The 54,606-nt window shown below is 59.9% G+C and carries 62 protein-coding genes (2 of these 62 cut by a window edge); 24 read left to right on the top strand and 38 right to left on the bottom strand.

Going from position 1 to position 54,606, the window contains the following annotated elements:
* The 12 genes from FHX05_RS12560 to FHX05_RS12505 all read right to left on the bottom strand — a co-directional run.
* Nucleotides 1–625, bottom strand: partial view of an ATP-binding protein gene (locus FHX05_RS12560; RefSeq protein WP_183710631.1) — the start only. 791 nt of this gene lie to the left of the window's left edge; only the first 625 of its 1,416 coding nucleotides appear in the window; its start codon is at nucleotides 623–625; the stop codon falls past the left edge of the window.
* Nucleotides 622–1,299, bottom strand: coding sequence for a response regulator transcription factor (locus FHX05_RS12555; protein WP_015339233.1), 678 nt, complete (start codon nucleotides 1,297–1,299; stop codon nucleotides 622–624). The genes FHX05_RS12560 and FHX05_RS12555 overlap by 4 nt, the downstream gene beginning before the upstream one ends.
* A gap of 185 nt (nucleotides 1,300–1,484) precedes the next feature.
* Nucleotides 1,485–3,038, bottom strand: a complete 1,554-nt coding sequence (locus FHX05_RS12550; protein ID WP_183871995.1) for a Do family serine endopeptidase — start codon at nucleotides 3,036–3,038, stop codon at nucleotides 1,485–1,487.
* A gap of 168 nt (nucleotides 3,039–3,206) precedes the next feature.
* Nucleotides 3,207–3,644 carry a cytochrome c-type biogenesis protein gene (locus tag FHX05_RS12545; protein ID WP_183710643.1) on the bottom strand — a complete coding sequence of 146 codons (438 nt, stop codon included), beginning with the start codon at nucleotides 3,642–3,644 and terminating at the stop codon, nucleotides 3,207–3,209.
* A gap of 269 nt (nucleotides 3,645–3,913) precedes the next feature.
* Nucleotides 3,914–5,902 carry a heme lyase CcmF/NrfE family subunit gene (locus tag FHX05_RS12540; RefSeq protein ID WP_183871993.1) on the bottom strand — a complete coding sequence of 663 codons (1,989 nt, stop codon included), beginning with the start codon at nucleotides 5,900–5,902 and terminating at the stop codon, nucleotides 3,914–3,916.
* The gene (gene ccmE / locus FHX05_RS12535) at nucleotides 5,899–6,348 is read right to left on the bottom strand and encodes a cytochrome c maturation protein CcmE (RefSeq protein WP_183871991.1); all 450 of its coding nucleotides are present in this window, start codon (nucleotides 6,346–6,348) and stop codon (nucleotides 5,899–5,901) included. The genes FHX05_RS12540 and ccmE overlap by 4 nt, the downstream gene beginning before the upstream one ends.
* A complete protein-coding gene (gene ccmI, locus FHX05_RS12530; RefSeq protein ID WP_183871989.1) occupies nucleotides 6,345–7,487 on the bottom strand; it encodes a c-type cytochrome biogenesis protein CcmI in 1,143 nt (380 codons plus the stop codon). Before ccmI ends, ccmE begins: the two co-directional genes overlap by 4 nt.
* 95 nt (nucleotides 7,488–7,582) lie before the next feature.
* Nucleotides 7,583–8,014 carry a hypothetical protein gene (locus FHX05_RS12525; protein ID WP_183871987.1) on the bottom strand — a complete coding sequence of 144 codons (432 nt, stop codon included), beginning with the start codon at nucleotides 8,012–8,014 and terminating at the stop codon, nucleotides 7,583–7,585.
* Nucleotides 8,015–8,105: 91 nt separating this feature from the next.
* Entirely contained in the window at nucleotides 8,106–9,503 is a 1,398-nt protein-coding gene (locus tag FHX05_RS12520) for a HAMP domain-containing sensor histidine kinase (protein WP_112607506.1), read from the bottom strand.
* Entirely contained in the window at nucleotides 9,493–10,164 is a 672-nt protein-coding gene (locus tag FHX05_RS12515) for a response regulator transcription factor (RefSeq protein WP_183871985.1), read from the bottom strand. The genes FHX05_RS12520 and FHX05_RS12515 overlap by 11 nt, the downstream gene beginning before the upstream one ends.
* A 122-nt stretch (nucleotides 10,165–10,286) precedes the next feature.
* Entirely contained in the window at nucleotides 10,287–10,541 is a 255-nt protein-coding gene (locus FHX05_RS12510; protein WP_015339224.1) for a hypothetical protein, read from the bottom strand.
* Nucleotides 10,542–11,106: 565 nt separating this feature from the next.
* Entirely contained in the window at nucleotides 11,107–11,415 is a 309-nt protein-coding gene (locus FHX05_RS12505) for a Dabb family protein (RefSeq protein WP_075852052.1), read from the bottom strand.
* Nucleotides 11,416–11,572: 157 nt separating this feature from the next.
* Here FHX05_RS12505 and FHX05_RS12500 point away from each other — a divergent pair, with 157 nt between their 5' ends.
* Nucleotides 11,573–11,902, top strand: coding sequence for an MmcQ/YjbR family DNA-binding protein (locus tag FHX05_RS12500; protein ID WP_183871976.1), 330 nt, complete (start codon nucleotides 11,573–11,575; stop codon nucleotides 11,900–11,902).
* Here FHX05_RS12500 and FHX05_RS12495 read toward each other — a convergent pair.
* A complete protein-coding gene (locus FHX05_RS12495; protein ID WP_112607633.1) occupies nucleotides 11,880–12,368 on the bottom strand; it encodes a YcgN family cysteine cluster protein in 489 nt (162 codons plus the stop codon). The genes FHX05_RS12500 and FHX05_RS12495 overlap by 23 nt on opposite strands.
* A gap of 164 nt (nucleotides 12,369–12,532) precedes the next feature.
* Here FHX05_RS12495 and FHX05_RS12490 point away from each other — a divergent pair, with 164 nt between their 5' ends.
* From FHX05_RS12490 to FHX05_RS12480, 3 genes are all read left to right on the top strand, one after another.
* Complete coding sequence (locus tag FHX05_RS12490) at nucleotides 12,533–14,752, top strand: transglycosylase domain-containing protein (protein ID WP_183871974.1); 2,220 nt, start codon at nucleotides 12,533–12,535, stop codon at nucleotides 14,750–14,752.
* Nucleotides 14,753–14,967: 215 nt separating this feature from the next.
* Complete coding sequence (locus tag FHX05_RS12485; protein ID WP_112335633.1) at nucleotides 14,968–15,555, top strand: DUF1214 domain-containing protein; 588 nt, start codon at nucleotides 14,968–14,970, stop codon at nucleotides 15,553–15,555.
* Nucleotides 15,548–16,096, top strand: coding sequence for a DUF1254 domain-containing protein (locus tag FHX05_RS12480; RefSeq protein ID WP_183871972.1), 549 nt, complete (start codon nucleotides 15,548–15,550; stop codon nucleotides 16,094–16,096). Before FHX05_RS12485 ends, FHX05_RS12480 begins: the two co-directional genes overlap by 8 nt.
* A gap of 162 nt (nucleotides 16,097–16,258) precedes the next feature.
* On the opposite strand, the gene FHX05_RS12475 is transcribed toward FHX05_RS12480, so the two are convergent.
* Nucleotides 16,259–16,426 (bottom strand): hypothetical protein, encoded by a 168-nt coding sequence (locus FHX05_RS12475; RefSeq protein WP_015339217.1) that lies wholly within the window; start codon nucleotides 16,424–16,426, stop codon nucleotides 16,259–16,261.
* Nucleotides 16,427–16,948: 522 nt separating this feature from the next.
* Between FHX05_RS12475 and FHX05_RS12470 the strand changes: the two genes are divergently transcribed.
* Entirely contained in the window at nucleotides 16,949–17,155 is a 207-nt protein-coding gene (locus FHX05_RS12470) for a hypothetical protein (RefSeq protein ID WP_183871970.1), read from the top strand.
* A 441-nt stretch (nucleotides 17,156–17,596) separates the two neighbouring features.
* A complete protein-coding gene (locus FHX05_RS12465; RefSeq protein WP_348648314.1) occupies nucleotides 17,597–18,604 on the top strand; it encodes a DUF2336 domain-containing protein in 1,008 nt (335 codons plus the stop codon).
* Between the two features lie 7 nt (nucleotides 18,605–18,611).
* Here FHX05_RS12465 and FHX05_RS12460 read toward each other — a convergent pair whose 3' ends face one another.
* The 3 genes from FHX05_RS12460 to FHX05_RS12450 all read right to left on the bottom strand — a co-directional run bounded on the left by FHX05_RS12460 (nucleotide 18,612) and on the right by FHX05_RS12450 (nucleotide 21,616).
* Entirely contained in the window at nucleotides 18,612–18,971 is a 360-nt protein-coding gene (locus tag FHX05_RS12460; protein ID WP_112335631.1) for a DUF1491 family protein, read from the bottom strand.
* A 94-nt stretch (nucleotides 18,972–19,065) separates the two neighbouring features.
* On the bottom strand, nucleotides 19,066–20,091 hold the full coding sequence (locus FHX05_RS12455) for a peptidoglycan-binding protein (RefSeq protein WP_183871966.1): 1,026 nt from the start codon (nucleotides 20,089–20,091) through the stop codon (nucleotides 19,066–19,068).
* Nucleotides 20,063–21,616: an ATP-binding protein gene (locus FHX05_RS12450; RefSeq protein WP_183871964.1), complete on the bottom strand. Its 1,554-nt coding sequence runs from the start codon at nucleotides 21,614–21,616 to the stop codon at nucleotides 20,063–20,065. The genes FHX05_RS12455 and FHX05_RS12450 overlap by 29 nt, the downstream gene beginning before the upstream one ends.
* Before the next feature lie 452 nt (nucleotides 21,617–22,068).
* On the opposite strand from FHX05_RS12450, the gene FHX05_RS12445 reads away from it, so the two are divergent.
* Nucleotides 22,069–22,533, top strand: a complete 465-nt coding sequence (locus tag FHX05_RS12445) for a DUF5330 domain-containing protein (protein ID WP_183871962.1) — start codon at nucleotides 22,069–22,071, stop codon at nucleotides 22,531–22,533.
* Nucleotides 22,534–22,662: 129 nt separating this feature from the next.
* Entirely contained in the window at nucleotides 22,663–23,085 is a 423-nt protein-coding gene (locus FHX05_RS12440; RefSeq protein WP_112335627.1) for a SufE family protein, read from the top strand.
* A 72-nt stretch (nucleotides 23,086–23,157) separates the two neighbouring features.
* Here FHX05_RS12440 and FHX05_RS12435 read toward each other — a convergent pair whose 3' ends face one another.
* The 8 genes from FHX05_RS12435 to FHX05_RS12400 all read right to left on the bottom strand — a co-directional run bounded on the left by FHX05_RS12435 (nucleotide 23,158) and on the right by FHX05_RS12400 (nucleotide 30,082).
* Nucleotides 23,158–23,589, bottom strand: coding sequence for a MucR family transcriptional regulator (locus FHX05_RS12435; protein WP_015339209.1), 432 nt, complete (start codon nucleotides 23,587–23,589; stop codon nucleotides 23,158–23,160).
* Between the two features lie 533 nt (nucleotides 23,590–24,122).
* The gene (mnhG, locus tag FHX05_RS12430) at nucleotides 24,123–24,491 is read right to left on the bottom strand and encodes a monovalent cation/H(+) antiporter subunit G (RefSeq protein ID WP_183872444.1); all 369 of its coding nucleotides are present in this window, start codon (nucleotides 24,489–24,491) and stop codon (nucleotides 24,123–24,125) included.
* Nucleotides 24,488–24,862, bottom strand: coding sequence for a cation:proton antiporter (locus tag FHX05_RS12425; protein WP_183871960.1), 375 nt, complete (start codon nucleotides 24,860–24,862; stop codon nucleotides 24,488–24,490). Before FHX05_RS12425 ends, mnhG begins: the two co-directional genes overlap by 4 nt.
* Nucleotides 24,859–25,332 (bottom strand): Na+/H+ antiporter subunit E, encoded by a 474-nt coding sequence (locus FHX05_RS12420; RefSeq protein ID WP_183710656.1) that lies wholly within the window; start codon nucleotides 25,330–25,332, stop codon nucleotides 24,859–24,861. Before FHX05_RS12420 ends, FHX05_RS12425 begins: the two co-directional genes overlap by 4 nt.
* Nucleotides 25,329–26,888: a Na+/H+ antiporter subunit D gene (locus tag FHX05_RS12415; protein ID WP_183871958.1), complete on the bottom strand. Its 1,560-nt coding sequence runs from the start codon at nucleotides 26,886–26,888 to the stop codon at nucleotides 25,329–25,331. Before FHX05_RS12415 ends, FHX05_RS12420 begins: the two co-directional genes overlap by 4 nt.
* Nucleotides 26,889–26,892: 4 nt before the next feature.
* Nucleotides 26,893–27,270 (bottom strand): Na+/H+ antiporter subunit C, encoded by a 378-nt coding sequence (locus tag FHX05_RS12410; protein ID WP_112398199.1) that lies wholly within the window; start codon nucleotides 27,268–27,270, stop codon nucleotides 26,893–26,895.
* Nucleotides 27,270–27,689 carry a Na+/H+ antiporter subunit B gene (locus FHX05_RS12405; RefSeq protein ID WP_112335621.1) on the bottom strand — a complete coding sequence of 140 codons (420 nt, stop codon included), beginning with the start codon at nucleotides 27,687–27,689 and terminating at the stop codon, nucleotides 27,270–27,272. Before FHX05_RS12405 ends, FHX05_RS12410 begins: the two co-directional genes overlap by 1 nt.
* Nucleotides 27,686–30,082: a putative monovalent cation/H+ antiporter subunit A gene (locus FHX05_RS12400; protein WP_183871956.1), complete on the bottom strand. Its 2,397-nt coding sequence runs from the start codon at nucleotides 30,080–30,082 to the stop codon at nucleotides 27,686–27,688. Before FHX05_RS12400 ends, FHX05_RS12405 begins: the two co-directional genes overlap by 4 nt.
* Before the next feature lie 359 nt (nucleotides 30,083–30,441).
* Between FHX05_RS12400 and FHX05_RS12395 the strand changes: the two genes are divergently transcribed.
* On the top strand, nucleotides 30,442–30,957 hold the full coding sequence (locus FHX05_RS12395; RefSeq protein ID WP_112335619.1) for a hypothetical protein: 516 nt from the start codon (nucleotides 30,442–30,444) through the stop codon (nucleotides 30,955–30,957).
* Here FHX05_RS12395 and FHX05_RS12390 read toward each other — a convergent pair.
* Nucleotides 30,932–31,600, bottom strand: coding sequence for a hemolysin III family protein (locus FHX05_RS12390; RefSeq protein WP_112335618.1), 669 nt, complete (start codon nucleotides 31,598–31,600; stop codon nucleotides 30,932–30,934). The two genes, FHX05_RS12395 and FHX05_RS12390, sit on opposite strands and share 26 nt — an antisense overlap.
* Before the next feature lie 322 nt (nucleotides 31,601–31,922).
* Here FHX05_RS12390 and FHX05_RS12385 point away from each other — a divergent pair, with 322 nt between their 5' ends.
* Both FHX05_RS12385 and FHX05_RS12380 read left to right on the top strand, forming a co-directional pair.
* Nucleotides 31,923–32,789, top strand: a complete 867-nt coding sequence (locus FHX05_RS12385; protein WP_112335617.1) for a VOC family protein — start codon at nucleotides 31,923–31,925, stop codon at nucleotides 32,787–32,789.
* A gap of 101 nt (nucleotides 32,790–32,890) precedes the next feature.
* A complete protein-coding gene (locus FHX05_RS12380) occupies nucleotides 32,891–34,060 on the top strand; it encodes an AI-2E family transporter (protein ID WP_183871954.1) in 1,170 nt (389 codons plus the stop codon).
* A gap of 74 nt (nucleotides 34,061–34,134) precedes the next feature.
* On the opposite strand, the gene FHX05_RS12375 is transcribed toward FHX05_RS12380, so the two are convergent.
* Nucleotides 34,135–34,926 carry a polysaccharide deacetylase family protein gene (locus FHX05_RS12375; RefSeq protein ID WP_183871952.1) on the bottom strand — a complete coding sequence of 264 codons (792 nt, stop codon included), beginning with the start codon at nucleotides 34,924–34,926 and terminating at the stop codon, nucleotides 34,135–34,137.
* 251 nt (nucleotides 34,927–35,177) lie between these two features.
* Between FHX05_RS12375 and FHX05_RS12370 the strand changes: the two genes are divergently transcribed.
* Nucleotides 35,178–36,089: a DnaJ C-terminal domain-containing protein gene (locus FHX05_RS12370; protein ID WP_112607544.1), complete on the top strand. Its 912-nt coding sequence runs from the start codon at nucleotides 35,178–35,180 to the stop codon at nucleotides 36,087–36,089.
* Between the two features lie 3 nt (nucleotides 36,090–36,092).
* A complete protein-coding gene (locus tag FHX05_RS12365) occupies nucleotides 36,093–36,425 on the top strand; it encodes a chaperone modulator CbpM (protein WP_183871950.1) in 333 nt (110 codons plus the stop codon).
* Nucleotides 36,426–36,502: 77 nt separating this feature from the next.
* Here the strand turns inward: FHX05_RS12365 and FHX05_RS12360 are convergent, their stop codons facing one another.
* Nucleotides 36,503–36,892, bottom strand: coding sequence for a DUF930 domain-containing protein (locus FHX05_RS12360; protein ID WP_183871948.1), 390 nt, complete (start codon nucleotides 36,890–36,892; stop codon nucleotides 36,503–36,505).
* Between the two features lie 285 nt (nucleotides 36,893–37,177).
* Between FHX05_RS12360 and FHX05_RS12355 the strand changes: the two genes are divergently transcribed.
* The 4 genes from FHX05_RS12355 (at nucleotide 37,178) to FHX05_RS12340 (ending at nucleotide 42,006) form a co-directional block, all read left to right on the top strand.
* Nucleotides 37,178–39,271: a S9 family peptidase gene (locus FHX05_RS12355; RefSeq protein WP_112607548.1), complete on the top strand. Its 2,094-nt coding sequence runs from the start codon at nucleotides 37,178–37,180 to the stop codon at nucleotides 39,269–39,271.
* A 21-nt stretch (nucleotides 39,272–39,292) separates the two neighbouring features.
* Nucleotides 39,293–39,820, top strand: coding sequence for a DUF1697 domain-containing protein (locus tag FHX05_RS12350; protein ID WP_183871946.1), 528 nt, complete (start codon nucleotides 39,293–39,295; stop codon nucleotides 39,818–39,820).
* 70 nt (nucleotides 39,821–39,890) lie between these two features.
* Nucleotides 39,891–41,396, top strand: a complete 1,506-nt coding sequence (locus FHX05_RS12345; RefSeq protein ID WP_183871944.1) for a protein adenylyltransferase SelO — start codon at nucleotides 39,891–39,893, stop codon at nucleotides 41,394–41,396.
* Between the two features lie 73 nt (nucleotides 41,397–41,469).
* The gene (locus tag FHX05_RS12340) at nucleotides 41,470–42,006 is read left to right on the top strand and encodes a hypothetical protein (protein ID WP_112398207.1); all 537 of its coding nucleotides are present in this window, start codon (nucleotides 41,470–41,472) and stop codon (nucleotides 42,004–42,006) included.
* Nucleotides 42,007–42,089: 83 nt separating this feature from the next.
* On the opposite strand, the gene bla is transcribed toward FHX05_RS12340, so the two are convergent.
* The 3 genes from bla to dmeR all read right to left on the bottom strand — a co-directional run bounded on the left by bla (nucleotide 42,090) and on the right by dmeR (nucleotide 44,590).
* The gene (bla, locus tag FHX05_RS12335) at nucleotides 42,090–43,091 is read right to left on the bottom strand and encodes a class A beta-lactamase (RefSeq protein WP_183871942.1); all 1,002 of its coding nucleotides are present in this window, start codon (nucleotides 43,089–43,091) and stop codon (nucleotides 42,090–42,092) included.
* Between the two features lie 85 nt (nucleotides 43,092–43,176).
* Nucleotides 43,177–44,178 carry a CDF family Co(II)/Ni(II) efflux transporter DmeF gene (dmeF, locus tag FHX05_RS12330; protein ID WP_183871940.1) on the bottom strand — a complete coding sequence of 334 codons (1,002 nt, stop codon included), beginning with the start codon at nucleotides 44,176–44,178 and terminating at the stop codon, nucleotides 43,177–43,179.
* A 139-nt stretch (nucleotides 44,179–44,317) separates the two neighbouring features.
* Nucleotides 44,318–44,590 carry a Ni(II)/Co(II)-sensing transcriptional repressor DmeR gene (dmeR, locus tag FHX05_RS12325; RefSeq protein ID WP_069616048.1) on the bottom strand — a complete coding sequence of 91 codons (273 nt, stop codon included), beginning with the start codon at nucleotides 44,588–44,590 and terminating at the stop codon, nucleotides 44,318–44,320.
* Between the two features lie 194 nt (nucleotides 44,591–44,784).
* Here dmeR and FHX05_RS12320 point away from each other — a divergent pair, with 194 nt between their 5' ends.
* On the top strand, nucleotides 44,785–45,198 hold the full coding sequence (locus tag FHX05_RS12320) for a helix-turn-helix domain-containing protein (protein WP_112607558.1): 414 nt from the start codon (nucleotides 44,785–44,787) through the stop codon (nucleotides 45,196–45,198).
* Nucleotides 45,199–45,397: 199 nt separating this feature from the next.
* Entirely contained in the window at nucleotides 45,398–45,886 is a 489-nt protein-coding gene (locus tag FHX05_RS12315) for a GNAT family N-acetyltransferase (RefSeq protein WP_183871938.1), read from the top strand.
* Nucleotides 45,887–45,924: 38 nt separating this feature from the next.
* On the opposite strand, the gene FHX05_RS12310 is transcribed toward FHX05_RS12315, so the two are convergent.
* Nucleotides 45,925–46,551, bottom strand: coding sequence for a C39 family peptidase (locus tag FHX05_RS12310; RefSeq protein WP_348648313.1), 627 nt, complete (start codon nucleotides 46,549–46,551; stop codon nucleotides 45,925–45,927).
* A 99-nt stretch (nucleotides 46,552–46,650) separates the two neighbouring features.
* On the opposite strand from FHX05_RS12310, the gene FHX05_RS12305 reads away from it, so the two are divergent.
* Nucleotides 46,651–47,430, top strand: coding sequence for a class I SAM-dependent methyltransferase (locus tag FHX05_RS12305; protein ID WP_183871936.1), 780 nt, complete (start codon nucleotides 46,651–46,653; stop codon nucleotides 47,428–47,430).
* A gap of 12 nt (nucleotides 47,431–47,442) precedes the next feature.
* Here the strand turns inward: FHX05_RS12305 and FHX05_RS12300 are convergent, their stop codons facing one another.
* The 3 genes from FHX05_RS12300 to FHX05_RS12290 all read right to left on the bottom strand — a co-directional run bounded on the left by FHX05_RS12300 (nucleotide 47,443) and on the right by FHX05_RS12290 (nucleotide 49,697).
* Nucleotides 47,443–48,357: a c-type cytochrome gene (locus FHX05_RS12300; RefSeq protein WP_183871934.1), complete on the bottom strand. Its 915-nt coding sequence runs from the start codon at nucleotides 48,355–48,357 to the stop codon at nucleotides 47,443–47,445.
* Between the two features lie 94 nt (nucleotides 48,358–48,451).
* Complete coding sequence (locus FHX05_RS12295; RefSeq protein WP_112398214.1) at nucleotides 48,452–48,895, bottom strand: cytochrome c; 444 nt, start codon at nucleotides 48,893–48,895, stop codon at nucleotides 48,452–48,454.
* Between the two features lie 166 nt (nucleotides 48,896–49,061).
* On the bottom strand, nucleotides 49,062–49,697 hold the full coding sequence (locus tag FHX05_RS12290; protein WP_183871932.1) for a LysE family translocator: 636 nt from the start codon (nucleotides 49,695–49,697) through the stop codon (nucleotides 49,062–49,064).
* A gap of 128 nt (nucleotides 49,698–49,825) precedes the next feature.
* Here FHX05_RS12290 and FHX05_RS12285 point away from each other — a divergent pair, with 128 nt between their 5' ends.
* Nucleotides 49,826–50,527: a YafY family protein gene (locus tag FHX05_RS12285; protein ID WP_183871930.1), complete on the top strand. Its 702-nt coding sequence runs from the start codon at nucleotides 49,826–49,828 to the stop codon at nucleotides 50,525–50,527.
* Between the two features lie 83 nt (nucleotides 50,528–50,610).
* On the opposite strand, the gene FHX05_RS12280 is transcribed toward FHX05_RS12285, so the two are convergent.
* Both FHX05_RS12280 and FHX05_RS12275 read right to left on the bottom strand, forming a co-directional pair.
* Nucleotides 50,611–51,453 (bottom strand): metallophosphoesterase, encoded by an 843-nt coding sequence (locus FHX05_RS12280; RefSeq protein WP_183871928.1) that lies wholly within the window; start codon nucleotides 51,451–51,453, stop codon nucleotides 50,611–50,613.
* A gap of 125 nt (nucleotides 51,454–51,578) precedes the next feature.
* Nucleotides 51,579–52,181 (bottom strand): superoxide dismutase, encoded by a 603-nt coding sequence (locus tag FHX05_RS12275; RefSeq protein ID WP_015339177.1) that lies wholly within the window; start codon nucleotides 52,179–52,181, stop codon nucleotides 51,579–51,581.
* Between the two features lie 270 nt (nucleotides 52,182–52,451).
* On the opposite strand from FHX05_RS12275, the gene FHX05_RS12270 reads away from it, so the two are divergent.
* Complete coding sequence (locus FHX05_RS12270; RefSeq protein ID WP_183871926.1) at nucleotides 52,452–53,102, top strand: aspartate/glutamate racemase family protein; 651 nt, start codon at nucleotides 52,452–52,454, stop codon at nucleotides 53,100–53,102.
* 4 nt (nucleotides 53,103–53,106) lie between these two features.
* Here the strand turns inward: FHX05_RS12270 and FHX05_RS12265 are convergent, their stop codons facing one another.
* Complete coding sequence (locus FHX05_RS12265; RefSeq protein WP_112607576.1) at nucleotides 53,107–53,451, bottom strand: nuclear transport factor 2 family protein; 345 nt, start codon at nucleotides 53,449–53,451, stop codon at nucleotides 53,107–53,109.
* Nucleotides 53,452–53,630: 179 nt separating this feature from the next.
* Here FHX05_RS12265 and FHX05_RS12260 point away from each other — a divergent pair, with 179 nt between their 5' ends.
* Together FHX05_RS12260 and FHX05_RS12255 are read left to right on the top strand one after the other, a co-directional pair.
* Nucleotides 53,631–54,446, top strand: a complete 816-nt coding sequence (locus tag FHX05_RS12260; protein WP_183871924.1) for a helix-turn-helix domain-containing protein — start codon at nucleotides 53,631–53,633, stop codon at nucleotides 54,444–54,446.
* A gap of 106 nt (nucleotides 54,447–54,552) precedes the next feature.
* Nucleotides 54,553–54,606 carry the 5' portion of a YbhB/YbcL family Raf kinase inhibitor-like protein gene (locus FHX05_RS12255; RefSeq protein WP_112607580.1) on the top strand. Its footprint extends 633 nt past the window's final position, so the window shows 54 of its 687 coding nt (coding positions 1–54); the start codon lies at nucleotides 54,553–54,555; its stop codon lies off the right edge, out of view.

Raw genomic sequence — 54,606 nt, 5'->3', positions numbered from 1 at the left:
GATCGCCCGCCATGATCTTGCGGCCCGCATCCGTCATCCGGTCGATACGCTTCAGCGCGTTTCGGCCGATACCGAACCAGATGACCAATGCGCCGAGCCCCATAATCGCCAGTGCCAGCATCAGCGCCTGACGCACCAGCACGCGGAAGCGCTCCGGCTCGCCGAGGTCGCGGCCGATGAGGATACGCAAGCCATTGTCGAGAATGAAGATATTGGCAATTGCCAGATGACGGCGCTCCGGATCGTTGGAGGCGTCGGTGTAGCGCTCGTAGGAGAAGGGAAGCTCCGTCCAGCCGGCCTGCCCGAGCACGCCTGGCTGTACGGAAGCGACGTTGCCAGCCAGGATGTCACCGGAAGGACCCGCAATGACATAGAGATTAGCACCCGGCTGGCGGGCACGGCGCTCCATGGTGCGCAGAAGCAGGTTCAGGCCGCCGATGTCATAGGCACGCTTGACCTGACTGACCTCCTGCTGGACGGCATCGCGTATCTGCCCCGTCAGCAGCCGTTCGGACATGGCCGTGACATAGAAGACCAGCGTCGCGGCGCAAAGCGAGAAAAGAAGGATGTAGAGGGCGGAAAGGCGGACTGCGGTGGACTTGAAGAGGACGCGGAAGCGACTCATCCCTCGTCCTTGATCATGTAGCCGGCGCCACGAATAGTCTTCAGCAGCGGCTGGCTGAAATCCTTCTCGATCTTGGAGCGCAGGCGCGAAACGTGGACGTCGATGACGTTCGTCTGGGGGTCGAAATGATAATCCCAGACATTTTCGAGCAGCATGGTGCGGGTGACGACCTGGCCGGCATTCTTCATCAGATACTCCAGGAGACGGAACTCGCGCGGCTGCAGCAGGATTTCCTTGCCGCCACGGCGCACCTCATGCGAGAGGCGGTCCAGTTCCAGATCGCCAACACGATAGAGGACGTCCTGCTCCGGCGTTCCCTTGCGGCGGCCGAGTACTTCGACACGGGCAAGAAGCTCACTGAAGGCATAGGGTTTCGGCAGGTAGTCGTCACCTCCAGCACGCAGGCCGGTGACACGATCGTCAACCTGGCCGAGCGCAGAAAGGATCAGAACCGGCGTATGCACGCCCTTGCGGCGCAATTCGCTGATAACAGACAGCCCGTCCCGACGCGGAAGCATGCGATCGATGATGGCGACATCGTAGGTGTTCTCGGTGGCCATGAAGAGACCGCTCTCGCCGTCGCTCGCGTGATCGGCAACGATGCCAGCCTCGCGAAACGCCTTGGTAAGGTAAGCCGCCGCTTCAAGATCGTCTTCAATGATCAGAATCTTCATGTGAGCGACATTACCTGCCGACGCTGCCTCGGCACAACCAGAATCGGGAGAACTCACGGCATGTTGGCTAGCGGTTGTCATCTTTCACCTGCCTTGGAACCAGTCATTTGACACGTTCTAAAAGGGAAAGCCGCACAAGCCGTGGCCTGCGCGGCTTTCCCAATGCATTTCATCCGTCTGAAGGATCAACCGGCGTTGATCGGCAAAGCAACAAAGCGGCTGCCGTCACCGGACTGAATCTGGAACAGAGCGCGGGTGCGACCGTCCTTCTTCGCCTGCTCGATGATCTTGGCAATATCGCCGGCGTTGGAGACCTGCTGGTTGTTAACCGACGTGATCTTCTCGCCTTCCTTCACGCCCTTATCGGCGGCATCGGAGTCGGGATCGACGGCCGTGATCGCTACGCCCTTGCCGTCATCGGAAGGGCCGACGGTCAGGCCAAGGTCAGCCAGCGCCTTCTCGGAGGACGGCTGCTGCGGCTGGCTCGGCTGCGAGTCGTCATTCGAGGCCTGGTTCTGATCGGCCGGAAGCGTGCCGAGCTCAACCGTGACCGACTGCGACTTGCCAGCGCGCCAGATAGAAACCTCGACCTTGGAACCCGGCTGCATCGCGCCGATGCGACGAGCCAAATCACGCGGATCCTTGACCGGGTCGCCATTCACTGCGGTGACGACGTCGCCGTTCTTGATGCCGGCCTTCTGACCCGGCGAACCATCCTGCGGAGAAACCACGAGAGCACCGCTTGCTTCGGACAAGCCGAGGGATTCGGCAATATCCTTGGTGACGGGCTGGATCTGTACGCCGAGCCAGCCGCGCGAAACCGTGCCGGTCTTGATCAGGTCGGCGACGACATCCTTGGCCGTGGTTGCCGGGATCGCGAAGGCGATGCCGACGCTGCCGCCGGACTGCGAGAAAATGGCGGTGTTGATGCCGACCACCTGGCCGTTGAGGTTGAAGGTCGGGCCGCCGGAATTGCCCTTGTTCACCGGTGCGTCGATCTGAATGTAATCATCATAGGGACCGGAATGGATATCGCGGCCCCGGGCCGAAACGATACCCGCGGTCACGGTGCCACCGAGGCCGAACGGGTTACCGACGGCAACGACCCAGTCGCCGACACGAACCTTGGAGTCATCGGCCCAGCCCACATAGGTGAACTTCTTGCCTTTGGGGTCGACTTTCAGGACAGCGAGATCGGTACGGCTATCCTTGCCGACGAGCTTGGCGTCGAGTTCAGTGCCGTCGTTGAGGACGACGACGAAAGCTGCACCATCGGAAACGACGTGGTTGTTGGTGACGATGTAGCCATCTTCCGAAACGAAGAAACCGGACCCTTGAGCGACCGGGCGCAGGTGGCCCTTGTCGTCAGAATTCTTCTGCTGGTTCTGGCCGCGCTGCTGGCCGCGGCCCTGCTGCTGCTCGAACTGGCGGAAGAACTTCTTCAGCGGGTGATCGTCCGGAAGGTCATCGAAGCCGCGGCCGAGACCGAAAGAATCATCCTCGTCGGCAACCGAGTTGACACGGGATTCGACACGAACCGACACGACGGCCGGCGAAACGGCATCCACCACATTGGCGAAGCTGGGAACCTGCGGCGCCTGAACGTTGACGGCATCGGCATAGGCACCCGGGACCACGGCCGGAACACCCGTTGCCAAGGCAGCAACAGCGAGGCCTGCGACGACGGAAGCCTTCATAGCAGTGCTGCGGGACAAAGTGTCCTTGATATTCCTGAACATATGCGAATTACCTTTTTGTTTCTCGTCAGATTTGCGCCGGACGGAACCGGCTATGATGCGCCATAAGGAAGATATAGGGCACGGCACCTTACAACGAACTGTCCGCCCCATGAAAAATTCGTAATGTAAGGTATCGATGCAACGTTATGACGAAAGACGACGGCCGCGTCACTTGCCGAGGATATCTTTCAACTGCGCCTCTTCATCGGCGTTCAGAGAGCTGCCGATGGGCTTGCCCGCGCGGCGGCGCGCGTAAACGGCAAGGGCCAATCCGCCCGCTAGAAAGAGCGCGATCGGCGCTCCCCAGAGAATGTATGTCTTTTCGCTCAGGCGCGGCTTGAGCAGCACGAACTCGCCATAGCGGGAGACGATGTAATCGAGCACCTGCTGATCGGTGTCGCCATCCGTCAGTCGCTTGCGCACCAGCAAGCGCAGGTCCCGCGCGAGATCGGCATTGGAATCATCGATGGATTGATTCTGGCAGACCATGCAGCGCAGTTCGGCGGAGATGGTCCGCGCCCGTGCCTCCAGGGCCGGATCCGGCAGAACTTCGTCCGGGTTGACCGCGAAGGCGGGCGCCGCGGCGAAGAGCAATGCCAGCAGCATAAGCAAGCGGATCACCCATACTTCCCCCCCTTTAGGCAGGAAGTCGCCGGCAGCAGCAGCCGAGGAAGAAGGAGCACTGCCCTTACTGCGGTGAAATACCCCCTCATCCGCCCTTCGGGCACCTTCTCCCCTAGGGGAGAAGGGAAAACCGCTGCGGCCTTCATTGACCGGTTTTGCTTTGATACCGGTACGACAGCGACAATCTCCCCTTCTCCCCTCGGGGAGAAGGTGCCCCGGAGGGGCGGATGAGGGGGAGACGGTCAAACGCATCATTCGGCCGGCTCCATCGCGGGACGAGCTGGTTTTGCCTTCCGGCTCGGGGCGCCGACGCGCAGGCGACGGTCGCTGAGCGACACGAAACCGCCGATCGCCATGATGAGCGCACCCAGCCAGATGCAGAGAATGAACGGCTTCCACCAAATGCGCACAACCATGCCGCCATCCTTGCTGGCGTCGCCAACCGATACATAGAGTTGGTTGAGACCTAGGGTGAGAATGCCGGATTCGGTGGTCGCTGTGCGGCTTGCAGTGAAGACGCGCTTGGCGGACGACATTTCCGCAAAGACAACGCCTCCACGGCTGACGGTGAAATGAGCGCGATCCTCGGTGAAATTGGGGCCGACGCCGGGCTGCACGCCGTCAAAGCGCAGGCTGTAGCCGCCGAGCTCGGCTGTCTCGCCCGGCTTCATGCTGGTGATGTGTTCCGCCTCAAAGGTCGTCACCGCGACAATGCCGAGCACGCTGATGCCGAGGCCCGCATGGGCAAGTGCGGTGCCGAAGCTAGAGCGCGGCAGCCCGCTCAGGCGACGCCAGGCGACACCAGGCGCCACCTTGCCGACGCCGGCGCGATACCAGAGATCGGCCAAGGCGCCGAAGACCAGGAAGAAGCCGGCGGCGAGACCGAGAGCGGCAAGCACCGGCCCACCATGCTCGACATAGAACAGGACAAGGCCGGCCAGGAAGGCCAGGCCCGCAATGACATAAAGCCTCTGCAGCGCACCGAGCAGATCGCCGCGCTTCCAGGCGAGCAGCGGGCCGAACGGCACAGCAATGAGGATCGGGGTCATCAATAGCCCGAACGTCATATTGAAGAAGGGCGGCCCAACGGAAATCTTGTCGCCGGTCAGTGTTTCGAGCGCCAGCGGATAGAGCGTACCCGTCAACACCGTGCCACAGGCAACCGTGAGGATCAGGTTGTTCAACACCAGCGCGCCCTCGCGCGAGATCGGCGCGAACAATCCGCCGGCGGCAAGCTTCGGTGCACGCAGCGCGAAAAGCGATAGGGCACCGCCAATGAAGATCAGAAGAATGCAGAGAATGAAAATGCCGCGCGTCGGATCGCTGGCGAAGGAATGGACGGAGGTCAGTACGCCCGAGCGGACCAGGAAGGTGCCGAGCAGCGACAGCGAAAACGTCAGGATTGCCAGCAGCACGGTCCAGATCTTCAAGGCATCGCGCTTTTCCATGACAACAGCCGAATGCAGCAGCGCCGTGCCGGCAAGCCAGGGCATGAAGGAGGCATTTTCCACCGGGTCCCAGAACCACCAGCCGCCCCAACCGAGCTCGTAATAGGCCCAATAGGAACCCATGGCGATGCCAAGCGTCAGGAAGCTCCAGGCAGCCAGCGTCCAGGGGCGGACCCAGCGCGCCCAGGCGGCATCGATGCGACCTTCCAAAAGTGCGGCGACGGCGAAGGAAAAGCAAACGGAGAAGCCGACATAACCGAGATAGAGCAGCGGCGGATGGATCGCGAGGCCGATATCCTGGAGGACGGGATTGAGATCCTTACCCTCCGCCGGCGCCGGGTTGAGCCGAAGGAACGGATTGGAGGTAAGCAGAATGAAGACCAGGAAGGCCGAGGAGATCCACGACTGCACGGCCAGCACATTGGCGCGCAGCACGTCGGGCAGATTGCGCCCGAAGAGCGCGACGAGCGCGCTGAAGAGCGCCAGGATCAACAGCCAGAGCATCATCGATCCCTCGTGATTGCCCCAGACGCCGGAGATCTTGAAGACCAGCGGCATCAGCGAATGGGAGTTGGCCCAGACATTGAGGACGGAGAAATCGGAGGCGACATAGGCATAGGTCAGCACGCCGAAAGAAAAGGCGACCAGCAGGAACATGACGATCGCGCCGACGGGGGCGATATCCATCATCGACACGTCGCCGCGCCTGGCGCCGATCACGGGAAGGATGGAGACGACGAGTGCGGTGGCGAGCGCCAGCACCAGCGCATAGTGTCCGAGCTCGATGATCATCGGGTGGCCTCCTCGCCCTTCCAGACGCCATCGGCCTTCAGCTTATCGGCGACCTGCTTTGGCATATAGCGCTCATCATGCTTGGCGAGCACGCTGTCGGCAACAAAAACGTAGCTGCCCGGCTCGAACCTGCCTTCGGTCACCACACCCTGCCCTTCGCGGAACAGGTCTGGCAGAATGCCGTCATACTTGACCTTGATCGTGTCGGTGCCGTCCGTGACGGAGAACTGCACTTGCGTACCCTGACCACGCACGATCGATCCCTCACCGACAAGCCCGCCGAGGCGGATCAGCGTCCCGGCATTGACCGGCGTCTTGGCGAGATCCGCCGGCATATAGAAGTAGGCGACCGACTGGCTGAAGGCGAACAGCACGAGCAGCACGGCAACGGCGATGAAACCCATGCCACCGGCGATCACAGCCAGACGTTTCTGCTTGCGGGTCATTGCTGCGTCACCTCCGTCGGCAATCCCAATTCTTTCGCCAGCGCCAGAAGCTGCTGGCCCTCCCCTCCATCGGCCGGAAAGGCCGCGAGACCGCGCTTCAACGCATCCGCTGCGCGCTCCCGATCATTCAACACCGCATAGGAGCGGATTAGCCGCATCCAGCCCTCGAAATTCTTGGGATCTTCCTTGAGCTTGGCATCGAGGCTGTCGACCATGCCGCGGATCATCTGCTGGCGATCGCCGCTGCTCAGCGCATTCGCCGCAGCGGCGTCCTCCGCCGTCGGATTGCCAAGGGCCTTGTCGTTCGCCGATACCGTCGGCTGGCCGCCATTCTTGACGATGTGTTGATCAACGACAGCAAGCCAGGGAGCGTCAGGCGGCGATTGCTTGGCGAGAGCCTCGAAGGCGGTCTTCGCATCGGCAGCCTTGCCCTCCTGCTCCAGCGCGAGCGCCAGATAGAAAAGCGTGCGCGGATTGGCGGCATCGAGCGCAAGCGATTGCTGCAGCACGCCCCGCGCCTCCGCCGTTACTATGCCATTGGCCTTGACGACCAGCACCTCGCCCAGATCGCCAAGTCGGGCCGCATTCGGCCCCAACAGACGGATGACATTGCGATAGGCAAGCTCCGCATCGCCGACACGGTTGGTCTTGAAATAGATGGGTGCCAGGACTTCCCAGCCCTTGGCGTCATCCGGGTTCTTGGCCAGATGCTGCTCGATCTTGACGATCGAGATGGCGAGATCGTTTCCTGGCTTCTCCAGCCGCGCTTCCAGCGGCTGCGCCGGCAGGCCGGGATCGCCGTTGATAAGATAAAGACAGAGACCAACGGCCGGAAGAAGGACGATGATGAAGGCCTGAGCAAGACGATAGTTACCACGCGCAGGCGATTTTGCCGCCGTCTTCTCGTCTTTGGCGGCAGCGATGAGGCGCCGCCCTATTTCGGCGCGGGCATAGCCTGCCTCCTGCGCGGAGATGAGGCCGCCGGCAAGATCACGCTCCAGTTCACGAAGCTGATCGCGATAGACCTCAGTCTCGCCGGAACGGCCGCCCTCCGCCTCCTTCGCACCACGCAGAAGAGGATAGAGCAGCACAGCGCCGACAACCGCCGTAAGAACGGCCACTAGAATCCAGAACAGCATAGACGCCCAATACTTTAACGGGGCGCTTATTCCAACCGGGAAAGGCCATCTGACGAAGATTTGAGGCGTTTGGCCGCGCCTTTCATTGCAGACGCCTATTCAAGCGGCGTCCAGGTGCCGTCGTCATTGCGGCAGGCCGCGCCCCTTGCGGTCGTCGGTTTGCCGTCGACCGTGAGGGTATGCGTATATTGCCGGCAATTCTGCGAGCCGACCTGATAGGGCGCAGCGGGGACAACCTCGCCACTTGCATTCCTGCCCTTCCATGCCACGGGTTGGCCGAGAGGCGAGGTCTCAAGCGCCCGATATTCGGCTTCCAGCGCGCGCTGCTTGTCGCTGTCGCTGAGCTTGATGCCGGTGCGCTCGACGATGCCACCATCAAGAGCATTGATGAAGGTCGCGGAGGCCGGAGGCTTCGCAGACGAAAACAGGCTCTTGCCGCCTCCCAAGCTGCTCGTGGTCGAGCAACCAGAAAGCGCGAATGCGGCGAAAAGACAGGGGACGACCAGGAAAAAGGTACGAAGCTTCATACAACCGAACCAGTATCAAAAAGCAAAACCAATAGGTACTGCGCTGCGGCATCATCATGACCCACAACGTCTTTTGGCATCATGCCGTTCCTCACGCAACATCCTTCATCAGGCCCGGCAAAATTAGGCTCGCCCGAAGCCCGCCCCAGCTACCCCGGGAGAGCTCGAAACGGCCTTGATATTCGTTGGTGATCTCGCTGACGATCGAAAGCCCAAGCCCCGTGCCGGGCTTGCTCTCGTCCAGTCTGCGCCCGCGTTTCATGGCTTCGCGGATCTGATCCGGCTCCAGCCCGGGACCGTCGTCCTCAACCACCAGTTCCACCCAGTGGCGCCGCGCCGGATCGATGCCCTTGATCTCGGCCGGCGCCTCGTTTGCAACCAGACGCACCTTGTGTTCGGCAAAGCGGGCAGCATTTTCGAGGAGATTGCCGACCGTCTCCTCCAGATCCTGCTGCTCCATGGCGAGCGCCAGATTGGGCGAGACGGAGAGTTCGAATTCCTTGTCGGCGTTCAGCCTGCGCATGACACGGACGAGCCGTTCCAGCGCCGGCTCGGCCTCGGTGCGTGCCAGCACGGATTCGCGCTGGGCGGCGATGCGGGCACGATTGAGATAGGATTGCACCTGCCCCTGCATGGCTTCTGCCTGGTTCTTCACCAAATCGCCATGTGAGCGCTCCAAGACGCGGGATTCGTTGAGCAGCACCGCAATCGGCGTTTTCAGCGAGTGCGCGAGATTGCCGACCTGCATGCGTGCGCGCTCGACGATACGCCGGTTGCTCTCGATGAGCGCGTTGATCTCATTGGCAAGCGGCAGGATCTCACGCGGGAAATCGCCCTGCAAGCGTTCGCTTTCACCGGCGCGGATGCGCTCCAGCGCGGCGCGCGCCTTGTCGAGCGGTTTCAGGCCGTAGAGAATGGCGAGCGCATTGACGATCAAGCTTCCGACGCCGAAGCCGACGAGTGCGAAGTAGAGGCTGTGGGAGAAATTGCGGACGTCGTCCTCGACCACGGCCACATTGCCAGTCACACGGAAGCGTGCGGCACGGCCGTCCGTGTCGAGCACGACTTCCGTTTCGGCTACCTGGACGCGGTTTCCGAAGGCATCGGTGACGATGTAATAGCGTTCGTAATTCTTGTCGAAGGGCGCTTCCAGCACGGAGAGAACAGGCAAGTTCGATGCGCCGAGCGACGGCGAGACCAGTGGCGTCGCCGTATAGGTGCCAAGCGGCTCGACCATCCAGTACCAGCCGGTCTTCGGCTGGGCAAAACGCAAATCACCGAGCTGCGGGCTGCCTGACAATGTGCCCTGGTCGCCGATCGTCACCGAGTTGATGACGTTATAGAGCTGCGCGCGCAACAGGTCCTGGAAACCGCGCTCGGCGCTCTTGCGATAGATATTCGAGATGACGAGGCCGATCACCACCAGCGCCACGGCGGACCAAAGCGTGGTCAGCAGCAGGACGCGAGCGGTGAGCGACTTAATTCGCATTGGTCGGAGCTTGGATTCTGTAACCAAGGCCGCGAACCGTTTCGATCAGGTCGACACCCATCTTCTTGCGCAGACGACCGACAAATACCTCGATCGTATTGGAATCCCGATCGAAATCCTGATCGTACATATGCTCGACCAGCTCGGTGCGTGAGACGACGTCCCCCTTGTGATGCATGAGATAGGCAAGCAGACGATATTCGTGCGAGGTGAGCTTTAGCGGCTTGCCGTCGACAGTTGCCTTCGAGCTCTTGGTGTCGAGCCGCACCGGGCCGCAGACGATTTCCGAAGAGGCATGCCCGGCGGCGCGGCGGATGAGAGCGCGGATGCGGGCAAGCACTTCCTCGACATGGAAGGGCTTGGCGACGTAGTCGTCGGCGCCGGCGTCGATGCCTGCCACCTTGTCGCTCCAGCGATCACGTGCGGTCAAGAGAAGCACCGGCACAGTGCGCCCGGCGCCACGCCATTTCTCAAGCACTGTGATGCCATCCATTTCAGGCAAGCCGATATCGAGGATGATAGCATCGTAAGGCTCGGTATCGCCGAGGAAATGCCCTTCCTCGCCATCAAAGGCCGTATCGACCACATAGCCTGCCTCCTTCAAGGCCTCGGCAAGCTGACGGTTCAAGTTGATATCGTCTTCGACTATGAGAATGCGCATCTCTAAATCCAATTTCCCCGGTTCGATAAACAGTACCGCAAATCGTGGCGCAGTGGAATCACGGAAACAATAAGATTTCGTGTAAGATTCAAGGCGTTAGGTGGCATCAAAATGCGCGGGAATCACATCGGCACCTTCATCGTCACCTTGCGCGGACGCTGGCCGTTGCCCTGGACGAGAACAGTGATGATGCAGCTGTCACCGGATGGTTGTACCGAGAGAAGCTGACCGCCGGTCTTGGCGACCACCTCGTCAGCGGCCTCACTGCAATCGCTGTTGGCGCGCGCGACCAGGGTCGACGTCGGCGCTGGCGCCGGCAGAACAGACGAGCCGGCCAGAACGAGGGCCGCTGCTGCTATGCTTGAAAATGAGGCCATGCTTCGGGCTTCCCACAGGGATATGAACTTGGCCGATTATTTACCCAAACACGTCTGAATGGCAAATGAATGGGCTGTAATTTTCGGCCGACCATGCGTCGGGGTCACCTGACTGGTGCTCTAACCATTTGAAATTATTGAACGCGCATCTGCCGTAGCGTGATAACGGCAACCGGCTGTCGTTCCGGAGCGCCGCATCCATACAATCTATCGGCGATATGCGTGAATCGATACGTATCCGCGTTCGCGGGCACCACACGCCCGGAGCCGCAGGCTTAGCCATTTTTAATCATTCTTGCTTATCATCGGTTCATAGAGGCGGGATGAAACGTCGCCTTTCGTGGCCAATGCAACCGGCCTGCAAGCGTCTTGTCGACATAAGGCGTGGCGATTTCCTTGAGTCCTTTGAATCGCTTGCCGCGATTTCTTCTCAAGTTGAATCCGGAGCTTCAAAAGTTGATTCAAGAACCTCAAGCCGAGAATCCGGTTGCCGACAATCCGATTCCGCTAGCGTGCTCAATCCGTTGAAAGGGCTGGCGGGAAATGGTTCTACGGGGCCAGACGTTCAGAAAGGTTCACGGACGGCCGTCACCGTCTCATAGTCTGCCGCAATGCGCATTTCGCGCAGCGGACGAACGCGCTCGATGGAGCGCTGGTAATTCGGATGGGCCTTGTAAGCCGCCAATGCCGCCTCGTCGTCGAATTCGCCGTAGACCACCAGATCGACTTCGGTTCCGAGCTGATCGGTCTTGACGTTCGTGCCGATCTCCAAAAGCCGCGCATGCGGAATGGCCGTGAGGATCGAGAGGCCGGAACGGACCTCCTCAAGCTTGGCGCGATCGGGAACGGTGAAGAAGACGATATGACGGATCACGCGGCGGCTCCTTGTACATATGCGCGGGGCATCGCGCGATACCATGCGTGTGGGTGCAATTCAATAAACGGGCCTCTTCGCTTCCCGAACCGTTTCGTCGCAGGTCACGCAGGCGCCCATTTACGGCACGGCGGCGCGGCGTGTTATCATCGCGGCCATGACCGATGAGGACCTTATATCCCTCGCCCTTGGCCTGCCGTACGCAGCAGAGAGCTCACACTTCGGAACCCGTGACTTTCGCGTGGGGGGCAAGATCTTCATGACACTTCGCGGACCGGATTTCTGCGTCCTCAAGCTGACGCCGGACCAGCGGCAGATGGCTTCGACCATCATGCCTGAACATGTCGCCGCCGTGCCGGGCAGCTGGGGCCTGAAGGGGTGGACCCGACTTTTCCATCGCGATGCCGGAAGCGAGGAGGTCAGAAGGCTAATGCGTCAGGCCTGGCGGAATACAGCGCCGAAATCTATGGCTTTGCCGGAGGATTAGGTATCATGTCGTCCTCGACGGTCAGCGGCCAGTCGACAACATAATCCTCGAAATCATCGAGAGCGACATCGTTTTCGCTGATGGTGCGCCCTTGGGCGGAGGCACCCGCTATATGCACCGTTTCCGGATCGCCCGAGATCAACGGATGCCACCAATAGAGATCGCGGCCCTCGTTGACGAGGCGATAGGCGCAGGTGGGCGGCAGCCATTGCAGCTCCGGCACTTTCTCGGGCGTCAGTTGCACGCAATCCGGCACGAAATCCCAGCGGTTCGGATAGCTGGTGCAACGACAGCTCTCGCCATCCATCAGCTTGCAGCGGATCGAGGTGAAATAGACGTCGCCGCTATCCCACTCCTCGAGCTTGTTGAGACAACAGAGGCCACAGCCGTCGCAAAGGCTCTCCCATTCCGACGGGCTCATCTCCGTCAGGGTCTTGCTTTTCCAGAAGGGTATCTCGTCTGTCATCATCATCGTCCTCGCCCGGCCAAGGGGAATTCGGGCTGCGGCATGCATGTCTCTTGTTCTTTTCTCTAAATCAACCAATTATTCAATTAGCCGTTCTATGAGATAATGGGCTTTGCGTGTGCCACAAGGAGACACGCGGCAGCAATGTGGTCGGGAAGTAGAGCGTGGAAGACCCATCCAATCCAGAAAACGGGCCGAAGATGGCGCCCGAGACGCCTAGGGATAACGGGGCCGAAAAGCCGCGGCGTCGGAAGCGCTATTTCTTTTTGCGCCTCGATTCATGGATCGATTCCACTTTATGGAATGCCGGCTTCGGTCTCGCCGAGGCGTGGGAAGAGATCACCATCTTCTTCCGCCGCTTCCGCGTTCGCGGCTGGAAACGTATCTTTTTCGAATTGCTCGGTGAAGGCCTGACGCTGGGAACAGCCGGTTCCGTCGTCATGCTGATGCTCGCCATGCCGGCCTTCGAGGCCACACAGGGCGACTGGCGCAACCGCGGCAATTTCGCCGTCACCTTCCTCGACCGCTACGGCAATGTCATCGGCCATCGCGGCATCATTCACGAGAATTCCGTGCCGGTCGACCAGCTGCCGGATTATTTCATCAAGGCGGTGCTGGCGACCGAGGACCGGCGCTTCTTCGACCATTTCGGCATCGACGTCATCGGCCTGTTCCGCGCGGTCACCGTCAATGCGCAGGCCGGCGGCGTCGTCCAAGGCGGTTCGACGCTGACGCAGCAGCTTGCCAAGAACATCTTCCTCAGCAACGAGCGCTCCATCGAACGCAAGGTCAAGGAAGCCTTCCTGGCGATCTGGCTCGAGGCCAATCTCTCCAAGAAGGAGATCCTGAGCCTCTATCTCGACCGCACCTATATGGGCGGCGGCACCTTCGGCGCAGCGGCGGCGGCGCAATTCTATTTCGGCAAGAGCATTACCGACGTCAATCTGGCCGAAGCTGCAATGCTCGCCGGCCTCTTCAAGGCGCCGGCGAAATATGCGCCGCATGTTAACCTGCCCGCCGCTCGTGCCCGCGCCAACGACGTGCTGTCCAATCTCGTGCAGAGCGGGCTGATGACCGAGGGACAGGTCGTCGCCGCACGGCGCAACCCGGCTTCAGTGGTCGACCGCGCCCAGATCGAATCCCCGGATTATTTCCTCGACTGGGCCTTTGACGAGGTACAGCGGCTTTCAAACCGGTTCCCCGAGCGCTCGTTGATCGTGCGCACCACCATCGATATGGGGCTGCAGAAGGCGGCGGAGGATTCGGTCCAATCCAGTTTGATGGAATTCGGCGAGCGCTATAAGGCCAAACAGGGTGCTTCCGTCGTCATCGAAAACGGCGGCGCCGTGCGCGCCATGGTCGGCGGCAGCGATTACGGCGAAAGCCAATTCAACCGCGCGACCAAGGCGCTGCGCCAACCCGGTTCATCCTTCAAGATCTATACCTATTCGGTTGCGATGGAGAACGGCATGACGCCGACATCCACCATCGTCGATGCGCCGATCAGCTGGGGCAACTGGAGCCCGCACAATTACGAGAACCGCTACGAAGGCAAGGTGACGCTCACCCAGGCGCTGACGCAGTCGATCAACACCATTCCCGTACGACTCGCCAAGGAGAAATTCGGCATTCAGCCGATCCGCAACATGGCCAAGGCCATGGGCGTCGAGACGCCGATCCGCAACGACAAGACCATTCCGATCGGCACATCGGAAGTGACCGTTCTCGACCAGGCGACCGCCTATGCCGTCTTCCCGGCCAACGGCATGCAGTCGCGGCGTCACGGCATCGAGCAGATCACCGGCTATGACGGCAAGGTGCTCTACGATTTCAGTCACGACGAGTTCCCTGCAAAACGGGTTCTCAGCGAAAAAGCCACGTCCTACATGAACCAGATGCTGACGCAGGTTCCGGTGATCGGCACCGGCCGCAAGGCAGCCCTCGACAACGGCATCGTGGTCGGCGGCAAGACCGGCACCACTCAGGCCTATCGCGACGCCTGGTTCATCGGCTTTACGGGCAATTACACCTGCGCGGTCTGGTTCGGCAACGACGACTATACCTCCACCAACAACATGACGGGCGGCACCCTGCCGGCCATGACCTTCAAGAAGATCATGGATTACGCCAATCAGGGCATCGTACTGAAACCGATCCCCGGCATCGCTAACCCTTTCCCTGTACAGAAACCACAAACGGTTGCGGCCAAGAAGCCCGCCGACCCTGCCAATGGCGGCCTGCCGCCATTGGTGCGTCCGCGCTCGCTTTCGGTCGACTCCACAAGCATCCTGCGCGATATCGGCGAAAGGCTGAAGGCCGCAACACCCCTCGGGGCGCAGAAGGTGGCGACGGCGGAGCATCGCAGCACGACAGCGCCTGAATAACCAGTTCCCCAGGAAATGCGCGGCGGCGCGGCGCTGATGGCAGCGGCAAGCCCTGCCGTCGAACGGAAGGACAGAAGCCGGTGTTTTTGGATGCCAGCTGCCGTTTCCGATCTTCGCCATTGCTCTCAAGACAGCCGTAAATAGTGGCCTACCCTTCCCCCTATCGCCAGAATCAGGAATAAATCGGCACTGATTTGTCACGAGGACGATCCCAGGTGTTCCGAGTTCCCCTTCTTGTTGCGCTTTCGCTTGTCATCGCCTTTGGCGGCGGGATCGTGTTCACGCTTCTGGCGCTGGATGCCACCTCCGGCTTCGGCGCGATCAAGCTTGGCGCCTGGCAGGCTTTCCCCGAAATGCAGACAGCGGATGCGGACCCTTATGCGAAATCCCATAGAGCGCGTGCCGGGCGGCTGCTCTATGGCACCGCCGAAGGGCTGGTGTTTACTGCCTCCGACGATGACGGCAAAGCGCGGCTCACCGCAAATTGCACCTACCGCATCAGCGGCCAGACGCCGCCGGCGAGACTATGGACCCTCTTCATCGCCGGCAATGACGGCCGGCCGATCGAGGATGCTGCCGGCCGTCCCTCCACAATCAATTCCTGGGTGGTGCTGCGCAAGCCGGATTCAACTTTTAACATCACCGTTTCATCCTCTGCGCAGGCGGGCAACTGGCTTGCCTTGCCGACGGCCGGGAATTTCCGTCTGGTATGGACACTCCTGGATTCGCCGGCGGCCAGCAATTCCGGCCTGATCGATCTCGGTATGCCGAAACTCGAGAAGATCGGATGCGGCAATGTTTAGATTCGTCTTTGCGATTCTGACCGGCCTATTCGGTGCGGTACTGCTGCATATCATCATCATTCTGTCGCTGCCGCACTTCTCCGATCGTGACGCCTATACACGTGTGTCGGACGAAGGTGACGAGAACCATTTCTATATGCTCGACAACAAGGACGATGACGCGGGGCTTTCCAACACTGATCCCTACATCCGCACGGCCGTCTGCGCTTTCGACATCGAGGATACGCCTGTTCATTTGACCGCGAAGGGCAAGGTGCCGTTCTGGTCGCTTGCCATCTATGACGCGGCATCCAATGAAGTGTTCAGCATGAGCGACCGCACATCGGTCGGCGGAGCGCTCGATCTGCTGCTTGCATCCCCCGTTCAGCTGACGGGCATACGCAAGGCACTACCGCCCGCCCTTGCCCAGTCGATCCTGGTGGAAGTGCCGCGGTCTCAAGGCTATGCGGTCCTACGCACGATGGCGCCGCAGGCAAGCTTCGACAATGCGGCGCGGGAATTTCTCTCACAGGCCGGGTGCGATGAATTCGACAATGGCTGAGATATTCTTGGGCTGAGATATTGCTGGAACCGCAGGCCGCCAATTAAGCGGCTGGAGCTAGGTTGATCCGGGATAGCTGCCGGTATGAGCGCGGAACAGCTGATTGCGGCCGCAGCTGGCAAGTGCGCGCGAATTCGCTGCGCACTTGCTCGTTTGACGTGATTATTTCCCTTTTGCCCGCTTCGGTCCTGCGCCGGGCCGATGCGTTGGCGTATCAAGATGTTCGTAACGCACGCCGGTGAACAAGAGTATTCTCGCCTCCACCGGTTCCTTCTGGGCGCGCGGCGGCAGACGCAAACGCCAATCCGAAAGAGATATGATCTTTGCCATTCTCGTCTCCATTAACGTCTCGAGACGGATGAACCTGCGACTGGATTTCACCCTGCCCGCTGCTGAAGCGGGCTAGCGCTTCCTCCATCCAACCTCTCTGCTAGGGCTTCGATGGAGGCATCTACGCCTTCTCACGGCATTTCCCTTACACCGTGGCATGAGCACCGATTTTTGGCTCCCATGCTGTCTTTACACTCGATCACATTCTGCCAATGGCTGCTGTCAATCGGAATTCATACATATCGCAGTTAACAGAATGCTAATTCTCGTCGCGACTCATTTCCGGTATCGTTCTCCATGCTCTATTAACGCTCGGGCGACAGTTTTGGTTTCATCACCAGTGGAAAAATTCCAACTGCCGGCTTTCCTATAAAATCTAATAATATTATATACTTAACTGCGACGATGAGCTTCCACGTAAACAGAGCGGGAGGCATCGCGTTGCAGAAAAGCGTCACACAAATATTATTTGCGCTCACGAAAAATTAACGTAATGTAAGAATTGAAATTCGAGGGCAATCAATGTTTGCGACGGGCAGTTCCGTCTTTTCACCGGAGGATGTCACGGTCCTGCGTAATGCGTTGGACGGGTGGTGCCTGGAAAAGCGGATCGATATTAAAAGTACGGAAGCCCAGTTCGCGGCCACGGCGGCAATCGGCTTTTTTCAATCCGGCTACAACACCTCGGAAAAGCTGCTCGCGGCCTTGCGCGAGCACAAGGGCATCTAAAGAATCCCATCAGCATCAAGAGGCCGGATCTCCGCTTTTGCAGCGAGTGACGTCGCTTTTGACTATCTCCGCAACGGAAGCACTCATAGGTTGAATTTCGCTATGGGAACCTATGCCGAGAAAGGTTTTCCACAGGCCCGCTTGCGCCCAAACTGCCGTCCATGCGGACAAAATGCCGCTGCACTCCTCGCGCAAGCTTAACGCGCAATTTTTATTCGGATTTTAATAAAGTTTTCACGAAGCATTAACCCTGCCGGCCTTAGTCTTTCGCGAAAGCCAGATAAGGACGACCGTGTCCATACCCGTTTCGATAGTCATCGCCGAGAACGCCCTCTTTATCGAAAGAGTCGTCCGGTTCGACTGGAATGAATTGAAGCGGAAGCCATGGTCGATCTTGGGGCTCCCTGCTTTTTTGTTCGGCGTATCAGTATGGGTGTTGGCGTGCGTGATCGGTTTCGAGACCTTGAAGAGCCTGCGACTGTCCGCAAGAAGGACGTGGTTCTGATGGCGACGATCACCAGCTTCGAGGGCATGGGCCATCCGTCCAAATCGGAGCTTCGACAGTTCGCGGAGCTTTTCACCCCCGTTTTCCAGGCATCCTCCGACGAAGCGAAGCGACAGGCAGTTGCCGCCCTTTCCCAATGCGAAACGGTGCCGCAGGCCGTTGCCCTGTTCATCGGCTGTCAGCCGATCGCGATCGCCGCTCCCTTCCTGACAAGCTCGCAAGCGATCGATGACGAAACGCTTATCACCATTGCCCGCACGCAAGGGGCCGCCCACGCGCGCGCGATCGTCCGCCGCTCGTCCCTGTCCCCGAAAGTCATAGACGCGCTCGTCGGTCTGCATCAGGCAGAGCCGGAACGCGGTATGACAGTGGCGGAGCAGCCAGTTGATATGGTTTCATCGCAGGCCCAGACGTCAGAAACCGAACGGCAATCGCGTGAGGAAATCCTGCGGCAGCAGATCAAACAGGCTGCGCGCCATCTGACCCGCGACGACAGCGACCGGCTCGGTCTGCGCAGCCTCAGCGAGACGCAGGAGGCACTCCTCGTCCGCTTTGCACGCGAGCGCGATGCGGTGCAGTTCGCAACGACGCTCGCCGATGCCCTCTCCTCCAGTTACTGGCTCGCCGAACGCATCCTGCTCGACACTTCGGGGCAACAACTCGCCGTCACGCTCGTCAGCCTCGGCATGGGCATTGCCGATGCCGTCTATTCGCTCGAGCGCTTCTATCCGCACCTGGCCGAACGGCACGGCAGCGTCAGCCGGGCATGGCTGGTGCTCGATGATATCGATGCGGAGGAAAGTCAGGCGCGCGTCGAGGCCTGGCGCCGCGCCGACAGCTACACCTACCTGCTACAGGAAAAACCTTCCCAGCGTCCTGCAACACCGCTGTTCGGGCCGAATTCGGCGTCCACGCGCGCGTTACGCGTGGCGAACCGTCGATAAGGACGGCTCAATCCAACGGATTGGCGCGGAAACCGGCCAAGGGGACGATATCGCCGATATCGTCCGTCTCAAGCTCGACGATCCACAAATCGGGATCGAACTTCAGCTCGCGATCAAGGGTTTCGCGGATTTCTTGCGGCTCCCTGCGGTCGACGCGGATTTCGAAAAGCCGCGTGCCGCTCTCCTCCTCATCGAAGAGGCTCTGCGGTGCCGGCGCGTAGAGGGTCTCTAATCCGTCGCGGAAACGCTGGCGGATGAAGATCGCGCCTGCCTGCTCCTCGCCCTTGCGCTCCACGGCAGCAAAATCGCCCCTGGCGAACAGGCGGCGGACAAGAGCGGAAACAAAGATGTCGCTGCGCAATCTCATAGGGGAGCTATAACGACGGCGGGCCGCCAAGGCAATCGAAGCCGTCCCCTACCCGATTGTGCCAACTCGAGGGATAAGCGTTCGGACGACACGCTCAAAGCGCGCCGATATCCTGCAGCTTCTTGAGGACCGCCATACTCGGCTCCCCGGTCTCCGGCAAGCGATAGTGCTTCTGGAAACGCCGGATAGCTGCCTTCGTCTGCTCTCCGGCAACACCGTCGATGCTGACGTTGCTGTAGGCGATGTTGCTCAAGCCCTTCTGGATCTGCATGACCATGTTGACCGTGTTGACCGCATCGCTGGGCGTCGCCTTGGCCGCGACGGCGCCGGTCTTAATGTTCTTCTCGGCATTCTGGATGGCGGCGGCAACCGGGTCGATCGCATCCGCCGTAGCGGAAATATTGACGGGGCGTGCGGCGGGAACAACAGCTGTCGTATTCATTTTGTAGCTTGCAGCCTGGGCGTTTGCGGCATTGCTGACCTTAAGGGCGGCGAGAAGTTCCGGCGTCGGCGTGCCGGTCTGTGAGAGGCCCGACGCCTCCTGGAAGAAAAGGATAGCCGATGTCGTGCGCGATCCCGGCTTTCCATCGACGGCGCCGTCATAAAGGCCGTGTCGGATAAGTTCGCCCTGGATATCGGCAATGAGTTTCGACGGCGCGCTGGACGATTGTGCTGCGACCTGGCCGGTTGACGACGGCGGGGCGAGATCGGACGCCGAATCCTGCCGCTCGATCCGGAAGGTGGTGACATTGCCTGCGTCGGCCTGCTGTGCATGCAAAAAGGATTTGCGGCCGGGGATCTGATAGGGAGACGCCGGATCACGGGTTCGCAATATGGGCGATGGATGCGCGCCCGTCTGATACCAGAGCGCGTTGGCGGTGACGAAACCGAAAACCCCGAAGAAGAGCGCGACGCCGCCAGCAATGGCGGGATGACGGCCGACTGCACTGCCGATCAGAGCGGCGAGCGCACCCGCACCGCGAAGGCCAAGGCCGCCCAGCGCGGTGCTGCCGCGCAGGCTCAGGCTGCCAAGGGCAACCGCACCACGGGAAGCCAGGCCGGGCTGCTTGCGCCTGCCCTTCCCCCTTCCCTTAGGCGATTTTCGCTTTTGCGGGGCCATTCATCAGTTCCTTATTTCGCCCTTCATCTATCTCCACAATATGTTTCAGGCGCGGCGGAAAATTGACAGGGCGATTGACATCCACAGGCTGCTGCATCGTCACGGCACCAGAGCCGTCGAACGGAATGAGAATGGTAATGACTGTGCCCTCGCCCGGCGCGCTGGCAATCGAGAAGTTTCCGCCGTGCAGGCCGACGAGGCCTTTGACCAGCGACAGACCGAGGCCGGTGCCGGCGTAACGACGGGTGTAATCGTTCTGGATCTGCACGAAGGGCTGACCGAGCGAGGCAAGGCGCTCGCTGGCAATGCCGATGCCCGTGTCTCCGATCGACAATTTCAGCATGCCATCGGCCATCGCCGCGTCAATGGTGATCGCGCCGCCGGCATCGGTAAACTTGATGGCGTTGCCGACCAGGTTGATGAGGATCTGCTGGATCGCCCGCTGGTCAGCGACGATCTCGCCGAGACCGCGCTGGATACGGCTTGTCAGCGTCAACCCCTTCTCCTTCGCCTGCAGTCCCAGCATTGCTTCGCACGTCGCAATGGTGTCTTCGATCGCGAAGGATTCGAGCAGCAGTTCGTAGCGGCCGGCCTCGATCTTGCTCATGTCGAGCATAGTATTGACGACCGACAGAAGATGGGCGCCCGACTGGCGGATCAAGCCGACATATTCGCGCTGGCGGTCATTTTCCAATTTGCCGAAATATTCGCCGCTCAGAATATCGGAGAAGCCCAGGATAGCGTTGAGCGGCGTGCGCAGCTCGTGGCTGACGGCAGCGAGGAAGCGTGACTTGGCGTCGTTGGCGGATTCCGCTTCGGCCGCCTTGCGCGCCGCATCATCGCGAAGCTGCTGGTCCTGCGATATATCGCGCAATTGCCCGATGATCGCCGTCAGATGCCCTTCGGCATCGCGGCGTGCACTCAATTCCATCCGCGCATGAACGAACTGCTGATCGCCACCCACGACCGCGGAGCGCTCCAGCCGCAAATCGGCGCCATGGGCATCCCTGCCCTGGCGCAGCACATCGATTGCCTGCAGGAAGACGATTCTGTCCGAGACATGAATCTGCTCGACGAAACCACGCCCGGTGGGATCGCGCATCCAGCTCAGGAATTCTGCGCGGTCACGACCACCCACCGTCGTCACATTGCCTTGGGAATCGAAGAGCAGGACGAGACCGAAGGCCGACTCCAGCATCAGGTCGCGGTGCTCGACGACAACGGCCTCGGCCGGACGAGATTCGGGCCGCTGGCGCGACAGCGCGATGCTGCCGACGGCCGAGAAGAGGAAGGCCGCGCAGACTGTGGCCACACCGGCAGGCAGCGCCACGGCCGGACTGGTAATAAAGGAAAGGCCGGCCGGAACAGCAAACAGCGCGACGGAAGAGGCGAGCGCAAGTCGGCGCAGGATCGCCAGTTCCTGCCCACGGACTTCGCCATTCCCGCTCGTCCGGGAGAGCCAGCTTCGGCCTACCCGGTCCACGAGAGCTTCAGCCCCGACAGAAATGTCACTCAATACGCGCACGCTACAACCCGTCAAAACGGTCACTTATCGGACTGCACAATAGGCTCCGGCGGCTTAAGGAAAGAATAAAGAAGGAACGGGCCGGGCGGCCGAAAAGCCTTCAAAATCCCGTTTTGGCGCAGAACGAGCGACCTTTGCTTTTTGTGGTTAACAGCAGGTAAGCAACGGATTTTATTCATATTTCCGCTGCGCGTTAACTTTTGTGACGAGGTCGGCCTCCGCAAAGCCCTGCATATCAACGGCATCGGGCGAGACATGCTTAACATCAATTGCTACAATTTGAACCAAAGTGTTCTTCAAAGTCGGAAAGCTAAAATTTGAATCAAAATTGCAGAAAATGCTGCCGAGTTTTGAAAAGCGCTGTTGTCCTCTGCCGGGTAGGTTCGAACCAGATCGGGCGGGCAAGTCCGAATCGGCGATCGAGCCGATCGACAGAGAGGATGGGCTAGGCGATGTGGTTTCTGATTAGAGCAGGGTTCTGGTTTTCGCTGGTTCTCATGTTCCTGCCGATCTTTGCAAAGCCCGAGGGTGCTCCCCGACCGGCAGGTGAAACGACGCTACAGGTTTCCGATGCGATTTCAGCCGCCTCCGGTGTCGTGCAATATGTCGGCGCCATGTGCAATGAGAAGCCGGATGTCTGTGCTAAGGGCGGCGAAACACTGACGGCGCTCGGCTATCAGGTTGGCGACGGCGCTCGAGTCGCCTACGACATGCTCGGCCGTCACTTCAAGGATCAAGCCGCAAATCCGCAGGCAGCTGTCGCCACGGCTCACACGGGCACCGATCAGGTTGCCGCCATGGCGCAGCCGATGCCGGCCAAGCGCATCACTGGTACAGAAACGGCTGACGTCGTCGTTACCGGCACGGTCAAGCTGCCATCCTCCATTCCGCTGCCGATGCCGCGCCCACATATCTGACATTTCTTCCATTGGCCCCAACTTCAGCGCCGCCGATCCCTGTGGTCGGTGGCGTTCTTTGTCGTGCTGGGTTCAAATCGGGCACCGTTTCGCCTATATCCAAGACAATGGACAATCTGGACTGCTGCAATGACACCGCTTGAGAAGATCATCGAAGACTTTTCCTTCCTGGACGAATGGGAGGATCGCTACCGCTTTGTGATCGAGCTCGGCAAGGCGCTGCCCGACCTGCCGGAGGAAAAGCGGACGCTGGAAAACAAGGTGCAGGGCTGTGCGAGCCAGGTCTGGCTCGTCACGCATGCATCTGGCGATCCAGACAATCCGATATTGACCTTTGAAGGCGATTCAGACGCACATATCGTGCGTGGGCTGGTGGCGATCGTGCTTGCAACCTATTCCGGAAAGCCGGCTTCGGAAATCGCCGCTCTCGACGCACTCGACGTCTTCGGCAAGATCGGCCTGGTGGAGCATCTCTCCTCGCAGCGCGCCAATGGATTGCGCTCGATGATCAAGCGTATTCGCGAAGAGGCTCGGGTCAGGACCGCGGCGTAGGTTGGATTTCCAGCAATCATTGCGGATAACCCGGCCCGAAAGCCGGATTATCTTCAGTCTGTCATGAAGACCTTAGCGGGCGCCGCGCTTACGGCGCTGGCCGAGGCCCATTTCCTTTGCAAGGCGTGAACGGGCTTCCGCATAAGCCGGTGCTACCATCGGGTAATCGGCAGCGAGATCCCACTTTTCACGATATTCTTCCGGCGAGAGGCCGTGATGAGTCATGAGATGGCGCTTCAGAGACTTGAAGCTGCCACCACATTCGAGGCAGGTAATCTGGTCATCCTGTACGGATTTACGAACGGATACGGCCGGCTTCTGCTTTTCGACCACGGTTACGGCAGGTGCCGGAGCCGAGGTGCTGCTCAAGGCGGAATGTACGTCGGAAATCAAATTCGGAAGGTCGCTGACCGGTACGACATGGTTACTGACATAGGCCGCAACAATGTCGGCAGTCAGTTCAACCAGTAACTCCTGCCCGTTGCCGAGGGCCGCATCTGTCATTGTGTTCTCCTGTTCATCGGCTTGCCTGCTGCGTCCACGCCTACGAAGAGCACGCAGGACGCAACGTTGCTAAATAATTTTGCGCCCGGCTAAAGAAATCTGTTGATTTCGCTATCTCCCAGCGCCGAGCAATCCGCGCGAACGCACTGCCCGTATTCGTAGCAGTCGACAGCAAGAAAACGGTGGATAAAGCCAAATTTCCCGCAGCATGAAATCCACCCCTAGACCTCATGCGAGAGAAAACCGCCCCTTGCCGCCTGATATCAAAATTAGTGACCCGCGATAACGATCTTTAATCGCTTACCGGAAGAAAGTTTTGCTCAGCGTTTCATCAAAGAAAGATAAAAGCATCGAGAGCTTAAACCCGGTCGAGACTAACTTAACATCAGAACTCTACTTGAATCTGAATTAGCACTCTTTACCCAAATGTCCAGTTTTTAATCCCTACATTTCTTTGCAAAAAATTCATCTATTAAAAAGCAGGTAACTAATAACGCGAAAAGTTATTCCTAATAGAACAATTTCCGCGTTTGTTAGCCCTTTTTTCTATATCCTCGTACTGCGATTTGCTCTCTTGCGAGGAGTTCATCCCGTACCGAAGGCGGCGTTAGCCGATGGCCTGCCTTGTGTGCCGCACGCGCGAGAAGATGCGCCGCAATGGGCGCCGTCAAGATGAAAAAAACAAACCCGGCCAATGCCCGCGCCAGAATCGCCATGTCCTGCGAGTGGATGCCGACGGCAAGTAACAACAGGCCGGAGCCGACGGTGCCCGCCTTCGACGCGGCATGCATGCGACTGTAGAGATCGGGGAGGCGCACGATGCCAATCGCCGCGATAAGCGAGAACAACGCACCCGAAAGTAGAAGCGCCGTTACTATGACGGCCCAAAGCATATCCACTATCGGCCTCCCTTCTTTCGTTTGCGCCTTCGTATCTTCCTGCCCTCGACAGCGACGTCCGCACTCTGCACGGCGCCGACCCGTTCGGCCGCATTCGATTGTGCCTGCGTCAGGATAAACCGCGCGAAGGCGACGGTGGCGAGAAAGCCGACAAGACCGAGCGAAATGGCGATATCGATATACAGCGTGAACCCGGTCTTGATGGCAATGACAGCGATGAAGCCGATGGCGATCGCGACCAGCATGTCGAGTGCCAGGACCCTGTCCGGCAATGTTGGGCCGGCAACGACACGATAGACGGTCAGCAGGAACGCCACGCTCAGAATGCCGAGCGCCACCATTGCACCGGCCGAAACAACGGATACGGCGATCATCGGAAAGCCTCCATGATCCGGCGTTCGAAACCATCCGCGATACTGCGCCGGATGGCCTCCGGATCGGAGCAATCGAGCGCGTGCACGTAGAGTATCTTACGGTCGTCGGAAACATCGACGGATAGGGTGCCGGGCGTCAGCGTGATCAGATTGGCAAGAAGAGTGATTTCGAAATCACGGTCGACCGTCAGCGGAAATGCAAAGATCCCGGGCTTCACGTCGATCTTCGGGCTCATGACCGCCGCGGCGACCGCCCAGGCCGATTTGGCAAGCTCACCCAGAAACAGCAGCAACAGCGAAATTATCTTGCGCACCCGGCCCAGATAGAGTCCGCCTCCATAGGACGCCCGGACGATCGATAGGGCAACTGCCGCAAGGACGAAGCCGAACAGGAGGTTGAGGAAAGAGGCGCTGCCTGTGATGGCCACCCAAACAATGGCAAGCAGCAGGTTGAAGATAAACAGGATCATTGAGCGCCTCCCGCCGCCGGAAAGACGGATTGCAGATAGGCCGTCGGCTGTTCGAGGCCGAGAGCGGCCGCATGCGTCAAGCGCAGGAGCCATTCCGGAAACAAGCCGAAGCCCACGACAAGCAGGGTCAAACCAAGAAGCGGCAGTGCAGCATGCCATTTCATCCGCTCCGCCGTGGCGCTGGCTGCGGCGGAACGCCAATAGGCAAGAAGAAACACCCGCCCGAAAACGATGGTCGTCAGGAATCCAACCAGAAGGATTGCCGCGGCGAGCCACCAGGCCCCTGCCGCAAACGCCGCCTTGACGAGTACGACCTTAGGCCAGAAGCCCGAAAATGGCGGCAGGCCGCTAATGGCGAAGAACAGGACCAGCGAGAGGCCGGCAAACCAGCCGTTTTGGCGATAGATGCCGCCAAGGACTGTCAATGAAAAGCCTCCGCCGAGATGCGCCGCCTGCCCGGCAATCAGGTAAAGCGCCGTCATCAACACCATCGAATGCAAGGCGTAGAAGATCGTTCCGCTGAGACCATCGACACTGCCGAGAGCCACGCCCGCCAGCATCGTGCCGATGCCGGATATGACGATGTAGCCCAGCATTCGGCGGATATCATTTGCACCTAGCGCACCCATCACCCCGACAAGCATAGTCACGATGGCGATGATCGTAACAAGCGGGCCGAGCCCTCCCCGCTCGACAGGCAACAGCATGACCAGAATCCGGATCAGCGCATAGATGCCCACCTTGGTCAGCAAGCCGGCAAACAAAGCCGAAACGGTGATGCGCGGGGTGTGGTAGGAAGCCGGAAGCCAGAAATTGACCGGGAAGGCGGCGGCCTTCATACCGAAAGCCAGCAGGAACAGGCCGGCGAGCGTCATCAGCGGCGCGTTACTGTCACCCGCCCGCACCTTCACCGCGATATCGGCCATGTTGAGCGTGCCGAAAACAGCGTAGAGATAACCCACAGAAACGAGGAAGAGCGTGGTCGCGATGAGGTTCAATACGGCATATTTCAGTGCGCCGTCGATCTGCTCCGGCTCCGAGCCGAGGATCAGCAGGCCGAAGGAAGAGATCAGGAGCACCTCGAACCATACGTAGAGATTGAAGACGTCGCCTGTCAGAAAGGCGCCGCTGACGCCGGCCAGCAGCAGCATCAGGAATGGAAAGAAGCCATATCGCCGGCTGCTCCCGGTGATTTCGCCAAGCGAATAGAAACTTGCCGCGAGCGCGACGACCGCCGCCGTCAAGGCCATGAGCGCGCCGAAAATATCGACGGTGAAGGCAATGCCGAAGGGCGGCAGCCATCGCCCCATGACCATGGTCACGGCGCCGTCGCTGACAACCCTATAGAGCAAGGCGGCATCGATCAGAACCAGCAGCACAAGGCCGGGAATGGCGACCGCCGCCTGCCATTCGGTGCGATTGCGCAGCATCAGAAGGATCGCACCGAGCCCGATGCACAAGACGATCGGCGAAATGACTAGCCAATGTCCCATCGGTATCGGCGCGGCAACCAGCGCTTGGGAGAGATCAACTGCGGTATCCGTGGGTCCGGCCATGGCGTCAGTACCCCAAGGGCGGCAGCGGCCGCTTCTCCGGTTCGGCGAGCCGCATTTCGTCCGTGTCGTCGGTTTTCAAGGCCTGATAGGCCCGATAGGTCAGGACAAGCAGAAAGGCCAGGAACGAGAAGGAAATGACGATCGCCGTCAGGATCAAGGCCTGCGGCAGCGGATTGGCGGCTGCAAGATCGAGCGTGGTTGCCCCTCTTTGGATGATGGGCGGGACTTCGCGCGTGACGCGGCCTGCCGTGAACAGCAGAAGGTTGACGGCATTGCCGAGGATCGCGATGCCGAGCATGATGCGGATGGAGTACCGCGACAGCATGAGATAGATGGCAGCGGTGAAGAAGATGCCGACGACGACGGCGAAGACGGCCTCCATCAATCCACCTCCCGCTCTTCGAGCGCGAGCGCGATCGAGGTGATGGCACCGACGACGACCAGATAGACACCTGTGTCGAAGAGCATGACGGTGGAAAGCGGCACTTCGACACCGAAGAGATGCGGATAGATCCACAGCCCCGTCATGAACGGCACGCCAGCCAACAAGGACAGGATGCCTGCGATGGTGGCCGCAAGCAGCCCAAAGCCGGCAATCGACAGCGGATGGAAGACAATCGCGCGCCGGACCGCGGTCACACCACAGGCGATGCCATAGATCGCGAGCGCCGAAGCCGCGATCAGGCCGCCGATAAAGCCGCCACCGGGCTCGTTATGGCCGCGCAGCAGCACGAAGACGGAGAAGAGCAACATCAGGGCCGTCAAAAACGGCGCGGCGGTGCGGAAGATCAGCGTATTCATGAGCGCTTGGCCTCCATCCCTTCCTCGAAACCGAGCTTCTCCTCAAGATCAGGGTCATTCGTCGCCAGTTTGCGTTCGCCGCCCGCCCGGATACGGATCAGCGCCAGGATCGCAAGACCGGTTATGGCGACGACGGCGATTTCGCCGAGCGTATCCGTGCCGCGGAAGTCGACGATGATGACGTTCACCACATTGTCGCCATGCGCGATCAGCTTCGAATATTGATTGAAGAAGGCGGTCAGCGTCAGATCGAACGGCGCCTGGGTCACCTTTAGCAGCAGGAGTGCAAAGCCGCTGCCGCAGGCAGTGGCAAGCACGGCATGGGCGATCCTGGCGAGCGGTGGCCGGCGATCGGAAGGAGAAAGCCGCAGGCGCGTCATGACAAGCGCCAGAATCACCACCGCAAGCGTCTCGACCATGAACTGCGTGAAGGAAAGATCCGGCGCGCCGAACAGCAGGAAGATGACGGCGACGGCAAAGCCCTGGATGCCGAGCGAAACGATCGCCGTCAGCCGGTCGCGCGCAAAGACCACCGCCGCAACGCCGATGACCGCGATCAGGAAGATCGTCGCCTCATGCCATTGCAGATTCGGCCAGGCTGGCATGGCGGGCAGTTCGCCATGGATCATAGGAGGAATCAGCAGCATTGCCGCCAGGCAGAGGAAGGTGACGGTGACATAGATTTCCAGCCGGCCGGGCTGCAGGAGACGGGAGACGCCATGCGACAGCCGCACCAGGCCGAAAATGAAGCCGTCAAAGCCGCGATCCGGTCCCGGCCCGAATGCGCGCAGGACAACGGACATCAGGAAGCGGGCGCGATCGAGCTGCCAATATACAAGGATACCGATCAGCACGGTGACCAGCGAAAGTGCAAGGGGCAAGCCGATATGCGGGCTCAAAGAGACAGAGATTTCCAGTGCCTTACCGCCAACGGCGCTCGCCATTGGCGAAGAGACATACGCGTGCCAAGGGGCCGAAAACAAAGCCGACAGGAGGCCGAGAAGAGCGAGCACCGCCGGCCCCAGCCAGAGCAATGGTGGCGCCTCATGCGGCTGGTGAGGCGTTTCGGTTCGCGGCCCTATGAAGGGCTTCAACGCCACGGCAAAGGCGATGGCAAACATCAGCGCATTGCCGGCCACGGCGATGATGGCGAGGATGATCGCAGCCGGCGATGACTGCGCCAGCGCGGCATAGATTTCTTCCTTAGCAAGGAAGCCGAAAGCCGGCGGCAGACCACCCATCGACACCGCCGCAGCAAGCGCGGTTGCAAAGGTCAGCGGCATGGCCGAACGCAGGCCGCCAAGCCGGGTGATATCGCGCGTCCCGGTTTCATGATCGACGATGCCGGCGACCATGAACAGGGCGCCCTTGAACAGCGAATGCGCGACGAGATAGAGGACGGCGGCCTCGACGGCATAATCCGTGCCGAAACCGGTGAGCATCACGAGCAGGCCGAGCGAGGAGACTGTCGTATAGGCAAGCTTCAGCTTCAGATCGGTCTGGCGAATGGCAAGTAGAGTTCCGACGAGCAGTGTCGCCGCGCCGAAGGCCGGCAGGATCGTCTGCCAGGCCATTGTCCCGCCCATGACCGGATTGAGCCGCATGAGAAGGTAGACGCCTGCCTTTACCATGGTTGCGGAGTGCAGATAGGCCGAGACCGGGGTCGGCGCTTCCATGGCATTCGGCAGCCAGAAGTGAAACGGGAACTGCGCCGATTTGGTAAAGGCGCCGCAGAGCACAAGAATGAGGGCTGCAAGATAGAACGGGCTTGCGCGCATGATATCGCCGGCCTTCAGGAGATTGGACATTGCGCCGATACCGGTCGCCTGCCAGATCAGCAGCAGGCCAGCCAGCAGCAGAAGCCCGCCGCCGCCAGTGACGACGAGCGCCTGCAGCGCCGCCCGCCGTGACGCTTCCCGATGATGATCGAAGCCGATCAACAGGAAGGAGGTGATCGAGGTCAGCTCCCAGAAGACGAAGAGCGTCAGGAAACTGTCCGAAACCACGAGCCCGAGCATCGAGCCCATGAAAAGAAAGATGAACGAGAAGAATCGGCCGAGATCGACATGCCCCTTCAGATAGCCGCCGGCATAGAGGACGATCAGCGTGCCGATGCCGGTGATGAGCAGAGCGAAAGTGAGCGACAGGCCGTCAATCAGCCAGGAAAACCTAAGATCAAGGCTCGGCACCCAATCGAAACCGCCAAGCTGGATGCGACCGGCGGCGACAGTGGGAAGGAGGCTCGCAAAATGAAGGAAGGCGAAGCCGGGAAGCAGCGCCAGGAGCCACGCTGCATTGTGGCCCAAACGCCGAACGACAACCGGCGCGATCAGCGCACCGAGAAAGGGCAGGCATAGAGCCAGGAATGTCAGGCCCGCGGCGGCGGCGGCCATGTTCCCCCCAAACTGAACGTTTATGCAGAATCCGGCAAAGCCGTAGCGGTCTTGAAGGGATAGGCGAAAGGGCACATGGCCTCAAGCCCTGCCGAGGGAAAACCGGACTTAAACCACTGAAATCGATTTTTGCTGCCAGCGGCCTTAGCGGTTGCGGGACATAACGGATCGTCCGGAAGCCCACGATGCCGGTTTGGACATCGCACCATTGCCGAATTCCCGTCATTACTGCATGGCTCGCAATGAAGTTGTAATGAATTTGCGCTAATTTATCGGTATTTTCTGAACCGCTATGGAAATTGCGCTCAAAAAAGCGCTACTCTTGACCGGTTAGCAGACCCTGCCTCCCGGAAACCGCAATGCTCACCCGCGTCATTAGCCTCCTGCTCCTTTCGACCATCCCGGTCTCTGCCGCGGACTGGTGGTCCTATGACAATGCAGGTCTTGGCTATGCGATCGAGCTGCCGTCGGAATTCCGTCTTACCGCCCCTTCCGAGGATACCGACCGGCTTTCGCTATCGCCGGCAGATCGCTCGGCTTCGCTGCAGGTCTTCGGCACGATGATCGCCAATGGCGATTTCATTTCAGAGGCGAATGGGCGCGTGGCGCTCGCCAGGGACCAGGGCTGGAAAATTTCCTATTCGAAATCGAACTCGCGCGGCATCAGCTTTTCCGGCACGAGGCAGGGGCGCATCGTTTATGTGCGTGGGGTCGCGCTCTGCAACGGAGGCGCCGCCTTTTTCCAGATGGATTATTCAAAGGCTGATATGCAGCGCTACGACGCCGTCGTCATGCGCCTGGTGCGCAGCCTGCGTTCGACGAAGAAATGCGCGCCCACAGCTGAGATCGTCAAAAATTTTCCGGCGACAGGCTGAAACAGGTCAGCACCGCAGAATAGTGTACGGCGGCCGCGGTAACGACGAAGCCATGCCAGATGGCGTTCTGGAAACGCAGCCTTTCCCAGACGTGAAAGACCACGCCGAGCGAATAGATCACGCCGCCGATGACGATGAGCAGCATCGAGGCAAACGGGATATGCATGGAAACGGGCTTGGCGACGAGGATGCCACTCCAGCCCATCGCAAGGTAGAGCAGGATCGCCAGTCGATCGAAGCGTCCCGGAAAAAGGACCTTCAGGATGATGCCGAAGGCCGCAAAGACCCAGACGGCGATCAGCACGCCCAAAAGCAGCGGATCTTCGGCCCCCCGCTCCAGAAAAGGCGTATAGGTGGCGGCGATGAGGACATAGATGAAGGAATGATCGAAGCGGCGGAGAAACCATTTCGTCCTAGACACGGGCCATAAATTGTAGGTGAAGGACATTCCGAGCGTCAGGACCAGACCGACGCCATAGATCCAGGCGGCGGCGATACCGCCGTAGGAGCTCCAAACCGTCGCATAGAAGATCAATACGGTGGCGCCGATCAGCGCGAAGACCACGCCGACACCATTGACGATGCCGTCCGCGATAATCTCATATCGGTCATAGGCCCAACGGATGCCTCTGTACTCGGTCATTTCATCCGGTTCCGTTTCCGTAGCGCATCGATCCTTGCACCGGAGCGAAGAGGACGCAACTGCGCCAAACGCGCGCATCGATCAATCTTCGTGAATGGCGTGCTGACGGCCTGCTCGCCCCCGTCAATGGAAAGCGAACGCTCAATCCGCAATTTATGGCCTTCTGTGAACAATCGAAATCCGCCATATGAATGTGCAAGTACAGCGGGCCAGGGGATCAAAGAGGCATATCAACCGGCGAAACCCTCCTGCCCGCCGCTGGCGGCCATTGCCGCCGACGCCGGTTGCCTTTTTCAAGATTATCGAGGTTGGAACTCACCCCATGACCGAAGCCGCCCCCTCCTACGCCTTGACCCGTCCTGCCTATGTCGGCGGATCCCATCTTGTCGTTACCGATCTACCGCTCGTGTCGCGCTTCTACCAGGATATGCTTGGCCTGAAGGTCATCGAGAAGACGGCAAGCGGCGAGGTTTTGGGCGTCACCGGTCATCCCCTTCTGACGCTGACGACGGATCGGGCCGCGACGCGTGCACCGGCAACGGCCGCCGGCCTGTTCCACACCGCCTTCCTGATGCCGAGCCGCATCGAGCTGGCGCGCTGGCTTCGCCATGCCGCCCAAAACAATGTCGTGCTGGAAGGCGCTTCGGACCATATCGTCAGTGAAGCCATTTACCTGTCCGACCCGGAAGGCAATGGCATCGAGATTTATGCCGACCGGCCGCATGAGCAATGGACGTTTCACGATGACGGCACGGTCGAGATGGCAACGCTCCGGCTCGATCTGCAGAAGCTCTACGAAAGCGCCCCGCAGGATCGCTGGGACGGCATGGCAGAGGGCTCGGCCATCGGCCATATCCACCTGCAGGTCGGCGACGTGGCCGAAGCGAACGCCTTCTATCGCGACGTGCTCGGCATGAAGGTCATGGCGGCGCGCTATCCGGGCGCGACCTTCCTTGCCACCGGCGGCTATCACCATCATCTCGGCGCCAATACCTGGAACAGCCGGGGCGCCGGCGTGCGCAGCGAGCATATGACCGGCCTTTCCGACTATACGCTGCGGTTCAACGACAAAGCTGCGCTCGACAAGGCAGCAGCGGCTCTGGAGAAGCACGAAATCAAGACCGAGAAACGTGATGGCGGCATATCGCTGCGCGACCCCTGGGGCATTGGGCTGAACCTGATCGCCTGATTTGCTTCTATTCGCTATAGCTTCATGCCCGTTACGGAACCGGAACAAGCCTTTCCGCGTTTAAATGGTGAGGCGATCGTGCCTTCAGGAACCCGCAGGGCATGGAAGTCGATAAAATCGTCACGCAGCGATCGGAAGCAACAATTATACGCGAAGGCAGGCCCGACGCGGAACGCAATGCATCCGACGATGACGGCGGCGAGGACAGTATTTTCGACATGTCCCATGGCTCGAGGCGCAGCAGGCTTGATGTCGCCGCCTCCTGGGCGACCATAGGCATATTCCTCATGTTCGCCTTGGCGGGCGTCTACATGATGTCGCTGATCCTCATTCCGGTGACGCTGGCGGTCGTCGTCGGCATGATTCTTGGGCTTGCGGCAGAAAAGCTCAGCAAGCTCGGCGTGCCTCGCGTTTTGAACGCTGTCCTCCTTTCATCGGGCGTCGCGCTGGTTATCTTCCTCATTGTCAATGCGCTTGCCGGACCTGTGGCCACGCTCGCACAGGAGCTGCCCGATTTCGTCCAACGGACCTCCGACCGGCTGATGCCCTATCTCGGCCGTTTCAAATGGCTGCATGTCTCGTCCGAAACATTTCAGGGCAGCCCTGTCTCGATCAGCACCGTGCTCGAAAACAGCGGCAATGTGCTGCATCTAGTATCCACGAGCCTCACGCCCGCAATCGTACAGATCCTGATCTTCTTTGCCGCCTTGCTGCTGTTCCTCGCCGGCAGGGTGAGCTTGCGCAAGACCATCATCATGACCTTTTCCACGAGAGCATCCCGCCTGGCTGCGATCCGCATCATCAATGCCGTAGAGCGGGTGCTCGGATTTTACTTCGCAACCGCTTCGTTGATCTATGTCGGGATCGGCGTGGCCATGACTGTTATCGCCTATGTCGGCGGCATGAGCCTGCCGATTCTCTGGGGTGTTTTCGCTTTCGTATCCAGCTTCATTCCGTTCCTTGGCGTGACCACGATGACGCTCTCGCTCGCAATCGCAGGCATCGTCACCCATTCGGACATCATTTTCGGTCTGGCACCGGCCGCAGCCTTCTTCGGGGTGCACATGGCCGTGGAAAACCTCGTCTTTCCCGCAATCATGGGACGCCAATTGGAACTCAATCCCTTTGTCGTCTTCCTTGCCATTATCTTCTGGACATGGATGTGGGGCGCCGTCGGCGCCATGCTGGCCCTGCCACTGTCTCTGATCGTCATGACCGTCATCGACGAGCTTTTCATCGAGGAAAAAGCACAGCCGCAATTGCCGGGTTAGAGCATTGTCTTTTGCCGCCCCGCACGGAAAAATGCCCCGCACTGTGCCCGGAAATATTCCGGTCGATCTGGCGATCAGTTCGTCGTGTCGTCATCGCCTTTTTCAGCGATATCCTGCAGGCGAACGAAATTAACGCCCTTTGCTTTTAGCGCAAGGATGCTGGCCGCTACCCCCTCACCCGCCGCGTGCGTCGGCTGATTGATATGGGAGATGATGACGTCGCCATCCCTCGCGGAGGCATATTGCTTTTCCACCATCTTGGCCGGCAGCAGCGACCCACTGTCGCCATTCACGGAATAGCCGGCGATCCGATAGCCCATGCCGCGGATCTGCATGATGGAAGCGGGTGTGTATTTCGCAGTCGCCCCGCGGAACCAGCGCGGCTGCGGGATACCTGCGGCAGTCATCGCATCGGCGCCGCCCTGAACTTCCTGGGCAACCGCCTGCGGAGAACCGGCGGCGGCAATGCCATAGACCTTGGTCGGGACATCGACAGCGGGGATATGGTTCTGCCCGTGGTTTTCCAGTTCGAAGAGATCGGGATGGGCAAGGAAAACCTTCAAAGCGTCCGGATTGGTCCGAAGCCAGCGCGCGGTGACGAAGATGGTTGCCGGGATGCGCTGATCGACGAGCGTGCTCAAGATGCGGGGATCCGTCTTGCCCATGCAGGCATCGAAGGTAAGCGCAATGCGGGGTGTGCCCTTGCCTGCACGATCGACGTGCAGATGCGGCTCGACGAGCTTGACCTTCGAAACCGGGGCCTTCGGCGGCAATTGCGGCCAACCGGCAGGCGGCTGCTCCGGCTGGGCGGCAAAAGCAAGCTTTGCGGCAAACAAGAGCATGGATGTCAGCAAAAGGCGTTTCATCAGGCGGCCACCGGATCGATCAAGCAAACGAAATCTGGCGGCAGGAAGATGATGCCATTCCCAGCCGCAATGCCCGCCATCATCCGGCAACACGCCGGAAATATGGCAGACTGGCGGCATTATGCCATTTCACATCGGAAATGCATCTAGCGTGAAACGGGCTTCAACCTCATCGCGTCTATGCTACGATTGATATGAGATTGGCGTAACACTATCTGCGTATTTTTCCGTGCTCCCAAAGAGAGACATGTATGAGTCGCGATCCCTATGAAGTTTTGGGCGTAAAGCGGGACGCCCCGCAAAAGGATATTCAAAGCGCCTATCGCAAGCTTGCCAAGAAGCTGCATCCGGACCTCAACCCCGGCGACAAGCAAGCCGAGGACAAGTTCAAGGAGGTCTCCTCAGCCTACGGTATTCTCGGCGACGAGGAGAAGCGTGCACGGTTCGACCGCGGCGAAATCGACAACAGTGGTGCCGAGCAGGCGCCGCGCAACTACTACCGTGATTATGCGGCACAGGAAGGCCATCGCGGTCCCTATCAGAATGCGGGCGGCTTTGCCGATTTTGGCGATGCCGACGATATATTTTCCAGCTTCTTCTCGCGGCGCAGCCGGGGCCAATCGCAAATGCAGGGTCAAGACCGTCATTACACGATGGAGGTCGATTTTCTCGACGCCATCAACGGCGCCAAGAAGCAGATCAGTCTGCCGGACGGCCCCGCCCTGGACGTTCAAATCCCGCCGGGAACACGTGACGGGCAGACGCTTCGGCTAAAGGGCAAGGGCGATCCAGGCTTCAACGGCGGCAAGCCCGGAGACGCACTGATTGCGGTGCGTGTCCGCCCGCACAGCGTCTACACTCGCGATGGCGACGATATTCGGATGGAAGTGCCGATTTCGCTGAGCGAGGCAGTGCTTGGCGGCAAGATCCGGGTTCCGACACCATCCGGCGCAGTTACGGTGACGCTGCCGCCGAACTCCAATACGGGCAAAGTACTGCGTTTGAAGGGCAAGGGTGCCCCTGTCCGCGGCAAAGACAATGGCGATGCCTATGTCTCGCTGAAGATCGTCCTTCCAGATGCGCCGGATCCCGAACTGACGCGCTTCGTTTCCGAATGGGAGGCAGGCAAGGCGCAAGATCCCAGAAAGACCATGGGAGGATAAGCGATGAACGAGAGCGAGTTTCGGCTGCATCTCCGGATCGAAACCACGGTGCTGGAAGTCTGGATATCCCAGGGCTGGGTCGTGCCCGAGGTCACGGATGAGGGACGCAACTTTAGCGAAGCCGACATTGCGCGCGGCCGGCTCATCCTCGATCTCGCCAGCGCGATGGGTGTCAATGAACCGGGCGTCGATGTCGTCATGGACCTGGTGGATCAGCTTCACAGCCTCAGGGCGACACTGCGCGACCTGACGGATGCCGTATGCCGGCAGCCGCCCGATGTGCAGGACCACATCCTAGCGGAGCTGACCCGTGTGGAATCGCTGAGACGGCGATAAGGCAGCGAGCTAGCTCAGGATAGAACATGGCCGCCATGAAGTGATGTCCGGAGACCCTTGGTGTCTCACCCGGACGCTCAATCGTAAAGATAATGCTCCTGCCAGGCGTCGCGCGGCACCTTGTCACCGATCTGATAGCTCAGATCGCGGACATGAATATGCTGCGGCCCGGTCACGCACGTATATGAGAGGTGATACCAGTCACCCTTGCTGCGAAAGACGGCGCCGGGCGCATTCATGGCATCCGGCTGCATATCCGGATCGCCGAATGTGTAGGCGATCACCTTGTCCGGCTTGAAACCCGTCTTGTCCGTGCCGATCCGCTTCATGGCCTCTGCATCGCACGCCTGCTCCATTCGTTCCGAGGGATCGAGCTTCTCCAGCTGCTTCTTGATAGCCGCATCGACGGCGAAGGCGGAGGTAGCGACGCTGGCCAATGGAATCAGGATGGCGAAGAGTTTCAGCATGAAGAACCGGTCCCTTGCATTGTTTTGGATTTGAGTGCGTTCGCTCCATCGGAGAAGGCTGATTGCCTACGTGTCGACGCACTGTATGCCGACTTCGAGAAAGAATGTGGTCTCATCAAGGCACGCCCCGATGCGGCCTCCCACAAGCTGCACGGTTCAGCAAGACTAATATCGGCTGCTTGCATGGAGCTTGAGGAAGAGACTTGCCGCTTGAACCTCACGTCGCTGCCCTCTATTTCTCTCTTCACTTCACATCCGACTTTCACTCCAGAGAAAGCGCCCCTCGTGTCAGTTTTCAAGAATCTTCCCACCCCGCCTGCCGCTCCGAAGAAGCCGTTTACCGATACACGTCACGGCATTACCCGCACCGACGATTATGCGTGGCTGCGGGCCGACAACTGGCAGGCCATGTTCAAGGACCCGTCGATCCTGGCGCCGGAAATCCGGTCGCATCTGGAGGCGGAGAACACCTACATGAACGCGGCGATGGCGGACACGAAAGAGCTGCAGAAGGTTCTCTTCGGCGAAATGAAGGGTCGTATCAAGGAAGACGACAGTTCGATACCGATGAAGGATGGCCCCTATGCCTACGGCACGCTCTTCGTCACCGGCGGCGAGCAGCCCCACTTCTTCCGCGAACCGCGCAACGGCGGCGAACGCAAACTGCTGCTGAACGGTGACAAGGAGAACGAGGGAAAATCCTATTTCCGTCTTTCAGGCCTCGATCATTCCTCCGATCACAGCCTCGGCATCTGGGGCTATGACGACAAGGGTTCTGAATATTTCACGCTGAAGATCCGCAATTTCGAGACCGGCGCAGATCTGCCCGACGTGATCGAGAATACCGGCGGCGACGCCGTATGGGCGCCCGACGGCAAGAGCTTCTTCTACACGCATCAGGACGAGAACCACCGCCCCTCGAAGATCTTCCATCACATCATCGGCACGCCGCAGTCGGACGACCGGCTCGTCTATGAGGAGGAGGATCCTGGCTTCTTCATGGGCGTCGGCGGCTCGCTGCTCGACGATTACATCTTCATCGATATCCACGATCACGAGACCAGCGAATACCGCATCATCCCGACCTCGGATCTGACCGCCGAGCCCAAGATCGTGGCCGAGCGCGAAACCGAGATCGAATATGAGATCAGCGAAGGCGGCGACGTCTTCTACATTCTCACCAATGACGGTGACGCCAAGGATTTCAAGATCATGGAAGCGCCGGCGAAGAACCCAGGCAAGGAAAACTGGCGTGAAGTCGTGCCGCATAAGCCGGGCACGCTGATCCTCAGCCATCTCGCCTATGCCCGCCATCTCCTCTGGCTGGAGCGCAAGGACGGCCTGCCGCGCATCATCATCCGCGACCGTCGTACCGGCGAGGAACACGCGATCGCCTTCGAGGAGGAGGCCTATGCGCTCGGCCTGCAGGGTGCGGCAGAATACGATACGGATGTCATCCGCTTCTCCTACTCCTCGATGACGACGCCGAGCCAGCTCTACGACTACAATATGGTGACGCGCGAGCGCACTCTGCTGAAGACGCAAGAAGTGCCCTCTGGCCACAATCCGGAAGACTATGTGACGCGCCGCGTCTTCGCACCCGCTTGGGATGGCGAGACCGTGCCGGTAACGCTGCTTTATCGCAAGGACACGCCCCTCGACGGCTCGGCCCCCTGTCTGCTCTATGGTTATGGCGCCTATGGCGTTACCATCCCGGCCGGTTTCAACACCAATTGCCTGTCGCTCGCCGACCGTGGCTTCGTCTATGCCATCGCCCATATCCGCGGCGGCAAGGACAAGGGCTTTGCCTGGTACGAAGACGGCAAGATGGAAAAGAAGACCAATACCTTCAAGGACTTCATCGCAGCCGCCGACTATTTGAATCAGGAGAAGTTCACCTCTTACACGAAGATCATCGCTGAGGGCGGATCGGCCGGCGGCATGCTGATGGGCGCCATCGCCAACATGGCGCCGGAGAAATTCGCCGGCATCATCGCCGCCGTGCCCTTCGTCGACGTACTGAATACCATGCTCGACGACACTCTGCCGCTGACGCCGCCGGAATGGCCGGAATGGGGCAATCCGATCGAGAGCAAGGAAGAGTACGAGCAGATCGCCGCCTATAGTCCCTACGACAATGTCGGCGAGAAGCCCTACCCCCCGATCCTCGCGCTCGGCGGCCTAACCGATCCGCGCGTCACCTATTGGGAACCGGCCAAGTGGGTCGCCAAGCTGCGTGAGAAAACCACCAGCAATGCGCCTATTCTCCTGAAGACGAACATGGATGCCGGCCATGGCGGCGCTTCCGGCCGCTTCCAGCGGCTCGAGGAAGTGGCGTTCGAATATGCCTTCGCCGTCAAGGTCGCAGAAAAGATGTAAACGGAACGGCGGGAGGAAACCATGACCGTCTTCGTCGCCCTGCTACGTGCCGTCAATGTCGGCGGCACCGGCATGCTGTCCATGGCCGATCTCAAGGCACTGTGCGAAGAGATCGGCCTCAAGGATGTGCGCACCTATATTCAGAGCGGCAATGTGGTCTTCCGCGCCGGGGAGGATGAGGCAACGGTGCAGGCTCGGCTTGAAAAGGCACTGGCGGCTAAGATGGGCAAATCTCCGGGCGTGATCCTACGCAGCCGCGAGGCTCTAGAAAGGGCGGCTGATACTTCGCCCTTCCCGCACGCCAAGCCGAACTACCTGCTGGTGACTTTCCTACAGGAGGCGGCACCGGAAGATGCACTCACCAAGCTCGTCGCACCCGGGGGCGAGGAAGTGCATATCGCCGGCCGCGAAATCTACGTGCATTACCCCGACGGCTCCGGACGCTCGAAGCTGAAGCTGCCGGCCCTGAAGGCGGGCACGTCCAGAAATCTCAATACGGTGCGCAAACTTGCGGAGATGGCACGGGAGCTGGAGGACAGCGGAATTTGAAATCGGCAACAGCAAAGCCGATTACGATATCCGCCTTGCGCCCACCACGCACCGGCCCTACCTTAGGAGCATGAGCTCTCCTCTTCACGATGACACCGCGCTTCGGGCGCCGCCGATCGCCTTTGACAACAGCTACGGGCGCCTGCCGCCGCAGTTCTTTGCGGACCAGGCGCCGACGCCGGTTGCTGCGCCGCAGTTGATCAAGTTCAACGAGGTGCTGGCACGGGAACTCGGGCTCGACGTCGATGCCTTGAGGTTGGATGCTGCGGCGATTTTCTCCGGAAACGAGCTGCTGCCGGGATCGCAACCGATCGCCATGGCCTATGCCGGCCACCAATTCGGCAATTTCGTGCCGCAGCTTGGCGATGGCCGCGCGATCCTGCTTGGTGAGGTGAAGGATCGCAGCGGCAGGCGCCGGGACATCCAGCTCAAGGGTTCGGGGCCAACGCCGTTCTCCCGCCGCGGCGACGGCCGCGCCGCGCTTGGCCCGGTTCTGCGCGAATATATCGTCAGCGAGGCCATGCATGCGCTCGGCATTCCGACGACGCGGGCGCTCGCGGCCGTGACATCAGGCGAGCCTGTCTATCGCGAGGAAGTATTGCCCGGTGCGGTATTTACCCGCGTGGCGGCGAGCCATATCCGCGTCGGCACTTTCCAGTTCTTTGCGGCGCGGGGCGATACGGAGAGCGTGCGGACCCTGGCGGATCACGTCGTTGCCAGGCATTACCCGGAAATCAGAGACCGCAAGAACCCTTATCTTGCACTGCTGGAAGCCGTGGCCGATCGGCAAGCTTCATTGATCGCGCGCTGGCTCCATGTCGGCTTCATCCATGGGGTGATGAACACCGACAATATGACGGTATCGGGAGAGACGATCGATTTCGGTCCCTGCGCCTTTATGGATGCCTACGATCCGGCGACCGTCTTCTCGTCCATCGACCGCAACGGCCGCTATGCCTATGCCAATCAGCCCGCGATCGGCCAATGGAATCTTGCGCGCCTCGGCGAGACGCTGATCCCGCTGATCGACCCGTCCGTCGATGCGGCGATCGATCTGGCAAACACGGTCATCAAAGCCTATGGCGAACGCTTTCAGGCCTATTGGCTTGCCGGCATGCGCGCCAAGATCGGGCTTGTGAGCGAAGAGGACGGCGATCTGGACCTGATCCAGTCGCTGCTGGCGACGATGCAGCAGCAGAATGCGGATTTCACGCTCGCGTTTCGCCGCCTGGCAGCACTTGCCGGCGACGGGGACGTCAGCGATTTCGCCGCCAGTTTCAACGATCCGCAATCTGTTGCACCATGGCTGGAACGCTGGCGCGAGCGGCTTGCTCGCGATCCGCAGGCGCCGGCAGCGCGAGCTGAAGCGATGCGCAAGGTCAATCCGGCCCTCATTCCCCGCAATCACCGAATCGAGCAGGCCATCGAAGCTGCCGTCGAGGATGGTGACTTCTCGTTGTTCGAGGCCCTGCTGAAGGTGCTAGCGACCCCTTACCAGGATCAACCGGCCTTTGCGCCTTACGCGGATCCTCCATTGCCGGCAGAACGGGTGCTTCAGACCTTCTGCGGCACCTGAGGAAGCTTGAGCACATAAGCTCCGGACAGGTTTGCAGAGTCATCGTCCCGGCAACCCACCGGGAGACATGACGATGAAAGTGCACAGCAGCACCCAAAATTATTTCAGCACGCCGATCCGCAGCCAGCAAAGCAGCGACAGTGACGACAGCACACCCTTCTCGCTGCCGGACGACGGCGACGGCCAGCAGGAGGATTCGCAGGGACCGTCCATTTCGTCCAGCGGCGTCCCCTCCTCGATTTCATCCGGCTTCTGGCTCAGCCAGTTCGGCAGCACGTCGTCTTCGACCTCGGCCGACGGCGGCGAGCAGGATAGCGTGGCGGCCGCGGACGGAAGCAGCTCGGCATCGTCAAGCGGGCAATCCGATCAGGACATTCTCGACGAGTTTGCCAAATGGGCGAACATGACGCCGGCTCAGAAGATCCGCGCGCAATATCTCGAGGCGCATGGCCTGACGGAAGATTCGTTCAAGTCCTTGCCGGCCGACGAGCAGAAGGCAATCAACGACCAGATTGCCGATGAGATCAAACAGAAGCTCGGAGCCGGCAACACTGATGATGATAGCGATCAGGAAACGGACAGCGCAGCTGCGGCATTGGCGCTGGTCTGAGTCAATTGCCAAACCACTTGAAGACGATACGGACCTGATTCACATTTCTCTCTTATCGTCTTGTTTTCATTATCGATATCTCGCTATTGCCCGACCATGCCGACGACGATCTTGCCGATCTCGGCAAACACTGCCTCGACATCTTTTGCAGGCGCGGTCGCCTCAGCAACAAAGGTCGTGACCAGGATCGCACCCCGGTCCGGCGGCCAGATGACGGCGATATCGGCGTAGGAGCCGTTATTGCCCGTGCCGGTCTTGTCGCCGACCTTCCACTCCTTCGGAAGGCCGGCCCGCAAGCGATTATTTCCCGTGGTATTGGCGACGAGCCAGTTGACCAGCTGCTCCCTTGATGTTTCCGACAGCGTATTGCCGAGTGTCAGAAGGCCGATCGAATCCAGCATCGCATCCGGGGTCGTCGTGTCGCGCGGATCGTCCTTGACGGCCTGGTTGACATCCGGCTCGTTGCGATCAAGGCGGGTCTCGGTGTCGCCTGTGGTGCGCAGCCACGAAGTCAACGCGGCAGGTCCACCGAAACTTTCGAGCAGAAGATTGCCAGCCGTATTGTCGCTCAGCGTGATAGCAGCTGCGCAGAGCTCGGCAATGGTCATCCCATCGCCGTCGGCGTGCTTTTCTGTTTCCGGCGAATAGGTGACGATCTTGTCCTTGCCGTAGGTGACGCGGCGGTCGAGCTTTTCCGTGCCCTGATCGACGCGCGCCAGCACAAAGCCGGCAGCAAGCGCCTTGTAGGTGCTGCACAGGGGAAAATGCTCCTCCTCGCGATGGCCGAGAGAAATATTGGTTTCAGTGTCGAGCACGGAGACGCCGAGGCGGCCGCCGGTCTTCTTTTCCAGATCGGCAAGCTGCTTGTCGACATCGTCGGACAGCTGCGAATTATCCGGCGCTGCGCTGTCGCTTTCCATTCCCTGGCTGCCGGCGCCGGGTGCCGCCGAATTATCCGTTGTCGCAGGCGTCTGGGGTGATGTGCCGCTATCCTGTGCAAAAAGCGCATCGGGGCCGAGCGTCAAGGCGGGAAGAAGCAGCGCCGAGCCTGCCATGAGGCGGCGGCGGGTTAGCAATGTGGGCATGCGAGAGGCCTCCAGCACAATCGGGCAGATTTTGGGCTATGCGAGGAATATGGCAAGCTCTGACCTTACCGATTGCTAGCGGATTTTATGCTGCCTTGTCGACGGTAACTTCGACCGTTACATGCGAGAGCTCGTGAATACTGGCAAGCCGCGCCTTGTAGAAAGACGGATCGCGCGAGACGAGCGTCGCGACCGCGACAATCGCGGCATGATGCCCAGGGCCGACCTGCCATACATGCAGATCGGTAATCCGATCCTCGTCCGTTTCGATCGCCTCGCGGATCTCCTCAGGCAGATCCTCGCCTTGCGGAATGAAATCGAGGAGAATGGCGCCGGAAGCGCGCAGCAGGCTCCAGGCCCATTGCAGGATGACCAGGCCGCCGACGATGCCCATGACGGGATCGAGGAAGGTCCAGCCGAAACGGCTGCCAAGCAGCAGGGCAGCGATGGCCAGAACCGAGGTCATCGCATCCGCGATGACATGGACATAGACCGAGCGCAGATTGTTATCCCTGCCACCTTTTTGGCCATGGTCGTGGTGGTGATGATCGTCGCCATGCTCATGATGATGGTCATGGGCATGGCCATGGCCATGGCTGTGCCCATGGCCGGCGTGACCGTGGTGATGATGGCTGTGATCGTCGCGCAGAAGCCATGCGCTGACGAGATTGACGATAAGGCCGACAACAGCAATTGCGATGGCCTCGCGGAAATTGATCGCCACCGGATCGAGCAATCTCAGTATGCTCTCCCAGCCCATGATCAGGGCGATCAGCGCCAACACGATCGCGCTGGCAAAGCCCGCGAGATCGCCGAACTTGCCGGTGCCGAAGGTGAAGCGTGCATTATGCGCATGTCGGCGCGCGTAGAGATAGGCGAGCGCCGAGATCAGCATGGCGCTGACATGGGTCGACATATGCCAGCCATCGGCGAGCAGCGCCATCGAGCCGTAAATCGTGCCCGCGCCGATCTCGACTACCATCATGACCGCTGTGAGTGCAATGACGAGCCAGATGCGGCGTTCGTTGCGCTGGTGGTCGGAGCCCAGAAAAACGTGGCTGTGCCCCGCTTCGGAGGAAATACTCATGACATTGGTCTCTCTTTGAACGCCTGAAACCATAAAACGCGTCCCGATCTTTCAGATGCACTTCTGGCGCTTTACGTCTTCGATTTTTCGCATGCCGTTATCGCAAAACCGCCGCACACTTTTGCGCGACATGCTTTGGTCACCGCAGATAGGTCTTCAGCACGTCGGCTATCTCATCGACTGCCTGGCGGCGGGCCTCATCAGTTTCGGCATGGAGCACATGCTCCTGCAGATGGTCCTCCAGCACCTCTCCGGTCAGCCCCGTCAGGGCACCGCGAATGGAGGCAAGGAGCTGCAGGATTTCCCCGCACGGCCGCTCGGCCTCGAGCGCGCGCTCCACCGCTTCCATCTGCCCCTTGAGGCGACGGACGCGAGAGAGAAGCTTGGCTTGCTGACGAATGGTATGGGACATCGTAGCCTCGATTTATAATATAGGGGGGTATACTACTTATGATGATGAATTGGAAGCCAGATTTCGTGGCGACGACCGGACAATGAGGTGGGCCGACGGTATCCCAGCCGGCGGTCACAGCTACCCGGCCTTGCAATTTCGACGAATGGCCTCATATATTTCTCTAGAGACTAGAGGTATTTGAGGGCCATACAATGCTGACCATCGGCGATCTATCCAAGCGGACCGGCGTGAAAGTGCCGACAATCCGCTATTACGAACAGATGGGTCTGATATCGGAGCCGGAACGCAGCGAAGGCAATCAGCGGCGTTATTCCAAAGCTGATCTTGAGCGTCTCGCCTTTATCCGCCATGGCCGCGACCTTGGACTGACGATCGATGCGATCAAGGAGCTGATCTCGCTCAGCCAACATCCGGACCGCCCCTGCGTCGGCGCCGACCGTATCGCCAAGGAACATCTGGATGACGTTCGCACCAAGATCACACGGCTGAAGAAGCTGGAGCACGAGCTGGAGCGCATCGTCTCGCATTGCGACGGCCATAGCATCGAAGACTGCTATGTGATCCGCGCGCTTTCCGATCACGGCCTATGCGAACACGAGCACTGAGCCCCCATTGACAAATACGCTGAACCGGATCATTGATGCGCTCATGATCACGAACGCGCTCCATAATTGCTCGTATTTTTGGCTGTACCTGTAACGGGCGGCCAAGACAGATCATATTGTCAACAAGCCGCCGTCAGGCGGCTTTGTTGTATCGGCAGCGTCCTGACGGCTCATTTGAAAAACAAGGACGCAAAATGCCATGCTAGACGATAGCGACATCTCACTTCTCCGCCCTCCGGTTCTGACCATCCGCAATGCCCAGCCACGCGACCTGCCTGAGCTCAACGACATGATCCGGCTGCTGGCCGCCCATCATGGCGACCCCTCCGGCACGACACCCGAACGGCTCGAGCGCGATCTCTTCGGTCCTATGCCGTGGATCACGGCGCTTGTTGCCGAAGGCGAACAGGGGCTGATCGGCTACGCCATCCTCGTGCCGCTCTACAAGGCGCAAGAGGGACAGCGAGGCATGGATCTGCACCATCTCTTCGTGCGCGACGGCCATCGCGGCCATGGCGTCGGGCAGCATCTCGTCGACCGCGCCCGCGATATCGCCCGCAAGGCGGGCTGCAGCTATCTTTCGGTCGGCGCTGCGACGGGGAATTTCCAGGCCCACCGCTTCTACGAAAACATGGATTTCAAGCCGCGTCCGGTCACCGGCATGCGCTACCTTCAGGCTCTGGCCTGATGCCGGCCTTTAAGAGGATCGCCGTCTAACGCTCGATGTCAGTGACCGATGGCGATCCCGCGGCCTGCAAAGAACCTCTCGAACACCTCCAGCGGCATTTCGGCATTCTCGCGCGTCGCATCGACGTGGCCGGATGGATTGTGGAAGCGGATACTATTGCCGTCGATGGCCGTCACCAGCACCAGATGGCCGCCCTTGGCCGGCGGTTCGGTCTCGGGCCAGCGGATCGAATGATGCACCGACGCGATGAAGAACTCCGATTGATCGAGGATATCGGCGATGTCAGCGACGGAAATGCCGGTGACGACCCGAGCATCCAGATCGAAGCGATCACGAACGAATGGGACGAACGGCGCATAGATCAATCCCTTGATCCGGCCATCCGCCTCCTCGACATAGCCGCCATATTCCCGGCAACCCATGGCCAGATCCATGATCGGGATGATTTTGCCGGTGCGGGCGGCGAGCACCATCTTCAGGCAGGCCATGCCGCAGAGATTGCCGGCCCAGCGCGCATAATCCTCGACGCTGCTTGCGCCGGATGACGCCCAGAGCGGGTCCTTCAGCAAGGCTGATTGTGCACCCTCGGCGACGACCGCCAGCGTCATGTCAGGCGTTTCCCATTGGCTGAAATAAGGAACCCTCCGCGCCACCCTCGCGTCCACGACCACACTCTCCTGTTGCCGAATCCCATGGCTACAAGCTTGATCGGAAATGCGCTAGAAAAATGGCTGTCGACTTCGATCTGCAACTGGAGATGCGACTTGGAACAGCGGTTCACATTCGACAGCGTCGCCACCCTCTACAATGCTTCCCGCCCGCTCTATCCCGATGCGCTTTTTGCCGATGTCATCGATTTTGCCAGGCTGGAAGCCAAGGATCGGGTCCTCGAAATCGGCTGCGGCACCGGACAAGCGACAGAGAGCTTTGCTCGCCGTGGCCTCTCCGTTCTCGCGCTTGATCCCGGCGCGGAACTGATTGCAGTTGCCCAGGAAAGATTGGTGGAATTTCCGCGAGTGCGGTTCGAGCACACCACCTTCGAAGCATGGCCGGGCGAGCCGGAGAGCCTCAGGCTGATATTCGCGGCCCAATCCTTCCACTGGGTTTCGCCGGAACTGCGCTTCGCCAGGACGGCCGCCGTCCTCGCGCCGGAAGGAACACTCGCCGTCTTCGGCAATGTGCCGATGAAGCCGGAACCGCCCCTGTCAGAAAAGTTCGCGGGGATCTACGCCCGCCATGCCCCGCAACTCGCCGGTCCGCCCGTGGAAGCCTGGTATCTGCCCGACGGTCCCTTTGCTTGGGAGCTGCGGCAGTCCGACCACTTCGAAGCTCCTGCGCATCATTGCTATTCTTGGAGCCGCTCGCACACGGCACAAAGCTATACCGACCTTTTGCGAACGCTCTCCAGCTACCGGCTTTTGAGCGAGGATCAGCGGCAAACGCTGCTTTCCGAGCTTGCTGATGCCATCAACGCGCATGGCGGCGTATTCGAGCTGCATTATGAAACGCATCTCTATCTCGCTCAGCGCTCGGACGCGGCTTGAGCATCTTGCGGCTTACTTCGCCGGCAGTGCCTTGAGATAGGCTGCAATCGCCTGGCGGTCGGCTGCAGGCAGGTGGGCGATGTTCTGCTGGACTTCGGCCATCGAGCCGCCGGCAGAATCGTAGTCCGGGGTGAAGCCGGTTTCGAGGTAGTTGGCGATGTCGCCGGCGCTCCAGCTGCCGATTGCCTTGGAGCCCGGGGTAATATCTGGGATCTGGCCCTTGCCCTCCGGATTGGGCGCGCCCGCCAGCCATTGGCCACTCACGAAGCCGCCGAGGCTGTCACGTGGCGTATGGCATTCGCCACAATGTCCCGGCCCTTCCACAAGATACTGACCACGCTTGACCTTCTCGTCGGCACTGGCAAGCACGATGCGCGGCTGATCGTTGAGATAGAGGAACTTCCAGCCCCCCAGCGCGAGCCGGATATTGAAGGGAAAGGGCAGCTCATGCGGCGGAACGACATTGTCGCTTTTCGACAGCGTCTTCAGGAAGGCCCAGAGATCGTTGATGTCCTTGTCGCTCATGCGGGTATAGGAGCCGTAGGGAAAGGACGGATAGAGGTGCTCGCCGTTTCTGCCGACGCCGCGCTTCATGGCATTGCCGAAATCGGCGAGCGTCCAGCTGCCAAGCCCCGCCTTCTCATCCGGCGAGATATTCGGGACATGGAAGGTGCCGAACGGGCTGGTCAGCGCCAAGCCACCCGAAAGCACCAGCTTGGCATCGCCCTGGGCGCCGGGTGCCGCATGACAGCTCGTACAGCCGCCGGCCCAGAAGACCAGCTGACCGTTTTTGACATCTGGGTCACCGAGATTGGCCCAATGGCTGGCGGGCAAGGGCGACGGCGCGGTGATGACATAGAATGCACCACCGCCGAGAATGATCACGCCAAAAAGGCAAAGCAGCCACCGAATAAACCGCGCCATCATTCCACCCCTTAGCCCAGCTCCAAAGCCAAAAGCCTCCGCAGCGGTAGAATTGTGCGGAGGCCAAAATCGATATTCAAACTAGGCCGACCTACCGCTAGTCCTTCTTGATGCGATAGGCTTGGTGACAGGCACCACAGCTGCCGCCGAGCGTCTTCAGCGTCGCGCCGACGCCGGCCTTATCGGCGGGGAGCTGGGCGAGCGCCGTCTCGGCATCGGTCGAAAGCTTGGCGGCATGCGCCTTGAAGTCATCGAGATTGTCCCAGATCTTCGGGTTGACCTCGGGATCGGTCTTGTCGCTCTGCGGATTGAACTGATCCGGAAACGCCTTGGCGGTTTCGGCGATCGTCGTCAGAGATGCCTTGACGATGTCGGCGTCATAGGGCTTGTCGCCCTTGGCAATCGCGCCGAGAGCACCCGTTGCGCCCCCGATCTTCTTCATCATGCCGATGCGGGAGTCATGCGTGCCGTCGGCCGCGACGACCGAACCCAGTGCGATGCCGGCCAGAGCCGTCGCCATCACAATCGCTTTCCACTTCATTTCGTTCTCCTACCTCTTCGCAAATGGTGCGGACCGCTTGCGCGGCCGGCGCATGATTACGGCGACATGTTTGCTGGTTTCCTTTCCGGCAATGAAGTCACAAAGTGGTGAGATGCAAGTGAAATCAGTGTCATGCTAGCGACACACTCATTCGCCGCTTCAGCCCTCACGCTAATTTCAAGCCCTCCCAGACAGTAAACACTGAAACTGCGACAAGCAGCAGCCCGGCTGCGCGGCCCGCAAAGGCAGTTGCTCTGGGATTGGCAACCAGCAGCTCGCGGCTGCGCCCGGCAGTGATGGCAAGTCCGCCGTAAACAGCAAATTGGGTCGCGATGGTCATGGCTCCCATAATGACGGCCTGTATCCACATCGGGCCGTAATCCGGCTTCAGGAATTGCGGGTACACGGCAAAGATGAAGAGATAGGCCTTGGGATTGATGAGGCAAGTCACTGCTCCCTGCCGGAAGGCTTTCCAGGCGGAGCGGCTGCCGGCAGGCCCGCTCTCCCCAACGGTTATGGAGCTGCGCATCAGCGTATAGCCGATGTAAGCCATGTAAGCTCCGCCGATCACAAGCAGCGGATTGAAGAGAACGGGCACGAAATGCATCAGCAGGCCGATGCCGATGGCGCCGTTCAGCGAATGCACCGCGCCGCCCAGCATGATGCCGCCCGTCGCGGCAAGGCCGCGGTTGCTGCCGCCGGTGAGGGAATTGGCGAGCACGAACAGCATGTCCATGCCCGGTACGATTATGATGCCCAAAAGAAGGATGAAGAAGAGCCAGAGATTTTCTGCGTAACCCATGTCAGTTGCCTATCGCCCTCTCCTTAATGACAGGAGAGGAAATGGTTGATTTTCAAGTCGATAGGCAGTCTTATAAAATGAGCCAACTGACGGGGTGTTGTCAGTAGCCTTCATCTTTGGGACAAGAAATGCGCAAGGCATCGCGCCTGTTCGAGATCATCCAGATCCTGCGGCTGGCAAAGCTGCCGGTGACGGGGGCCGATATTGCCGCCCGGCTGGAGGTGACGGTGCGTTCGGTTTATCGCGATATCGCCGCACTTCAGGCGATGCGCGTGCCGATCGAGGGCGAACGCGGCATCGGCTATATCCTGCGGCCCGGCTTCGACCTGCCGCCGCTGATGTTCTCGATCGAAGAAATGGAAGCGATCGTGCTGTCGCTGGCGCTATTGGAGCGCACCGGCGACGCCGAGCTGAAACAAGCGGCCAAGCGCGTGAGCGCCAAGATAGCCGGCGCGGTGCCTCCACCGCTGCGCCAGACGCTCGATGCCAATGCGCTGCATGCCTGGGGCTTTGCCGCACCTTCGGCCGCGGCCATCGATCTTTCGCTGGTGCGCCGCGCCATTCGCGACGAGGAAAAGCTGGACCTTGCCTATCGTGACGAGCTCGGCCGCGCCACGGAACGCATCATCCGGCCGATCGCGCTGATCTATTATGCCGAAACGGCCAACATCGTCGCCTGGTGCGAGTTGCGCCAGGCTATCCGCAACTTCCGCAGCGATCGGATCGAAGGCTGCGAGGCGACGGGATTATGGTTCAAGGGCGAAGGCGACGGTTTGAGGCAGATCTGGGTGAATGGCTGGCAGATAAACACCCCAGCCGCCGCCGGCTGAGGCGTTGGCAACATCGATCGTAAGGCCAGATCCTGTAAACCAGACAACCTCACCTCGCATCCGCATGCCGCAGCGGAATAGGTTCAGCGTAGCGCCAGGGTTCGGCTCGTCTCGCGACCAAAGCCGCTGATTTCCAGCCGGTCCCCACAGACCGAGACAATCGCGTAGGCGCTCGTGTCTTCGGTGTCCACCATGCCCTTGAAGTTGACGAAGTAAGTGCCATCCGACACGCCGAAATTGCCGGCATGATTGTGACCGTTAAGGTAAGCGACGACATGGTCATGCTCTGCCAAAAGGGCCAGCAGGCGGTCGCTGTTCAGGGCATTATGTCCATTCTCTGGGAAGACGGGATAGTGGTTCATGACGACGACCTTCTCGCCTGCCGCCTTTGCTTCCTTGAGTTTCGCGGCAAGCCAGTCATATTGTGTCTCGCCGATCGCCCCGTTCCAGCGCTGGCCATTGAGAGCGCCGGCGATCTCCAGCGCCTTCATCAAATCCTTCGCCTCCTGCCGCCGCGGATCGCCTTCCGGCGGGGCAAAGACGCTGATTTCATTGCCGTCAAGCGCGATGAAGCGATAGCCGGAAAGACTGAAATCGTAATAGGCCGACGGCATGCCGACCCGCGCCGGCACCATGCCGAGATGTTGCGGAGCAACGGCGAAATCATGGTTGCCGAGCAGGAAATGCTTGCGATGACGCAAGGCTTGGTAGACCGGCAAAACGGCGTCGAAGCTCTTCCATTCGCGGTCGATGATATCGCCGAGCGTGACGACGAAGGCGAGATCGTGCCGATTGAACTCCTCGATCGCCGCTCGAAGTTTGTCGAGACTGTTCGCGGGATAGCGATTGAGGGTGAGATTGGGCGCGAGATCGGCATATTGCGGATCGGCGATGACACCGAAGCGGAAAAGCGGCGCTGATGGCATTCAGCCTCCTGTGGCGATCTCCCGGGCCGCCAAGCGGCACACGGATATATCAATAAGGCTGCTCATAAGAAAACACCCGACGCCAGGAAGACGCCGGGTGCGAAAGCCAGCCTATGCGGCAAACCTTACTTCGTCGCGGCTTCGTAGCGCTCCAGGACGTAGTCCCAGTTGATAAGGCTGTCGATGAAGGCTTCGAGGTACTTCGGGCGCAGGTTGCGGTAGTCGATGTAGTAGGAGTGTTCCCATACGTCGACGCCGAGGATCGGGTCGGCGCCGTGAACGAGCGGGTTTTCGCCGTTCGGGGTCTTGGAGATTTCCAGCTTGCCGTTCTTGACGGAAACCCATGCCCAGCCGGAGCCGAACTGAGTGGCGCCGGCAGCGGCGAAATCGGCTTTGAACTTGTCGTAGCCGCCGAGATCGGAAGCAAACGCTGCTTCGAGCTTGCCCGGCAGCTTGTTGCCGCCGCCGCCCTTCTTCATCCACTTCCAGAAATGGATGTGGTTGTAGTGCTGGGCAGCATTGTTGAAGAGGCCGGCATTGGTGCCGAAGGACTTCTTCACGATTTCTTCGAGCGAAAGATCGGCAAGACCTGCTTCCGCAGCGAGCTTGTTGCCGTTGTCGACATAGGCCTTGTGGTGCTTGTCGTGGTGATATTCGAGGGTCTCACGCGACATGAAGGGCGAAAGTGCATCGTAATCATAAGGAAGTTCAGGCAATTCGAAAGCCATGGTCATATCTCCTCTTGGCAAAAAATTGCGTCGGCAGGTGAAGCGGAACATAGGAGCCGTCGCCTGGAAGAGCAACCGGCGACATGCCAAAAAAGTTGCACGTAGGAGCAAAAATTGCCCTACTTTTCAAATAGGTATAGCATCGACTTAGAAGTTTACCTTATTGCATATGATGATGTTTCGATACAGGGCGGACTGCCGCGGCAAAACATCGACAAGGCATAGCCCCAAGGCTAGTTTACGGATCTCCTGTCGTGATGAGGAACATCTGTGACGATCGCCTGCCTGCACACCGCCGAAAGCAATATCACCGTCTATGAAGCGGCGGCGAAGGCACTCGGGTTGCCTGATGGCATGCTGCATCATCATGTCCGTGCCGATCTTCTTCTCGCCGCCGAAAAGGTGGGACGCCTGACGGATGAGATTTCGGCCGAAACGGCAGCGCTTCTCTGGCATCTGGCGGAGGATGCCGATGCCGTCGTGCTCAACTGCTCGACACTAGGCCCAGCAGCGTCGAAGATCGCGGCCGGCGCCGGAGCCCCGATCATCCAGGCAGATGCAGTGTTGGCAGAGCAGGCGGTCAAGGCGGGCGGTAAGGTTATCGTGCTGTGCACCGTCGAAACGACCATCGCCCCGACGACTGCACTTTTCGAAGCGGCGGCTAAGGCGACGAGTGCCGAAATCGAGGTTCGGCTGGTGCCGGGTGCATGGGCGCACTTCCGGGCCGAGGATCTCTCGGCCTATCTTGCGGCTATTGCCGATGCGATGAAAGCGTTCAGCGGCGAAAGCGCTGTCACGATCGCTTTCGCTCAAGCCTCGATGACGGATGCCGTTCACCTTCTTCCGGAAAACTGCCCGCAACCTATGACTGGTCCGGCGACCGCACTTGCCGCCGCAATGGCGAAGATTACGGGCAGCTGAAGCATTATAAATTCCGCCCGAAATAGACGTTCACCTCGGCTATGCGGTCGCCGGCGAAGCGGATCAGCTCGACATTGCGAAAGCTGGCGCCATCCATCTTCTCGGCGCGATAGCCGACGATCACATCGTCACCATCCGCGACCAGATGTTCGATATGAATATCGCGAAACACCTTCTCCTTCGGCCAGCAGTGCTCGAAATACCGCTTCCGGTCGATGTGATCGTCGCGCGGACTGGAAAAGGTGAAATCCCGGGTCAGCATCGGGTCGACAATATCGGGATGCTGAGCGACATAGGCTGCAAACAGCCGCCGGACCGTATCGCAACGGGCATTTTCGAGAGAGTTCATAATCTACCTCCTCCTTTGCATCAGGACGGGGTTTGATCCGCCAACCATAAACTGATTGCATAATGCAATCAGTTTATAACATCAGCCCGGCGAACCGACAAGGCGCTTTGCGGACTTGGCATTGCCGTCCGCGTGGTCCAAACTCCTCGAACACCCCAATCAGCAGAAAGCCATCGCAAGTGTCCGAGGCTCATAACCACATGTTGGAAAAGCTGCGTCGGCTGGCGGCCAAAGACAATCGTCCGGCGGTCGAGCCAACCGGCATCGGCAGCTATTCCACGCTTTTTACCTTCGTGACGCGCGAACGCGAACGCATTGCTGGCTCCGCCTTTTCCCAGGTTTCAATCGTCGCCATCCTCGAAGGTTCCAAGGAAATCGTCAGCATGGGACGGCAGCGGCATTTTTCGGCCGGTACGGTGCTCGTGCTGCCGGCTGGGTGGAGCGGCGATATCGTCAACGACCCCGATCCGCAGACCGGCGTCTATCGGGCGATCTTCATCACCTTTCCCGAGGAATTGACACGGCGGGCGGCAAAAGCCTTTCCGCCAGCCCAAACCGCATCGCAGATCGACCTGCCGCTCGATTCGTTACTGGCCGCTGCCATCGGCCATGCCGGCGAAGGCATTGCCAGTGGAAGCCTGCCGATCCCACTGATCGAGCACAGACTCGTGGAAATACTCATGGTGCTCGGCATGCGTGGCGCCCTGCCCGGATCGCCGGCGACAACCGCCGAGGCGGTGCGGGCGCTGGTGCGCTGGCAGCCGGACCGTGCCTGGACAGCCGATCTTATCGCCGCCGAGCTTGGTACGAGCAACGCGACATTACGCCGCCGCCTGTCACGCGAGGGCGCTTCCCTGCGAGAGGTACTGGCAAGCGAACGTGTGGCGCTGGCAACGACCCTTCTCGCGGAGGACGGGCTGTCGCTGCGGGAAGCCGCCCTTGCGACAGGCTATCGCTCACCGCGCCGTTTCGCTGATCGACTTCGCAGCGCGTGAGCGTTTCCGACCGCATTTTGAGCGTTTGGGTGCGCAGCCGACTGGCACGAATTTGTTAGACCCTGCCCTCGAAGCTCACAGGAGCGAACCGCGAAAGGGCAACATCATGAAAACCATGCTCAACCTTCTGAACGTCATCGTCATTACAGTAGCCGTCGCC

The organism is Rhizobium sp. BK491 (assembly GCF_014194925.1).
GTDB lineage: Bacteria > Pseudomonadota > Alphaproteobacteria > Rhizobiales > Rhizobiaceae > Rhizobium.
Note: the sequence above shows the minus strand (reverse complement) of the source record. Positions and strands in the feature narration are given on the sequence as shown.

Coding starts and splice junctions, on each gene's coding strand:
- FHX05_RS12500 (WP_183871976.1), top strand. CDS start 11,573: ATGACCGATGAGGACCTTATATCCCTCGCCCTTGGCCTGCCGTACGCA.
- FHX05_RS12400 (WP_183871956.1), bottom strand. CDS start 30,082: ATGGCCGCCGCCGCCGCGGGCCTGACATTCCTGGCTCTATGCCTGCCC.
- FHX05_RS12380 (WP_183871954.1), top strand. CDS start 32,891: ATGGAAGTCGATAAAATCGTCACGCAGCGATCGGAAGCAACAATTATA.
- FHX05_RS12395 (WP_112335619.1), top strand. CDS start 30,442: ATGCTCACCCGCGTCATTAGCCTCCTGCTCCTTTCGACCATCCCGGTC.
- FHX05_RS12525 (WP_183871987.1), bottom strand. CDS start 8,014: ATGAAGCTTCGTACCTTTTTCCTGGTCGTCCCCTGTCTTTTCGCCGCA.
- FHX05_RS12545 (WP_183710643.1), bottom strand. CDS start 3,644: ATGCTGCTGGCATTGCTCTTCGCCGCGGCGCCCGCCTTCGCGGTCAAC.
- FHX05_RS12410 (WP_112398199.1), bottom strand. CDS start 27,270: ATGGAGGCCGTCTTCGCCGTCGTCGTCGGCATCTTCTTCACCGCTGCC.
- FHX05_RS12370 (WP_112607544.1), top strand. CDS start 35,178: ATGAGTCGCGATCCCTATGAAGTTTTGGGCGTAAAGCGGGACGCCCCG.
- FHX05_RS12550 (WP_183871995.1), bottom strand. CDS start 3,038: ATGTTCAGGAATATCAAGGACACTTTGTCCCGCAGCACTGCTATGAAG.
- FHX05_RS12285 (WP_183871930.1), top strand. CDS start 49,826: ATGCGCAAGGCATCGCGCCTGTTCGAGATCATCCAGATCCTGCGGCTG.
- FHX05_RS12290 (WP_183871932.1), bottom strand. CDS start 49,697: ATGGGTTACGCAGAAAATCTCTGGCTCTTCTTCATCCTTCTTTTGGGC.
- dmeF (WP_183871940.1), bottom strand. CDS start 44,178: ATGAGTATTTCCTCCGAAGCGGGGCACAGCCACGTTTTTCTGGGCTCC.
- FHX05_RS12435 (WP_015339209.1), bottom strand. CDS start 23,589: ATGACAGATGCGGCCCTCGGCAACGGGCAGGAGTTACTGGTTGAACTG.
- FHX05_RS12360 (WP_183871948.1), bottom strand. CDS start 36,892: ATGCTGAAACTCTTCGCCATCCTGATTCCATTGGCCAGCGTCGCTACC.
- FHX05_RS12460 (WP_112335631.1), bottom strand. CDS start 18,971: ATGAGATTGCGCAGCGACATCTTTGTTTCCGCTCTTGTCCGCCGCCTG.
- dmeR (WP_069616048.1), bottom strand. CDS start 44,590: ATGTCCCATACCATTCGTCAGCAAGCCAAGCTTCTCTCTCGCGTCCGT.
- FHX05_RS12275 (WP_015339177.1), bottom strand. CDS start 52,181: ATGGCTTTCGAATTGCCTGAACTTCCTTATGATTACGATGCACTTTCG.
- FHX05_RS12495 (WP_112607633.1), bottom strand. CDS start 12,368: ATGACAGACGAGATACCCTTCTGGAAAAGCAAGACCCTGACGGAGATG.
- FHX05_RS12280 (WP_183871928.1), bottom strand. CDS start 51,453: ATGCCATCAGCGCCGCTTTTCCGCTTCGGTGTCATCGCCGATCCGCAA.
- FHX05_RS12365 (WP_183871950.1), top strand. CDS start 36,093: ATGAACGAGAGCGAGTTTCGGCTGCATCTCCGGATCGAAACCACGGTG.
- FHX05_RS12350 (WP_183871946.1), top strand. CDS start 39,293: ATGACCGTCTTCGTCGCCCTGCTACGTGCCGTCAATGTCGGCGGCACC.
- FHX05_RS12345 (WP_183871944.1), top strand. CDS start 39,891: ATGAGCTCTCCTCTTCACGATGACACCGCGCTTCGGGCGCCGCCGATC.
- FHX05_RS12540 (WP_183871993.1), bottom strand. CDS start 5,902: ATGATCATCGAGCTCGGACACTATGCGCTGGTGCTGGCGCTCGCCACC.
- FHX05_RS12480 (WP_183871972.1), top strand. CDS start 15,548: ATGTTTAGATTCGTCTTTGCGATTCTGACCGGCCTATTCGGTGCGGTA.
- FHX05_RS12520 (WP_112607506.1), bottom strand. CDS start 9,503: ATGCGAATTAAGTCGCTCACCGCTCGCGTCCTGCTGCTGACCACGCTT.
- FHX05_RS12340 (WP_112398207.1), top strand. CDS start 41,470: ATGAAAGTGCACAGCAGCACCCAAAATTATTTCAGCACGCCGATCCGC.
- FHX05_RS12390 (WP_112335618.1), bottom strand. CDS start 31,600: ATGACCGAGTACAGAGGCATCCGTTGGGCCTATGACCGATATGAGATT.
- ccmI (WP_183871989.1), bottom strand. CDS start 7,487: ATGCTGTTCTGGATTCTAGTGGCCGTTCTTACGGCGGTTGTCGGCGCT.
- FHX05_RS12295 (WP_112398214.1), bottom strand. CDS start 48,895: ATGAAGTGGAAAGCGATTGTGATGGCGACGGCTCTGGCCGGCATCGCA.
- FHX05_RS12320 (WP_112607558.1), top strand. CDS start 44,785: ATGCTGACCATCGGCGATCTATCCAAGCGGACCGGCGTGAAAGTGCCG.
- bla (WP_183871942.1), bottom strand. CDS start 43,091: ATGCCCACATTGCTAACCCGCCGCCGCCTCATGGCAGGCTCGGCGCTG.
- FHX05_RS12455 (WP_183871966.1), bottom strand. CDS start 20,091: ATGGCCCCGCAAAAGCGAAAATCGCCTAAGGGAAGGGGGAAGGGCAGG.
- FHX05_RS12440 (WP_112335627.1), top strand. CDS start 22,663: ATGACACCGCTTGAGAAGATCATCGAAGACTTTTCCTTCCTGGACGAA.
- FHX05_RS12510 (WP_015339224.1), bottom strand. CDS start 10,541: ATGGCCTCATTTTCAAGCATAGCAGCAGCGGCCCTCGTTCTGGCCGGC.
- FHX05_RS12470 (WP_183871970.1), top strand. CDS start 16,949: ATGTTTGCGACGGGCAGTTCCGTCTTTTCACCGGAGGATGTCACGGTC.
- FHX05_RS12405 (WP_112335621.1), bottom strand. CDS start 27,689: ATGAATACGCTGATCTTCCGCACCGCCGCGCCGTTTTTGACGGCCCTG.
- ccmE (WP_183871991.1), bottom strand. CDS start 6,348: ATGACCCGCAAGCAGAAACGTCTGGCTGTGATCGCCGGTGGCATGGGT.
- FHX05_RS12265 (WP_112607576.1), bottom strand. CDS start 53,451: ATGAACTCTCTCGAAAATGCCCGTTGCGATACGGTCCGGCGGCTGTTT.
- FHX05_RS12425 (WP_183871960.1), bottom strand. CDS start 24,862: ATGATCGCCGTATCCGTTGTTTCGGCCGGTGCAATGGTGGCGCTCGGC.
- FHX05_RS12385 (WP_112335617.1), top strand. CDS start 31,923: ATGACCGAAGCCGCCCCCTCCTACGCCTTGACCCGTCCTGCCTATGTC.
- FHX05_RS12375 (WP_183871952.1), bottom strand. CDS start 34,926: ATGAAACGCCTTTTGCTGACATCCATGCTCTTGTTTGCCGCAAAGCTT.
- FHX05_RS12515 (WP_183871985.1), bottom strand. CDS start 10,164: ATGCGCATTCTCATAGTCGAAGACGATATCAACTTGAACCGTCAGCTT.
- FHX05_RS12555 (WP_015339233.1), bottom strand. CDS start 1,299: ATGAAGATTCTGATCATTGAAGACGATCTTGAAGCGGCGGCTTACCTT.
- FHX05_RS12420 (WP_183710656.1), bottom strand. CDS start 25,332: ATGATCCTGTTTATCTTCAACCTGCTGCTTGCCATTGTTTGGGTGGCC.
- FHX05_RS12300 (WP_183871934.1), bottom strand. CDS start 48,357: ATGATGGCGCGGTTTATTCGGTGGCTGCTTTGCCTTTTTGGCGTGATC.
- FHX05_RS12475 (WP_015339217.1), bottom strand. CDS start 16,426: ATGGCAAAGATCATATCTCTTTCGGATTGGCGTTTGCGTCTGCCGCCG.
- FHX05_RS12315 (WP_183871938.1), top strand. CDS start 45,398: ATGCTAGACGATAGCGACATCTCACTTCTCCGCCCTCCGGTTCTGACC.
- FHX05_RS12445 (WP_183871962.1), top strand. CDS start 22,069: ATGTGGTTTCTGATTAGAGCAGGGTTCTGGTTTTCGCTGGTTCTCATG.
- FHX05_RS12415 (WP_183871958.1), bottom strand. CDS start 26,888: ATGGCCGGACCCACGGATACCGCAGTTGATCTCTCCCAAGCGCTGGTT.